The organism is Actinoplanes sp. NPDC051537, assembly GCF_055586105.1.
This window is the reverse complement of record NZ_JBVJIU010000001.1, coordinates 767948-824972: the sequence shown is the minus strand read 5'-3', so window position 1 is coordinate 824972 and position 57025 is coordinate 767948. Positions and strand designations below refer to the sequence as shown.

General features: G+C 73.0%; 49 protein-coding genes (1 of these 49 only partly in view). 20 read left to right on the top strand and 29 right to left on the bottom strand.

The window, feature by feature from the left end; translation table 11 throughout:
* Window positions 1-184, bottom strand: partial view of a response regulator gene (locus ACZ6TB_RS03920; RefSeq protein ID WP_465550300.1) — the 5' portion only. 419 nt of this gene lie to the left of the window's left edge; 184 of the gene's 603 nt are visible here — the first part of the coding sequence; the start codon lies at window positions 182-184; its stop codon lies off the left edge, out of view.
* A 4-nt stretch (window positions 185-188) separates the two neighbouring features.
* Entirely contained in the window at window positions 189-1343 is a 1155-nt protein-coding gene (locus ACZ6TB_RS03915) for a GAF domain-containing sensor histidine kinase (RefSeq protein WP_465550255.1), read from the bottom strand.
* A 99-nt stretch (window positions 1344-1442) separates the two neighbouring features.
* Between ACZ6TB_RS03915 and ACZ6TB_RS03910 the strand changes: the two genes are divergently transcribed.
* The gene (locus ACZ6TB_RS03910) at window positions 1443-2159 is read left to right on the top strand and encodes an SDR family NAD(P)-dependent oxidoreductase (protein ID WP_465550253.1); all 717 of its coding nucleotides are present in this window, start codon (window positions 1443-1445) and stop codon (window positions 2157-2159) included.
* On the top strand, window positions 2156-3193 hold the full coding sequence (locus tag ACZ6TB_RS03905; protein WP_465550251.1) for an S-adenosylmethionine:tRNA ribosyltransferase-isomerase: 1038 nt from the start codon (window positions 2156-2158) through the stop codon (window positions 3191-3193). The genes ACZ6TB_RS03910 and ACZ6TB_RS03905 overlap by 4 nt, the downstream gene beginning before the upstream one ends.
* Window positions 3194-3238: 45 nt before the next feature.
* Here ACZ6TB_RS03905 and ACZ6TB_RS03900 read toward each other — a convergent pair whose 3' ends face one another.
* Window positions 3239-6418, bottom strand: coding sequence for an AfsR/SARP family transcriptional regulator (locus ACZ6TB_RS03900; protein ID WP_465550249.1), 3180 nt, complete (start codon window positions 6416-6418; stop codon window positions 3239-3241).
* A 74-nt stretch (window positions 6419-6492) separates the two neighbouring features.
* On the opposite strand from ACZ6TB_RS03900, the gene ACZ6TB_RS03895 reads away from it, so the two are divergent.
* Window positions 6493-7083: an SGNH/GDSL hydrolase family protein gene (locus ACZ6TB_RS03895; RefSeq protein WP_465550247.1), complete on the top strand. Its 591-nt coding sequence runs from the start codon at window positions 6493-6495 to the stop codon at window positions 7081-7083.
* Here ACZ6TB_RS03895 and ACZ6TB_RS03890 read toward each other — a convergent pair.
* Genes ACZ6TB_RS03890 through ACZ6TB_RS03870 form a run of 5 tightly spaced genes read right to left on the bottom strand, consistent with a single transcriptional unit; the run spans window position 7068 to window position 13658 of the window.
* Window positions 7068-8921, bottom strand: a complete 1854-nt coding sequence (locus ACZ6TB_RS03890; protein ID WP_465550245.1) for a beta-L-arabinofuranosidase domain-containing protein — start codon at window positions 8919-8921, stop codon at window positions 7068-7070. The genes ACZ6TB_RS03895 and ACZ6TB_RS03890 overlap by 16 nt on opposite strands.
* The gene (locus ACZ6TB_RS03885) at window positions 8918-10546 is read right to left on the bottom strand and encodes a hypothetical protein (RefSeq protein ID WP_465550243.1); all 1629 of its coding nucleotides are present in this window, start codon (window positions 10544-10546) and stop codon (window positions 8918-8920) included. Before ACZ6TB_RS03885 ends, ACZ6TB_RS03890 begins: the two co-directional genes overlap by 4 nt.
* Before the next feature lie 11 nt (window positions 10547-10557).
* Window positions 10558-11835, bottom strand: coding sequence for an ABC transporter substrate-binding protein (locus ACZ6TB_RS03880; RefSeq protein WP_465550241.1), 1278 nt, complete (start codon window positions 11833-11835; stop codon window positions 10558-10560).
* 27 nt (window positions 11836-11862) lie between these two features.
* A complete protein-coding gene (locus ACZ6TB_RS03875) occupies window positions 11863-12765 on the bottom strand; it encodes a carbohydrate ABC transporter permease (protein WP_465550239.1) in 903 nt (300 codons plus the stop codon).
* The gene (locus ACZ6TB_RS03870) at window positions 12762-13658 is read right to left on the bottom strand and encodes a carbohydrate ABC transporter permease (RefSeq protein ID WP_465550237.1); all 897 of its coding nucleotides are present in this window, start codon (window positions 13656-13658) and stop codon (window positions 12762-12764) included. The genes ACZ6TB_RS03875 and ACZ6TB_RS03870 overlap by 4 nt, the downstream gene beginning before the upstream one ends.
* A 128-nt stretch (window positions 13659-13786) precedes the next feature.
* Between ACZ6TB_RS03870 and ACZ6TB_RS03865 the strand changes: the two genes are divergently transcribed.
* Window positions 13787-14800, top strand: coding sequence for a LacI family DNA-binding transcriptional regulator (locus ACZ6TB_RS03865; protein WP_465550235.1), 1014 nt, complete (start codon window positions 13787-13789; stop codon window positions 14798-14800).
* A gap of 16 nt (window positions 14801-14816) precedes the next feature.
* Here the strand turns inward: ACZ6TB_RS03865 and ACZ6TB_RS03860 are convergent, their stop codons facing one another.
* The gene (locus ACZ6TB_RS03860) at window positions 14817-17042 is read right to left on the bottom strand and encodes an ATP-binding protein (RefSeq protein WP_465550233.1); all 2226 of its coding nucleotides are present in this window, start codon (window positions 17040-17042) and stop codon (window positions 14817-14819) included.
* 230 nt (window positions 17043-17272) lie between these two features.
* Here ACZ6TB_RS03860 and ACZ6TB_RS03855 point away from each other — a divergent pair, with 230 nt between their 5' ends.
* From ACZ6TB_RS03855 to ACZ6TB_RS03835, 5 genes are all read left to right on the top strand, one after another.
* Window positions 17273-17947 (top strand): GAP family protein, encoded by a 675-nt coding sequence (locus ACZ6TB_RS03855; protein WP_465550231.1) that lies wholly within the window; start codon window positions 17273-17275, stop codon window positions 17945-17947.
* A 49-nt stretch (window positions 17948-17996) separates the two neighbouring features.
* Window positions 17997-19400 carry a GGDEF domain-containing protein gene (locus tag ACZ6TB_RS03850; RefSeq protein WP_465550229.1) on the top strand — a complete coding sequence of 468 codons (1404 nt, stop codon included), beginning with the start codon at window positions 17997-17999 and terminating at the stop codon, window positions 19398-19400.
* A 23-nt stretch (window positions 19401-19423) separates the two neighbouring features.
* The gene (locus ACZ6TB_RS03845; RefSeq protein ID WP_465550227.1) at window positions 19424-20926 is read left to right on the top strand and encodes a M1 family metallopeptidase; all 1503 of its coding nucleotides are present in this window, start codon (window positions 19424-19426) and stop codon (window positions 20924-20926) included.
* 82 nt (window positions 20927-21008) lie between these two features.
* A complete protein-coding gene (locus ACZ6TB_RS03840; RefSeq protein WP_465550225.1) occupies window positions 21009-22925 on the top strand; it encodes a potassium transporter Kup in 1917 nt (638 codons plus the stop codon).
* Entirely contained in the window at window positions 22926-23540 is a 615-nt protein-coding gene (locus tag ACZ6TB_RS03835; protein WP_465550223.1) for a hypothetical protein, read from the top strand.
* A gap of 15 nt (window positions 23541-23555) precedes the next feature.
* Here ACZ6TB_RS03835 and ACZ6TB_RS03830 read toward each other — a convergent pair whose 3' ends face one another.
* From ACZ6TB_RS03830 to ACZ6TB_RS03810, 5 genes are all read right to left on the bottom strand, one after another.
* Complete coding sequence (locus tag ACZ6TB_RS03830; protein ID WP_465550222.1) at window positions 23556-24488, bottom strand: hypothetical protein; 933 nt, start codon at window positions 24486-24488, stop codon at window positions 23556-23558.
* Between the two features lie 69 nt (window positions 24489-24557).
* The gene (locus ACZ6TB_RS03825; RefSeq protein ID WP_465550221.1) at window positions 24558-25583 is read right to left on the bottom strand and encodes a hypothetical protein; all 1026 of its coding nucleotides are present in this window, start codon (window positions 25581-25583) and stop codon (window positions 24558-24560) included.
* Window positions 25580-25909, bottom strand: a complete 330-nt coding sequence (locus tag ACZ6TB_RS03820) for a PadR family transcriptional regulator (RefSeq protein WP_465550218.1) — start codon at window positions 25907-25909, stop codon at window positions 25580-25582. Before ACZ6TB_RS03820 ends, ACZ6TB_RS03825 begins: the two co-directional genes overlap by 4 nt.
* A gap of 74 nt (window positions 25910-25983) precedes the next feature.
* Window positions 25984-28224 (bottom strand): nSTAND3 domain-containing NTPase, encoded by a 2241-nt coding sequence (locus ACZ6TB_RS03815; protein WP_465550216.1) that lies wholly within the window; start codon window positions 28222-28224, stop codon window positions 25984-25986.
* 91 nt (window positions 28225-28315) lie between these two features.
* The gene (locus tag ACZ6TB_RS03810; protein ID WP_465550214.1) at window positions 28316-29236 is read right to left on the bottom strand and encodes a homocysteine S-methyltransferase family protein; all 921 of its coding nucleotides are present in this window, start codon (window positions 29234-29236) and stop codon (window positions 28316-28318) included.
* A 68-nt stretch (window positions 29237-29304) separates the two neighbouring features.
* Here ACZ6TB_RS03810 and ACZ6TB_RS03805 point away from each other — a divergent pair, with 68 nt between their 5' ends.
* The gene (locus tag ACZ6TB_RS03805) at window positions 29305-29916 is read left to right on the top strand and encodes a TetR/AcrR family transcriptional regulator (protein WP_465550213.1); all 612 of its coding nucleotides are present in this window, start codon (window positions 29305-29307) and stop codon (window positions 29914-29916) included.
* 36 nt (window positions 29917-29952) lie between these two features.
* Here the strand turns inward: ACZ6TB_RS03805 and ACZ6TB_RS03800 are convergent, their stop codons facing one another.
* The 3 genes from ACZ6TB_RS03800 to ACZ6TB_RS03790 all read right to left on the bottom strand — a co-directional run bounded on the left by ACZ6TB_RS03800 (window position 29953) and on the right by ACZ6TB_RS03790 (window position 34830).
* On the bottom strand, window positions 29953-33201 hold the full coding sequence (locus ACZ6TB_RS03800) for a S8 family peptidase (protein WP_465550211.1): 3249 nt from the start codon (window positions 33199-33201) through the stop codon (window positions 29953-29955).
* Window positions 33202-33316: 115 nt separating this feature from the next.
* Window positions 33317-33874 (bottom strand): TIGR03086 family metal-binding protein, encoded by a 558-nt coding sequence (locus ACZ6TB_RS03795; protein WP_465550209.1) that lies wholly within the window; start codon window positions 33872-33874, stop codon window positions 33317-33319.
* Window positions 33875-33876: 2 nt separating this feature from the next.
* Window positions 33877-34830: a sigma-70 family RNA polymerase sigma factor gene (locus ACZ6TB_RS03790; protein WP_465550207.1), complete on the bottom strand. Its 954-nt coding sequence runs from the start codon at window positions 34828-34830 to the stop codon at window positions 33877-33879.
* Between the two features lie 139 nt (window positions 34831-34969).
* Here ACZ6TB_RS03790 and ACZ6TB_RS03785 point away from each other — a divergent pair, with 139 nt between their 5' ends.
* Window positions 34970-36364, top strand: coding sequence for an MFS transporter (locus ACZ6TB_RS03785; protein ID WP_465550205.1), 1395 nt, complete (start codon window positions 34970-34972; stop codon window positions 36362-36364).
* Window positions 36365-36582: 218 nt separating this feature from the next.
* Here the strand turns inward: ACZ6TB_RS03785 and ACZ6TB_RS03780 are convergent, their stop codons facing one another.
* Both ACZ6TB_RS03780 and ACZ6TB_RS03775 read right to left on the bottom strand, forming a co-directional pair.
* On the bottom strand, window positions 36583-36876 hold the full coding sequence (locus tag ACZ6TB_RS03780) for a hypothetical protein (protein ID WP_465550203.1): 294 nt from the start codon (window positions 36874-36876) through the stop codon (window positions 36583-36585).
* Window positions 36873-37085: a hypothetical protein gene (locus ACZ6TB_RS03775; RefSeq protein ID WP_465550200.1), complete on the bottom strand. Its 213-nt coding sequence runs from the start codon at window positions 37083-37085 to the stop codon at window positions 36873-36875. Before ACZ6TB_RS03775 ends, ACZ6TB_RS03780 begins: the two co-directional genes overlap by 4 nt.
* Window positions 37086-37330: 245 nt before the next feature.
* Here ACZ6TB_RS03775 and ACZ6TB_RS03770 point away from each other — a divergent pair, with 245 nt between their 5' ends.
* From ACZ6TB_RS03770 to ACZ6TB_RS03755, 4 genes are all read left to right on the top strand, one after another.
* A complete protein-coding gene (locus ACZ6TB_RS03770; protein WP_465550198.1) occupies window positions 37331-37552 on the top strand; it encodes a hypothetical protein in 222 nt (73 codons plus the stop codon).
* A 23-nt stretch (window positions 37553-37575) separates the two neighbouring features.
* Window positions 37576-38424, top strand: coding sequence for a helix-turn-helix domain-containing protein (locus ACZ6TB_RS03765; RefSeq protein WP_465550196.1), 849 nt, complete (start codon window positions 37576-37578; stop codon window positions 38422-38424).
* Between the two features lie 53 nt (window positions 38425-38477).
* Complete coding sequence (locus tag ACZ6TB_RS03760; protein WP_465550194.1) at window positions 38478-39941, top strand: LmeA family phospholipid-binding protein; 1464 nt, start codon at window positions 38478-38480, stop codon at window positions 39939-39941.
* Window positions 39942-40178: 237 nt separating this feature from the next.
* Window positions 40179-40394 carry a hypothetical protein gene (locus ACZ6TB_RS03755; protein ID WP_465550193.1) on the top strand — a complete coding sequence of 72 codons (216 nt, stop codon included), beginning with the start codon at window positions 40179-40181 and terminating at the stop codon, window positions 40392-40394.
* Window positions 40395-40396: 2 nt separating this feature from the next.
* On the opposite strand, the gene ACZ6TB_RS03750 is transcribed toward ACZ6TB_RS03755, so the two are convergent.
* From ACZ6TB_RS03750 to ACZ6TB_RS03740, 3 genes are read right to left on the bottom strand one after another with little or no spacing between them, the layout of a single operon-like run.
* A complete protein-coding gene (locus ACZ6TB_RS03750; protein ID WP_465550191.1) occupies window positions 40397-42472 on the bottom strand; it encodes an iron ABC transporter permease in 2076 nt (691 codons plus the stop codon).
* A 1-nt stretch (window position 42473) separates the two neighbouring features.
* The gene (locus ACZ6TB_RS03745) at window positions 42474-43472 is read right to left on the bottom strand and encodes an ABC transporter substrate-binding protein (RefSeq protein ID WP_465550189.1); all 999 of its coding nucleotides are present in this window, start codon (window positions 43470-43472) and stop codon (window positions 42474-42476) included.
* Window positions 43473-43490: 18 nt separating this feature from the next.
* Window positions 43491-44300 (bottom strand): ABC transporter ATP-binding protein, encoded by an 810-nt coding sequence (locus ACZ6TB_RS03740; RefSeq protein WP_465550187.1) that lies wholly within the window; start codon window positions 44298-44300, stop codon window positions 43491-43493.
* Between the two features lie 148 nt (window positions 44301-44448).
* Between ACZ6TB_RS03740 and ACZ6TB_RS03735 the strand changes: the two genes are divergently transcribed.
* The 3 genes from ACZ6TB_RS03735 to ACZ6TB_RS03725 all read left to right on the top strand — a co-directional run bounded on the left by ACZ6TB_RS03735 (window position 44449) and on the right by ACZ6TB_RS03725 (window position 46773).
* Entirely contained in the window at window positions 44449-45450 is a 1002-nt protein-coding gene (locus ACZ6TB_RS03735; protein ID WP_465550185.1) for an NAD-dependent epimerase/dehydratase family protein, read from the top strand.
* Between the two features lie 163 nt (window positions 45451-45613).
* Complete coding sequence (locus ACZ6TB_RS03730; protein ID WP_465550183.1) at window positions 45614-46237, top strand: TetR/AcrR family transcriptional regulator; 624 nt, start codon at window positions 45614-45616, stop codon at window positions 46235-46237.
* On the top strand, window positions 46234-46773 hold the full coding sequence (locus ACZ6TB_RS03725; RefSeq protein WP_465550182.1) for a GNAT family N-acetyltransferase: 540 nt from the start codon (window positions 46234-46236) through the stop codon (window positions 46771-46773). Before ACZ6TB_RS03730 ends, ACZ6TB_RS03725 begins: the two co-directional genes overlap by 4 nt.
* Here ACZ6TB_RS03725 and ACZ6TB_RS03720 read toward each other — a convergent pair.
* From ACZ6TB_RS03720 to ACZ6TB_RS03710, 3 genes are read right to left on the bottom strand one after another with little or no spacing between them, the layout of a single operon-like run.
* Window positions 46767-51371 carry a tetratricopeptide repeat protein gene (locus ACZ6TB_RS03720; protein WP_465550180.1) on the bottom strand — a complete coding sequence of 1535 codons (4605 nt, stop codon included), beginning with the start codon at window positions 51369-51371 and terminating at the stop codon, window positions 46767-46769. The two genes, ACZ6TB_RS03725 and ACZ6TB_RS03720, sit on opposite strands and share 7 nt — an antisense overlap.
* Complete coding sequence (locus ACZ6TB_RS03715) at window positions 51350-51688, bottom strand: CU044_2847 family protein (protein WP_465550178.1); 339 nt, start codon at window positions 51686-51688, stop codon at window positions 51350-51352. The genes ACZ6TB_RS03720 and ACZ6TB_RS03715 overlap by 22 nt, the downstream gene beginning before the upstream one ends.
* 54 nt (window positions 51689-51742) lie before the next feature.
* Complete coding sequence (locus ACZ6TB_RS03710) at window positions 51743-52747, bottom strand: lysylphosphatidylglycerol synthase transmembrane domain-containing protein (protein WP_465550176.1); 1005 nt, start codon at window positions 52745-52747, stop codon at window positions 51743-51745.
* Window positions 52748-52827: 80 nt separating this feature from the next.
* Here ACZ6TB_RS03710 and ACZ6TB_RS03705 point away from each other — a divergent pair, with 80 nt between their 5' ends.
* Window positions 52828-53775, top strand: a complete 948-nt coding sequence (locus ACZ6TB_RS03705; protein WP_465550174.1) for an NAD(+)/NADH kinase — start codon at window positions 52828-52830, stop codon at window positions 53773-53775.
* Between the two features lie 136 nt (window positions 53776-53911).
* On the top strand, window positions 53912-54397 hold the full coding sequence (locus ACZ6TB_RS03700) for a universal stress protein (RefSeq protein ID WP_465550172.1): 486 nt from the start codon (window positions 53912-53914) through the stop codon (window positions 54395-54397).
* A gap of 40 nt (window positions 54398-54437) precedes the next feature.
* Here the strand turns inward: ACZ6TB_RS03700 and ACZ6TB_RS03695 are convergent, their stop codons facing one another.
* From ACZ6TB_RS03695 to ACZ6TB_RS03680, 4 genes are all read right to left on the bottom strand, one after another.
* The gene (locus ACZ6TB_RS03695; protein ID WP_465550170.1) at window positions 54438-55010 is read right to left on the bottom strand and encodes a TetR/AcrR family transcriptional regulator; all 573 of its coding nucleotides are present in this window, start codon (window positions 55008-55010) and stop codon (window positions 54438-54440) included.
* Window positions 55007-55681: a DsbA family oxidoreductase gene (locus ACZ6TB_RS03690; protein ID WP_465550168.1), complete on the bottom strand. Its 675-nt coding sequence runs from the start codon at window positions 55679-55681 to the stop codon at window positions 55007-55009. Before ACZ6TB_RS03690 ends, ACZ6TB_RS03695 begins: the two co-directional genes overlap by 4 nt.
* A gap of 2 nt (window positions 55682-55683) precedes the next feature.
* Window positions 55684-56784: a CaiB/BaiF CoA transferase family protein gene (locus ACZ6TB_RS03685; RefSeq protein WP_465550166.1), complete on the bottom strand. Its 1101-nt coding sequence runs from the start codon at window positions 56782-56784 to the stop codon at window positions 55684-55686.
* Window positions 56777-57025: hypothetical protein (locus ACZ6TB_RS03680; RefSeq protein WP_465550165.1), on the bottom strand; the 249-nt coding region annotated here is incomplete at its 5' end. The genes ACZ6TB_RS03680 and ACZ6TB_RS03685, both read right to left, overlap by 8 nt.

Sequence of the window (57025 nt, the reverse complement as noted above, 5' to 3'; positions counted from 1 at the left end):
CGTCCATCCCCGGCAGCAGCATGTCGAGCAGCACGACGTCGGGCTCGGTCTCGGCGATCAGATCGAGCGCGGCCGGCCCGTCGGCGGCCTCCCCGGCGACCTCCAGCCCGTCCGCCAGCTCGAGAAAGGTGCGCAGCCCTCGCCGTACGGCCGGATGGTCATCGACGATCAGCACCCGCGTCATCTGTTCAGGCGGGCTCACCGGGCACCTCCAATCGCACCACCGTGCCGGCGCCCGGGGTCGACCGCACCGTCGCGGCGCCCTTGATCGAGTGGGCCCTCTCCCGCAGCGAGCGCAGGCCCAGGCTCCGGCCCGCGCGCACCACCGCACCCACGTCGAACCCGGCGCCGTCGTCGATCACCTCGAGCACCGCCCCGGCGTCGCCCTGCCGGGACAGGCTCACCTCGATCGTCGCGGCCTTCGCATGCCGGACCGCGTTGTGCAACGCCTCCTGCGCCACCCGCAGCACCACCGTCTGCTGGGCCACGGGCAACGACGGTGGATCGTGCTCGCGATAGCTCACCCGGGGACCGCCGGCTCCGCCGTACGCCCGGTCGAGAATTTGCACTTGTTTTCGCAGCACCGAAGGCAGGCCGTCCTCCGCGAGCCGGGCCGGCCGCAGCTCCAGCACCGCCGCGTGCAGCTCCTCGGCCGCCTCCCGGGCCAGCGTCGCCACCTCGGCCATCTGGTCGCGCGCCGCCGCCGGATCGCGGTCGATCAGCAGACCGGCCGCCTGCGCCGTCAGCCGCAGCCCGAACAACCGCTGCGCCACCGCGTCGTGCAGGTCGTGCGCGATGCGGGCCCGCTCCTCGGCGATGGTGAGCTCGCGGTTGCGCGCGTAGAGCCGGGCGTGGGTCAGCGCGATCGCGGCGTGCGCGGCCAGCACGCCGACCAGCTCCTCGTCGGACTCGGTGAAACCGCCCGTCTTGTTGGCCAGATAGAGAGCGCCGAGGATCTCGTCGCCGCTGACGACCGGCACGCCCAGGAACGCCTCGAGCACCGGATGGGCGGCCGGCCACCAGGCGAACCGCGGATCGGCCCGGATGTCGGGCAGCCGCTGGGCGTGCGGCTCGTGCAACATGACGGCGAGGAACCCGTGCTGCCGGGGCAGTGGGCCGATCGCCGCGCGCACCTCGTCGCTGACACCGGACACCACGAACTCGGCGAACGAGCCATCATCGTCGGGCACGCCGAGCGCCGCGTACTCCGCGCCGGCGAGCTCGCGGGTGGTGTCGACTATCGTCTGCAGCACCTCGGGCACCGTGAGCTGGTCGCTGACCGCGAGAACAGCCGCGGACAGGCGACGTGCGGTGCGGAGCTCGTCGCGGCCCGGGGTCGTCATCGGCCCACCATAGAGCGGCCGGGCCGGGCTGACATCAGACCACGGTCTTAAGACCACGGTCCGATGCGCAACGGGTACGCGGCGCGGCAGAGTCGTGGCATGACAACGCCGAAGCAGCAGGTAGCAGTGATCACCGGTGCCTCTCGTGGCCTGGGTCTGGCCCTCGCCGAGGGGCTCGCCCGCGACGGGTGGCAGCTCGTGGTGAACGCGCGCACCGGCCCCGATCTGGAAGCCGCCGCCGAGCATCTGAGACGCCTGACCACGGTGACGGCCATCGCCGGCGACGTGGTCGACGACGATCATCGGTTCGAGCTCGCGGCCGCCGCCGATCGGCTGGGCGGCGCCGACCTGCTGGTCAACAACGCGTCCACGCTCGGTGGCAGCCCGCCGCCGGCGCTGGCATCCTTCCCGCTGCCGGCGCTGCTCGACACGTTCGAGGTCAACGTGCTGGCGCCGATCGCGCTCACCCAGCTGCTCCTGCCGCAGTTGCGCCGGTCGGGGTCGGGCGCGGTGCTGAACGTGAGCTCGGACGCGGCCGTCGAGGCGTACGCGGGATGGGGTGGTTATGGGGCCGCGAAGGCCGCGCTCGACCATGCGAGCCGGGTGCTCGCCCTCGAGGAGACCGGCCTGCGCGTGTGGGCGGTGGATCCCGGTGACCTGCGGACCCGGTTGCAACAGGAGGCGTTTCCGGGCGAGGACATCTCCGACCGGCCGCTGCCCGAGACCGTCGTGCCGCACCTGCTGGGGCTGCTGCGGGACCGTCCACCGTCGGGCCGCTACGTCGCGTCCGCCCTGGTTCCGGTGGGGGCGCGATGACGGCGACCCTCGACTTCCACCTTCCCGACGAGCTCGCGGCGAAAGAGCCGGTAGAGGCACACGGTCAAAAGCGTGATGACGTACGTCTATTGCTGAGCCGTGGCTCGACGGTGACCCACCATCGGTTCCGCGAGCTGCCCCGCCTGCTCGACGCCGGCGACCTCGTCGTGGTGAACAACTCGGCCACGATGCCGGCCGCCCTCGACGCCCGTCTCGACGACGGGACGCCGCTGGTCGTGCACGTCTCGACCGAGCGCTCCGACGGCACGTGGCTGGTCGAGCCGCGGCGGCCGGTCGCGGGCACCACCGCGCCGTTCCCGCCCGCCGGCGACGGCCCGGCGCGGGCCGGTCTGCGTCTGCACATCGACGGGGGTGCGCTGACGCTGCTGAGCCCGTACACGGCGCGGCTGTGGTCGGCGCGGGCCGACGTGCCCGGCCCGATGACCGCCTATTTGGCCGGGCACGGGCGGCCGATCCGATATTCGTACACCGATCGCGACTGGCCGCTGGAGACGTATCAGAACGCCTACGCCACCGAGCCGGGCAGCGCCGAGATGCCGAGCGCGGGTCGTCCGCTGACCGGCCGGGTGCTGGCCGAGCTGGCCGGGCGAGGCATTCTGGTCGCGCCGATCACGCTGCACACAGGGGTGGCCTCGGCCGAGGTGGACGAGCCGCCGTACCCGGAGTGGTTCGCCGTGCCGGAGACGACCGCGCGCCTGATCGGGTCGGTGCGCGCGGCCGGCGGGCGGGTCGTCGCGGTCGGCACCACGGTGGTGCGGGCGCTCGAGTCCGCGGTGGACCTGGCCGGGCGGGTGCGGGCGGCGAGCGGCTGGACCGACCTGGTGATCGGCCCGGAGCGCCGCGTCCGCGCCGTCGACGGGCTGCTGACCGGCCTGCACGAGCCGCGGGCCTCGCACCTGCGGATGCTCTCGGCGATCGCCGGCGAGGAGGCGCTGCGGGCGGCCTACGACGAGGCGTTGAGGGGGCGATATCTGTGGCACGAGTTCGGGGATGTGCACCTGCTCCTGCCATGACCGGCCGTGGCCTCGGTCAAGCCTGGCCGGAAGGGGCGCCCTCGGTTAGGCCCGGCTAGGAAGGGCGGCCAGGTCGGCCGCGACCTCGATCGCCTCGAAGGCGTCGATGCGCCGGAGGATCTCGAGGGCGGTGCGCAGCTGGGCGGCGGCCTCACGGGGGTGTCCGCTCGCGGCGAAGCAGGCGCCGAAGCCGGCCAGGGCGAGGCCCCGGTCGAACGGGCTGGGCACCCGGGCGGCCAGCGCCAGGGCCTCGCGGTGGTCGGCCATGGCCCGGTCGAGGTCGCCGCGGAGGCGGTGGAGGGCGCCGAGCTCGTTGAGGGCCCAGGCCTCGCCGCTTCGGTTGTGGATCTCGCGGTTGAGCAGGAGGGACTCGTTCAGGGCGGTTGCGGCGGCGGGCAGGTCACCGGTTCGGCGCAGGGCCGAGCCCAGGTAGAGAAGGGCGGTGGACTGGCCTACGGGATGGTCCAGGCGGCGGTGGCTGTCGAGGGCGGCGCGCAGTGTCCGGACGGCGTCGGGATAGTCGCCGGCGCTTGCGGCGACGCGGCCCAGGTCGTTGCGGGTCAGGGCCTCGCCGAGGCGGGCGTCCAGGCCGCGGTAGCGGGAGAGCGCCTCGGTCAGCAGCGCGCGGGCCTCGGCGAAGTCGCCGGTGCGGCCGTGGGCGATGCCGAGGATGCGCAGGGCGTAGGCCTCGCCGGGGCGGTCGCCGAGCGTGCGGTAGCGGGCTAGCGCCTCCCGGAGCACGTCCTGGGCGCCGTGGAAGTCGGAGGTCATGCCCCGGGCCACGCCCAGCTCGACCAGGGCGCCGGCCTCGCCGGGGCCGTCGCCCAGGGTTCGGTAGATGCCGGCCGCGCGGGCCAGCAACGGCATCGCGTCGGTGTAGCCGGCCGCGCGGGAGAGCGCCTTCGCCAGCGCGGTGAGGGCGTTGGCCTCGCCGAGCGGGCTGCCGTGCGTGCGGTAGGCGGCGAGCGCCTCGCGGGCGTCGCGGGCCGCGCCGGAGTAGTCGCCGGTGAGCCGGCGCATGGTGGCCAGGTCGACGAGGGCGTTCGGGCGGTCGATGCCGGCCGCGAGCTCGGCGGCGGTGTGGTGGCGGGTGAGGGCCTCGTTCCAGGGGCCGTCGCGGCGCAGGAGCTCGGCGAGGCCGGCGGTGAGGGCGACGACGCGGTCCGGGTCGCGCGGCTCCTCCGGTGACGCCGCGGAATCGCTCGCGGTGGAGAGGCAGGCGAGGAGGTTGCTTCGCTCGGCGCGCAGCCAGGCCAGGGCCTCGGGCGGGCCGGCCGCGAAGGGAGGAGGCGGCGACGGCGCGGCGGCATCGGGGGAAGCGGGGAGCGGGAGCGTCGCGGTGCCCGCCGGAGAAGGAGAAGCCGCAGGGCGGCGGTGGCGGGCGATGGCGGCGTTCGCGGCGGTGGCGTGGGCTGCGTAGAAGTCCAGCAGGCGGATCCGGGCCGCCGGGTCGGGAGTGGCCAGGGACCGGGCGTAGCTGCGGATCAGGTCGTGCATGGTGTAGCGGCGCCGGGCGATCTCGATCAGGAGGCTGTCGGAGTGCAGGGCGTCGAGGGCGGCCACCGCGACGGGGACGGGGATGCCGGCCAGGGCGGCCGTCGCCGACGGTTCCAGCTCGGTGCCGGGGTGCTGGGCCAGCAGGCGGAAGAAGCTCTGGTGGGCGGCGGGCAGGTGGCGGTAGGAGAGGTCGAACGCGGCGGCGATGCTGGTCTGTTCGGCGGTGGCGGCGAGGAGGCGCTCCCGGGTTTCGCGCAGGAGGTCGGCGATGGTCCAGCCGGGGTGGCGATGCAGCAGGCGGGCGAGGAGGGCGACGGCCAGCGGGAGGTGACCGCAGGCCGCGACCAGGCCGGTCGGGTCGCCGGCCCCGGCGGGAGCCAGGCGGCGGAACATCTCGCCCGCGTCGTCGGTGGGGAGGACGTCCAGCGAGAGCGGCAGGGCGCCGGACGGGAGGTCGCCCAGGAAGCGGCGGCTGGTGATCAGCGTCAGGCCACCCTCGGCGGCCGGCAGCAACGGGATCACCTGCGAGCTGGCGGCGGCGTTGTCCAGGACCGTGAGGGTGCGGCGGCCGGACTGGCGCGACCGCCACAGGGCGGAGCGGGCCTCCACACCGGACGGCAGGCGGCGCGGGTCGAGGCCGTCGGCGGCGAGCAGCGTGGCCAGGACGTCGGCAGGGTCGGCCGGCGGGCGGCCGGTGGTGTGGCCGTGCAGGTTGACGAAGAACTGGCCATCGGGAAGGGCCGCGCGCAGGCGGTGGGCCACGTGCACGACGAGGGCCGTCTTGCCGACGCCGGGCATGCCCGACACGGAGAGGACACCAGGCACGCCCGACACGGGGAGGACACCGGGCACGCCTGACCCGGGGAGGACACCGGGCACGCCCGACACGGGGAGGACGCCGGGCATGCCCGGCACGGGGAGGACGCCAGGCTCGACCGCGACGGAGAGGACGCCGGGCACGCCCGCGAAGGAAAGGAGGCGGGCGATCTCCGCGCGCCGGCCGGTGAACGTGCTGGTGTCGGCCGGCAGTGAGCTCGGCGCGGCGGGGCGCAGCAGGGCGCGGTGCAGGGTCTGCAGCTCGGGGCCGGGCTCGGTGCCCAGCTCGCGCGCGAGGTGGCGGCGTACGGCGGCCCAGCGGTCCAGGGCCTCGGCGGTCCGGCCGGCCCGGTGCAGCGCCGCGATGTAGGCCGCGGCCAGCGGCTCGGCCAACGGGTGCTCGTCCAGCAACGGGCGCAGGCGGTCGATCACCGCCGCGGGCCGGTCGGCGGCTTGGCGGGCCGCCCACGCCACCGTCACGTCGAGGCGGCGCTGCTCGAGACGGTCGCGGGTGCGGGACACCCACTCGCCGGCGAGGTCGGCCAGGGCCGGGCCCGGCGGCCAGAGCGCGAGCGCCGCGTCCAGGTCACCGGCGGCGACCAGGTGCTCGAAGTGGTGCAGGTCGACGCGGAGCGGGTCGAGGTCGAGGGCGTAGCCGCCGGAGCGGCGGGTCAGGGTGGCGGCCGAGTCGAGGGCGCGGCGCAGGCGGGCCACATAGCTGTAGACGACACCGCGGGCATCCCGTGGCGGGGACTCGGCCCACACCCGGTCGATCAGCGTGTCGAGCGGCACCGGGCGGCCGGCCTCGACCGCGAGGACGGCCAGGACCGTACGCTGCCGCGCCGGCCCCAGCCGCACGTCGGTTCCGTCGACGCGCAGCTCCATCGGCCCCAGCAACCGCAAGCGGACCACGCATCGCACTCTACGAGCCGTCGGAAAAGCGAGCCGTCAGAAATCTTCAAGACCGGCCGCCTACGGTCGCCGGCATGACAAATGACCAGGCAATACGCCGCATCGCGGTGCTGGGGGACAGCATCGCCGTCCATCGGGGCGACGAGGTCGACGGCTATCCGACAGAGATCTGGGCCGAGCAGCTCGCGGGCACGCTCGCCCCGGACGAATACCTCAACCTCGGCGTCTCGGGGGCACGCGCCGCGGAGATCCGGGCCGGCCAGCTCGAGCCGGCGCTGGCGTTCCGCCCGGATCTGGCGATCGTCGCGGCCGGCGCCAACGACGCGGCCCGGCGCGACTTCCGGGCCGACGTCGTGGGCGCGGACCTGGCCGCCATGCTGACGCCGCTGGCGAACGGCGGCGCGATGGTGGTGACCTTCGGGTGCTTCGATCTGAGTGCCACGCTCGGCGCCGAGGCCGCCGGCCGGCTGCGGGCGCTCGGCGATCTCACCGAGCGGCTCACCCGCGAGCTCGGCGGTGTCCACCTCGACTTCTCCGGGCATCCGGCCTCGCGGGAGGGGCTGGTCGGCGCCGACGGCCTGCACATCAACGCGCGGGGACACGCCCTGGTGGCGGCCACCCTGCTCGAAGCCTTGGCAGCAGAGTCCCTTCATTCGGGGCGGTAGTCCTCGGTACCCGGTCCGGGGACGGCGACCGGCATCTCGGAAATGCGAAGGCGGGCGCAGCCGTACGGCAGGAGCCGCACATCGTGCATCGGCAGGTACGCGGTGACCGGGCTGTCCGGCAGCGGCCCGGCCGACGCCCCGTCGAGCCCCCAGCCCGGCAGCGGCGCGCCCTTGGCGTGCACGACGACGGGCGCGCCGGCGGCCGTGAACGGCACCTCGGACACCGGACGGCGCTCGATCCGCCAGCCGTCGACGCCGCCCGGCGCGTCCCGCCACAGCCCGAGGTTCCACCACGCGCGCGGCGTGATCTCCCACTCGGCGAGGCCGGGCGCGCCGGCCACCGGCCGCCAGTTCTCGCCGACCGCCAGGGCCAGCACGAGCGGGCCGAGGCGCACCCCGACCGCGCCCCGGTCGCGGGGAACGATCCGCGGCCGCATCGGCAGCCGCAGCGTGACCTCGTCGCCGGCCCGCCACGTGCGGCGGACCGTCACGTAGCCGTGGTCGTCGGGACCGACGGGGACGGCGTGACCGGCGACGACGAGCTCGGGCGAGTCGCACCACGCCGGGATCCGCAGCAGCAGCGGGAATGAGGAAGGCCCGGCCGCGTCGACGGTGATCCGGACGTCCTCCTCGAACGGGTACTCGGTGCGCACGGAGAGCCGCGCGGACGGGGTCTCGACCGTGCACGGGGCGTAGGCCACGGCGGCCAGACCACCGTCGGCCGTGCCCATCCACAGCGACCGGGCGAGCTTCGGCCAGCCCTGGTGCAGGTTGGCGGTGCAGCAGCCGAAATGCGGTTCGAGCCCGAAAATGTTGGCGTCGTCGCCGCTGAACGTCCACCCGCGCGCCGCCACGCTCACCAGCACCTGGTTGGCCTGCTGGTGGTACTGGTGGGCGAGCATCCGCGGGTCGCAGGCGGCGGCCAGCAGGTTGTACGCCACCTGCTCGAGCAGGTCGCCATAGCGGCCGTCGGCGAAGATGCGGGCGGTCTGCTCGAGGCTGAACATGAGCTCGACGACCTGGCAGGTCTCGACGCCGTGGTGCGGGTCGCGGCCGGCCAGCCACTCGTCGCCGGAGAAGACGCCGTGCACCAGGCCGTGCTTGTCGTCGAGGGCGCCGAGCATCGCCGCCAGGCGGTCCCGGTGTCGATCGGAGCCGTTCACCGCGTACGCGATCGCCTCCGTCTTCAATCCCATCGCGACGTTGACGCCGTGGGTGAGGTGGTCGAAGACGGCGGCCGGCTCGCCGGTCAGCTCGCCGGTGAGGAACGCGTGCCAGTCGGCGGTCTGGTCGAGCAGCAGCCGGGCGAGGGCGAGCAGGTCGTCGTCGCCGGTGCGCTCGTGCAGCCAGAGCACCGGCAGCACGTTGTCGGCGCCGCGGACCCGGCCCCAGTCCCGCAGCGGGCGCCCGGGCAGATGCGCACGCTGGTAGGCGAAGTAGCGCTCGAGGAACGGCGGAACGCGCGGGTCGCCGGTCGCGTCGGCGTGCTGGACGAGCACCTTGAGGGCGACCATCCGCGGCCACCAGTCGTCGTTGCCGGGCGGACCGAACCAGCCGTCCGGCCGCTGGCTGCCGAGCACCGCCTCGACCCACTTGCGGGCCTTGGCCTCCAGCGCCGGATCGCCGAGCAGATAGGCCAGCGGCAGCAGGCCGTCGAGGTAGTAGGGCCCGCGTTCCCAGTCCTCGCCGTCGCCGCCGAGCCAGGCGCTGTCCGGTCCGACGTCGGGCCAGATCTCGTCGAGCCGGCCGGTCAGCCCGGCGGCCTGGAGTCGAAGCTGGTCGAGCAGCCAGCCGGCGGGCCGCACGGCCCCCAACGGCAACTCGGTGAACCCGCTCACCGCGACCGTCCTTCCAGGAACTTCCCGGCGTAGTCCCGCGCGTCCTGCAGGATCAGCGCGACGCGGTCGGGGGCGGCGTCGAGCGTGTCGTCGACGACGGTGAGCGTGGGCAGGACGCCCTCGCGGACCGGCAGCCGCCAGTGCGCGTTGTACCCGGCCTCGTGGCAGCCGGTCGAGCCGTGCGCCGGGTCGCCGAGGCAGACGTGGCCGAAGGACCGGTTGCCGGCCGTGAACAGCGCCGGGTCGGGCCGGTCGTGGAAGGTCGGCACGGTGTCCCGGTGGCCGGTCTGCACCAGCGGGATGATGCCGCCGAGCGCGTCGAACCACGCCTCCCCGGCGATCGCCAGCTCCGGCGCGCCGGCCCGGATCTCCTCGACCAGCAGCCGCAGGCCCTCGGTGGTGCTGCCGCGCGGGTCGTTGCCGTACATGGCGGAGATGTCGAGGAAGGCGGCGTCGAACCCGTACTCGTGGTGCAGCGCGACGATCTGCCCGGCCAGGTGCCGCCGCCAGGGCGCGAAGGCCGGGTTGATCAGGGCGCCCCAGCCGTGGTCGAAGTGCCGGGACGCGTCCCAGTCGACCGATCCGGCCGCCGCGTGCCCGCTCGCCGCCAGCAGTTGCCCCGGCGCCGCCCAGGCCTCGAAGCCGGGCAGGTCGCGCGAGGCCACGTTGGCCCCGAACATCGGCATCACCCGGGCGCCGAGCTCGTGCGTGCCCTCGATCAGCCGCCGGAAGCCGGCCTCGCCGCCCAGCCGCTCGTCCGCACCGTACCGGCCGTACCAGCGGTAATAGCGGCCCTCCCAGCCCGGCAGGTAGGCGAGGACGTGCTCGGGGTCGATCTGCTCGGCCAGCCGGCGCAGCGTGCCGAGCATGCCGTCGTAGTCGAGGAAGACGCGGCCGGTGAAGTGCATGCCGTTCAACGAGACGACCAGGGCGGTGCGCCGCAGCCAGCCGGGCACGTCCGGCCGGTCGTTCCAATCCGGGAGGTCGTACGCCGCCCGGATGTGCGCGGTGTGCGCTGCCTGCACGGCGGCCAGGTCGCCGGCCCGGCGCAGTTCCCAGGCGGGCACGGCGAGGGTGGTGCCGGGGCGGGCCGCGTCGGCGTCGAGGATCAGCTCGAGGTCGCAGACGGCCGGGTCGGCGAAGTGCGGCACGATCGCGAACCGCTTGGCCCGCACCTCGCGGTCCTCGCTGCGCGCCACCGTGACCGTGCCGTCCGGCCGGCGCAGGCCGAGCAGCGGCGTCGCCAGGTCGAACCAGCCGTTCGGGTAGCCGACGACCCGGCCGGCGGCGGGCACCGGCAGGTCGTCCTCGCGCAGGCCGGTGACGTCGCCGGTGGGCTGGTCGTGCAGGACGACGGCGACGCAGCGGATGCTGTCGGCGTGCGACACGTCGGCCTCGACCCGGACGGTCTCGCCGTCGTCGGTGATGCGCAGGGTGGCCCGGCCGGGCGAGCGCTGCTGGCCGCCGGCCCAGGAGAGCAGGTCGCAGGTGACGGTCGTGCCGTCGCGGACGACCGCCTCGCCGGCGAGCCCGTAGACGTTCTCGGCGGTGTGTATCCGTACGCTGATCGGCCCGGCCGAGGTCACGAAGCGCGGATGGTCCCACCGGAAGCTCAGATCTTGCATCGTGTTTCCCTTCAGGAGGCGAGACGGCTGTCGAAGCCGTCCTCGCCCTTGCCGATCGCCTGCTGCGGGTTGCCGGCGAACACCCAGTCCCGGATGACCTGGAGGTAGGGGCCGGTCGGGTCGATGAACAGCGAGTTGTACTTGGCGGTGACCGGCACCTTGGCCTGGGCGATCAGCTTGTTGGCGGCGAGCAGCCGGGGCTCGGCCTGGGTGTACGTGTTGTCGGCCGTGTCGGAGCGGACGGTGAGCTGGCCGGTCTTGGCGACGACGGTCTTCTGCACCTCGTCGCTCATGCTCCAGGCGATGAAGTCCCACGCGGTCTTCGCGTTCTTGGCGCCCTTCGAGACGCCGATGACGTCGCCGCCGAGGAACGCCGAGGTGCCCGCGGTGCCCGGGATCGGCGTGACGCCGAAGTCGAGCCCCTTCTGTGCCTTGTAGACACTGACCGCGAAGCTGCCGAGCGCGACCATGCCGATCTTGCCGGACTGGAACCCGGTCAGCCAGGTCGCGCCGTTGTCGTCCTTGGCGGCCGGCGGCATCAGCTTCTCGTCCCACATGGTCTTGTGCGCGTTCAGCGCGGCCGCCACGGCCGGGTCGCTCAGGGTGGCCTTCGTCCCGTCGGCGTTCATGATGTCGCCGCCGCTGGCCCAGATGTAGGGCAACAGGGTGTACGCATTGCAGCCCGCGCAGTTGCCGGCGAAGTAGAAGCCGTACTTCCCGCCCCCGAGCGCCGTGATCTTGCGGGCGTCGGCGACGACCTCGTCGAGGGTCGCGGGCGGCGTCGCCGGGTCGAGGCCGGCCTCGGTGAACAGCTTCTTGTTGTAGTAGAGCATCGAGACGTCGAGCTGGTGCGGCAGCGCGTAGATCTTGCCGTCGACGGTGCTGACCTGGACGCCGGCCGGGGCCAGGGCGTCCTTGTAGGGCAGCGCGTCCACCTCGGCGGTGATGTCGGTCAGCAGGTGCTGGCCGGTCAGCGCCTTCACGTTGGCGATGTCGACGGCGGCCAGGTCGGGGGCGTCGCCGCTGCGGACGGCCTGGACGTACTTCTGCACGTACTGCGCGTCGGGCACGGTCAGCATCGTGATCTTGCGGTCGGGGTGCTCCTGGTTCCAGGCCGCGACCAGCGCCTTGTCCAGGGGCTCGTCGGCGGCCCGCACCCAGAGGGTGGCCGGGCCCGAGCCGGTCAGCCCGGCCGGGGCCGCCGCATCGGTCGAATCGGTGTTGCCGCAGGCCGCGAGGCCCACGGTGAGCAGGGCGGCCAGCGATATCCGGGCAGCAAGGGACGACATGACTACTCCTTTGTTGTGGGGGGTGCCTCAGCCTTTGACCGCGCCGCCGGTCAGCCCGGCGACGTAGTAGCGCTGGAGGATCAGGAAGATGACGACGCAGGGCACGGCGCCGACCACCGCGCCGGTCTCCAGGACGCCCCAGTTGAGGGTTCCGCCGGCGCCGCTCTGCAGGTTCGCCAGCATGACCGGCAGCGTGTACTTCTCCTGGCGGGTGGTGAAGATCAGGGCGGCCAGGAACTCGTTCCACGCGGTGAAGAAGGCGTAGAGCGCGACGGTGGCGGCGCCGGGGGTCACCATCGGCAGCAGCACCCGGCGCAGGGCGGTCAGCGCCGAGGCGCCGTCGACGATGGCGGCCTCCTCGACCGCCGCGGGGATCGAGGTGAACGCGGCCCGCATCGTGAAGATGCCGAACGGCAGGGCGAACACCGAGTACAGCAGGACCAGCCCGACCAGCGAGTTGGTGAGGCGCAGCGAGTCGAGGATGAGATACAGCGAGGGCACGATCGACTGGAACGGGATCATCATGGTGGACAGCACGACCAGGAACAGGACGCCCTTGCCCGGGAACCGGAAACGGGCGAAGCCATAGCCGGCGAGCACCGACAGGGCCGTGGCGAAGACGACCGTCCCGGCCGTGACCAGGGCGCTGTTGGCGACGTTGGTCCACAGCCCGGCGTCCAGCAGGCGGCGGTAGTTCTCCAGGCTGAACGACCGGGGCAGCAGGGTCGGCGGCGACTGGGCGAACTCGGCGCCGGTCTTGAACGACGAGAGCAGCAGCCAGCCGAGCGGCGCCACGAACAGCAGCGCCAGCAGGCCGCAGACGGTGTAGAACGCGGTGGCGGGCAACCATGCCGGTCGCCGGGACCGGCGCCGGGCCGGCGCCGCGGCGGTCGCGGCGGGCGCGGTGTGACGGGCCTGGAGCAGGCTCACGAGTCCTCCCGGGTGCGCAGGACGAGCAGCTGAACCGCCGTCAGGATGAGCAGGATGACCATCAGGGCGATCGACAGGGCCGCGGAGTAGCCGAGGTTGAAGTCGATGAAGCCGGCCCGGTAGATCAGGTAGACGACCGGGATCGTGCTGTTGTCCGGGCCGCCCTGGGTGAGGATGAAGAACTGGTCGAAGGCCAGGTAGCTGCCGATCACGGTGAGCACCAGCACCAGGCCGATCGTCGGGCGCAGCAGCGGCAGGGTGATCGAGAACATCGTGCGGAACCGCTTGGCCCCGTCGACCTGGGCCGCCTCGTAGTAGTCCGCGGAGATCGCCTGCATGCCCGACATCAGCAGCAGCATGGTCAGCCCGACCGTCTTCCAGACCACCAGCACGACGACCACGGCCAGCGCCGACGAGAAGTGGCTGAACACCGAGACGCTGCCGCTCGCCAGCCCGGTCCGGCGCAGCAGATCGGGGACCACCCCGATCCGGTCGTCGAGCAGCCACAGCGTCAGATAGCTCGCGGTGGCGAAGCCGATCACCACCGGCATCACGAACGCCGTGCGGAACAGGCCCACGCCGCGCCGCCGGTGGCGCACCGCCGAGGCCAGGGCGAAGCCGGCCACGAACAGCGCCGCCGTGACGATCACCGTGTAGAGCGTGGTGAACAGCAGGCTGTCGCGGAAGCCGGTGTCGTGGATCAGCCGGTCGTAGTTCGCCAGCCCGATGAACCGGCGTTCGCCGAGCAGCGACCAGTCGTAGAACGACATCAGCCCGGTCACGATCACCGGGGCGATGAACAGGCCGATCACGAGCAGCACCGCCGGCGCCACGAAGAGCAGGCCCAGACGCTGCCGCCGGGCCTGGGGCCCGGCCCTCCTCGCGCTTCGCACCTTCGTCTCCATCCGTTACGTAATCGATTTCGTTGCGGCGCACGTTACAGGTTCGAGTCCGGCCCGTGTCAAGGGTTTCTGCTAGTGTCGGTCGCGCCGGAGGTCTACGTAACCGATTAGGGAGATCAGTGGTCGCACGGGTGACGATGCGGGACGTGGCGAAGGCGGCCGAGGTGTCGACGGCCACCGTCTCCAAGGTGCTCAACGACCGGCCCGACGTCGGCCCCGAGGCCCGCAAGCGGGTGCTCGAGACCATCGCCCGGCTCGGCTACCGGCCCAACGCGGTCGCACGCGGGCTGCGGTCCCGGCACACCGACACGATCGCCATCCTCACCGACGACCTCGAGGGCATCTTCACCAACGCGCTCATGCGTGGCGTCGAGGACGCGGCCTCGGCGTACGACGTCTCGGTCCTGCTCGCCAACAGCTACGGCGACCCCGAGCGCGAGCGCAAGCACCTGCGCCGGCTGCTGGACCGGCAGGTCGACGGCTTGATCATCATGTCCGGCAACCGGGTGCGCAGCCGCCCCGGCCCGGCTCTGCCGCTGCCCGGCACGCCGTACGTCTTCCTCTACGAGTACGGCGCCTCGGAGCCGGTGCCGAGCGTCCTGCCCGACGACCGCGGCGGCGCCGCGCTGGCGGTGAGCCACCTCCTCGCGATCGGCCGGCGGCGGATCGCGTTCCTCAACGGCCCGTCCTCGTGGGACGCGACCGCCGACCGCCTGGCCGGCGTGACGGCCACGCTGGAGGCGGCCGGCCGGGCTCTCGATCCCACGCTGATCCGGCACGCTTCGTCGTGGTCCCCCGAGGACGGCTACACGCTGGCCGCCGACCTGATGAGCGTCGCCGAGCCTCCCGACGCGATCTTCTGCGCGAGCGACGACCTGGCCACCGGCGCCCTCGCCGCGCTGCACGAGGCCGGCCACGCCGTCCCCGCCGACGTGGCCGTGGTCGGCTTCGACGACCGCTCCCTCGCCGTCCACCAGCGACCGCCGCTGACCACCGTGGCGCTCCCGCTGCTCGAGATGGGCCGCGCCGCCGGCGGGCTGCTGCTCGAGGCCATCAACGGCGCCCCGCAGCGGCACACCCTGATCCGCATCCCGTGCGAGCTGAAGATCCGCGCGTCGACTCAGCCGGCCTGAGACGCCGCCGGTCGGCTCAGCCGGCTTGGGGTCGCGGCACCCGGGCGCCCAGCTTGGCCTCGACCTCGTCCGCGTCGGGATGGTCGATCTCGGTCAGGATGTCCAGGGACTGGCGCCACCCGTCGCGGGCCTGGCGCACCCGGCCCCGGGCGTGGTCGGCGTCGCCGAGGTGGTTGAGGACGATGGCCTCGTACTGGCGGTCGCGCTCGGCCCGGAACGCGGCCAGCGACCGCCCGTAGCAGTCGGCGGCCTCGTCGAAGCGGCCCAGGTGGAAGCAGGCCATGCCGACGCTGTCCCAGGAGTGCCCGGCGCCCATCCGGTTGCCGGCTGCCTCGTGCACCGCCACCGCCCGCCGGCAGTGCTCGAGCGCCCGCTCGTAGTCGCCCATCGTCAGGTAGCACCAGCCGAGGTTGTTGGTGGCCCGCGCCTCGCCGACCGGGTCGTCGTCCTGGCGGTAGAGCTCCGTGGCGGTGTTGGCCGAGGCGATCGCGCCCGCGTAGTCGGACCGCCGCCGGGCCACGATGCCCAGGTTGAGGTGCACCTTCGCCATGCCCTGCCGGTCGCCCAGCCGCTCGTACAGGGCCAGCGACAGGGTCAGGTGCTCGCGGGCGTTGTCGAGGTCGCCGAGGTCGATGTAGGCGTACCCCACGTTGTAATGGCTGATCGCCTGGAACAGCGGGTCTCCGGCCCGGGCCGCGGCCGCCACCGCCCGCATCTGCCAACCTATCCAGTTCCGCTTGTCCCAGCGCCGCTCGTGATAGGTCAGCACCGCCCACGCCAGCCACCACACGTACGTGTCCAGCCCCGACTCCTCGGCCAGGTCGCACGCCGCTCGCAACGTCTGCTGCTCGCCGCCGAACCACGCCATCGCCGCGGCCCGGTCGGCCGGCGACTCCAGGGTCACCCCCTCCGCGTACTTCACCGGGGTGTCGAAGCCGCGGTCGGGATTGAGCAGTCGATCCGCCCGCAGCGCCGTGTGCAGGTAGTAGTCGAGCACCCGGGTGGTCGCCGCGAGATCCGGCCCGGCGGCCAGGTCACGGGCGTACTCGCGGAGCAGGTCGTGGCAGCCGAAACGGCCCGGCAGCGGCTCGGACAGCAGGTTCGCGGCGCCGAGCTCGGCCAGCAGCGGCCGGGTCGACGCCGGCGGCAGTCCGGCCAGGCTGGCCAGCGCCCCGGCCCCGGCGACCGGGCTCGGATGCAGGCCGAGCAGCCGGAACAGCCGCGCCGCGGCCGGGCTGAGCTTGCGGTACGACCAGGAGAACACCGCCCGCACGTCGGTCGCCGGGTCGGTGCCGGTCAGCACGTCGAGCCGGGTCTCGCGCAGCTCGGCCGCGATCGCGTGCAGCGGGAACCCGGGATGCGCCGCGGCCCGGGCGGCGACGATGGCCAGCGCCAGCGGCAGCCGGGCGCAGGCCCGGACGATCTCGTCGACCGCCCGCGGCTCGGCCCGCACCCGGTCGGCGCCGATCCGCCGGGCCAGCAGCGACCGGGCGCCCTCGCCGGTGAGCACGTCGAGCAGCAGCAGCTGGGCGCCGTCGGCCACGGCCAGGCCGGCGAGCCGGTCGCGGCTGGTCACCACCACCACGCAGCCGGGCACGCCGGGCAGCAGCGGCCGCACCTGCTCGGCGTCGCCGGCGTTGTCGAGCACGATCAGCATGCGGCGGCCGGCCAGCGCGCTGCGGTAGAGCGCCGCCCGCGCCTCGAGGCCGGCCGGGATCCGCTGCGGCGGCACGCCGAGCCCGTCGAGGAAGCCGCGCAGCGCGTCGTGGGGGGACAGCGGCGGCCCGCTCGGCCCGAATCCGCGCAGGTTCACGTAGAGCTGCCCGTCGGGGAACCGGTCGCGCACCCGGTGCGCCCAGTGCACGGCCAGCGCCGTCTTGCCGACCCCGGCCGTGCCCGAGACCGCCGAGATGATCACGCCGCGGCCGGCGGCGCCGGCGGCCAGCGCGTCGAGCCGGGCCAGCTCCCGGTCGCGGCCGGTGAACCCGGCCGGGTCGAGCGGCAGCTGCGCCGGCGGGATGTCGTCGCCGGGCCCGCTCCCGGCGCCGAGGAACTCCTCCCGCGAGTCGCCGGACAGGGCGAACGCGTCGGCCAGCACCCGCAGCGTGAACATCCGGGGCGCGGCCACCCGGCCCGCCTCCCACTTGCCGATGCTGCGCACGCTCACGCCCGCCCGCTCGGCCAGCTCCTCCTGGGTGAGGCCGAGGCGGCGGCGGTGGGCACGGACCAGTTCGCCGAACACGTAACGATGGTGGCAAATGCGCGCACGCCGCGATAGCAAGGGTCCGACATCAAAGTGCCGATGAAGTTCCGGTTCATGTCCTGGTTTGTGACGGCACAAAACGGCATCGTTGACGTACGCCGGGAGCGGTGCCGCGCTGAACCAGAGGGGGAGACTCAGCGGGGGACCGCTGCCGGGGATCACCCGGCCCGGAGGATGTCGCGGCCCGGCACGGCCGCGACAGTCGTTCCATGGGCGAAGCAATCGGGCAGAGCCTGCCCACCGCGGTCGGCGTGGCACTCAGCCCGATCCCGATCATCGCGGTGATCCTCATGCTGACCACCGCCCGGGCCCGCGCCAACGGCCCGGCGTTCGTGCTGGGCTGGCTGGTCGGCCTGGCCGCGGTCGGCACGATCGTGCTGCTGCTCGCCGGCCCGTCCGAGAGCGGCGCCGCGACCGAGCCGGCGGCCTGGGTGGGCGGGATCGAGCTGGTGCTGGGCCTGCTGTTGCTGCTGATCGCGGTGCGGCAGTTCCGCGGCCGGCCCCGGAACGGCGCCGAGGCCACGATGCCGCGATGGACGAACGCGATCGACCAGTTCACCGCGGTCAAGTCGGCGGGGCTGGCCGTGGTGCTGTCGGCGGCGAACCCCAAGAACCTGCTGCTCGCGGTGGCCGGGGCGACGGCCATCGCGCAGACCGGCATCCCGGCGGGGGAGCAGATCATCGCGTACGCCCTCTTCGCCGTGATCGGATCGCTCGGCGTCGCCCTTCCGGTCGTTCTCTACCTGGTGATGGGCAAGCGCTCGCAGGCGATGCTGGGCCGGCTCAAGGACTGGATGAGCGCCCACAGCAACGTGATCATGAGCGTGCTGTGCCTGGTCATCGGGGCCAAGCTGGTCGGCGACGCGATCGGGACGCTGTGGTGACCGGCCGGTAACCGCTCAGGCGCGTGACCCCGCGGCCGATCTGCGGGGCGTGTGGAAGGCTGTCGCCGCGGTGCTGCTCCTGGGCGGAGCCGTGATCACCGCGTGCACCCCGGACTCGGTCCTGGGCCAGGCCGCCTATCTCACGTGCTTCGCCGGCATCACGGTCGCGGCCTGGGTGGCCGCGCTGCGCTCGCCGGCCGGCCGCCGCGGGCCCTGGGTCCTGATCGCCTCGGCGGTCACCTCGTGGCTCGGCGGGGACGTCACCTGGGGCGTGCTCCAGCTGACCGGCGCCGAGACCGAGGTCGGCCTGCAGGACGCGTTCTGGCTGGCCGGCTACCCGCTGCTGGGCGGCGCGATGCTGTCGATCGTGCGGCGCCGCGGCTCCGGCCGGGGACGCGCCGCGCTGCAGGACGGGCTCGCCCTGACCACTGCCGCCGCGGTCGCGGCGTGGCAGTTCTTCATCGCGCCGGGCCTGGAGGACGGCGGCGGCACGCTCGCCGTCGTGGTCGGCGCGCTCTACCCGATCGGCGACCTGGTCCTGTTCGCCGGCGTGCTCTACCTGGTCCTCGCGCCCGGCCGCACCGGGCGCCCCGGCGGCCTGCTGATCGCCGGCACCGCGCTGATGCTGCTGCTCGACACCGGCATCACGCTGGTCACCGCGGACTGGCCGGCCGGCGCCGTCGACCGGCTCAACGGCGCGCTGCTGCTGGCCAACGGCCTGGTCGTGGCGCCGCTGCTGGTGCGCGACCGGGACCGGCTGCTGATGCCGGTGCGGGCCGAGGTGGCCACCCTGCACCCGGCCCGGCTGATCTTCCTGGGCCTGGCCATGCTGACCGCCCCGATCCTGGCCGACACCCGCGGCGCGCTGCCGGCGGGGGAGCGGTTCCTGCTGCTGACCGCCACCGTGGTCACCGTCGGGCTGTGCCTGGCCCGCTTCACCGGTGCCGTCCGCGAGCAGGCCCGCGCCCAGCAGGGCCTGATCCACGCGGCCGGGCACGACAGCCTGACCGGGCTCGCCAACCGGCGGGCGCTGCGCGAGCGGCTCGGCCGCGACTTCGACGACCTGACCCTGCTCTACCTCGACCTCGACGGGTTCAAGGCGATCAACGACGAGCACGGCCACGCGGCCGGCGACGCCGTCCTGGTCGAGGTGGCCCGGCGCATCCGAGGCCAGGTGCGGGCCGAGGACCTGTGCGCCCGGCTCGGCGGCGACGAGTTCGCGGTCCTGTGCCCCGGGCCGGGCGCCGGGGCGTTCGAGCTCGCCGACCGGCTCGAGCGGGCGGTCAGCGAGCCGATCCTGGCCGGCGGCGTCGTGGTCCGGGTCGGCGTCAGTGTCGGGCTCGCCGACACGAACGGGTGTGCCGATCAGGACGACCTGTTGTCCCGAGCGGACCACGCCATGTTCACGATCAAACGAGCCAGGAGAGCCGAAAAGGCGTACTTAAGCTCGTAGATCTCTTGTTACGCTCGGCGACCATGAGCACATACACGGGTAACACTTCGTCCCGCCTGGTGGCCGCCGGATCGGCCGCGCTGCTCGGGCTGACGGGTGCCGTGGTGATCGGGAGCGGCACCGCCGCCGCGTCCGGCCACCACCCCACCCCGGGCGCCGCCGGCCTGGGAGACCGGCTGTATCCGCTGCTCGGCAACGGGGGATACGACGTCCAGAACTACGACATGCACCTCACCTATCCGAAGAAGGACCCGGCTCAGCAGGTCCGCGGCGACGTCACCATCACCGCGGTCGCCACGCAGGCCCTGTCCCGCTTCGACCTCGATTTCGGCGGCGACAGCGTCGGCGGCGTCGCGGTCGACGGGCGCCGCGCGTCCTTCAGCCGCTCGGGCGACGAGCTGGTGATCACGCCGCGGCACGCGATCGGCAAGCGGCACCGCTTCACGGTCACGGTGTCGTTCGCCGCGACCCCGATCTCCCCGAACGCGAGCTCGCCGGCCGGCTTCGTGAAGACGCCGGACGGCACGGTGCTGGCCGGGCAGCCGGACCAGTCGCACAACCTGTTCCCGAGCAACGACCACCCGCGGGACAAGGCCACCTACACGATCACGCTGACCGTGCCCTCGGGCTGGTCGGGCACCGCCAACGGCCGGTTGATCAAGACCAGGACTCGCGGCGGGTACGTCTCCTCGACGTACCGGGAAAGCAGCCCGATGGCCAGCGAGCTGGTCCAGGTCGTGGCGGGCGACTTCATCACGTACGTGCGGAAGCCCGTCAATGGCATCCCGATCCGTGACGTGGTCCCGCGCCGTCTCGCCGACAAGCTGCTGCCGGTGGCCGCGGACGAGCGCAAGGAGATGTCCTGGCTCGAGGGCAAGGTCGGGCGCTACCCGTTCGAGAACTACGGCTCGCTCGTGATCGACGGCGACCTGGGCTTCGCGCTGGAGACCCAGACGCTCTCGCTCTACGACAGCGGCACCTTCGGCCTGCCGTCGGTGATCATCAACCCGATCATGGCGCACGAGCTGTCCCACCAGTGGTTCGGTGACAGCGTGGCGCCGTGGGAGTGGAGTGACGTCTGGCAGAACGAGGGGCACGCGACCTGGTACGAGGTGCTCTACGCGTACGAGACGGGCACGCTCCAGCAGTACTCGAACGTCGCGACGCTGGACGCCTACTACAAGCGGGCGTACTCGCGCGGCGACCAGTACCGGGCCCGCTACGGCCCGGTCGGTCACCCGCTGAAGGCCGACACGATCTGGGACGTCTTCAACCCGAACGTGTACGACGGCGGCGCGCTCGTGCTGTTCGCCCTGCGCCAGCAGATCGGCGTGGCGAACTTCGAGCACCTCGAGCGGGCCTGGGTCGCGAAGTACCGCGGCAAGTCGGCCTCGTCGCAGGACTTCATCGACCTGGCGTCGCGGATCTCGCACCAGAACCTGAACTCGTTCATGCACGCCTGGCTCTACGACACCAAGACCCCGCCGATGCCGGGCCACCCGGACTGGACCGTGAACCCGGTCTAGTTTTGGTCCGGCGAGTTCTCCCCTTGTGGCACCCCGGGGGCCGTAGTGTCCCCGGGTGTCACCCATGTGAGGGAGGATCCCGGTGGCGCAGCAACACGGCAGTGCGCGGGACAAGGTGAAGCTCACGCTGATCGTCGGCGCGCTCGGCGTGGTCTTCGGCGACATCGGCACGAGCCCGATCTACACCCTGCAGACGGTCTTCAACCCCGACGACCCGCACCCGGTGCCGGTGAGCACCGAGAACGTCTTCGGCATCTGCTCGCTGGTCTTCTGGTCGGTCATGTTCGTGGTGACGTTCAACTACGTGCTGCTGGCCATGCACGCCGACAACGACGGCGAGGGCGGCGTGATGGCCCTGATCACGCTGCTGCGCCGCTCGGCCGAGGGACGCGGGCGCCGGGTGGCGCTGTTCCTGGCCGCGCTCGGCATCTTCGGCGCCTCGCTGTTCTTCGGCGACAGCATGATCACGCCGGCCATCTCGGTGCTCTCCGCCGTCGAGGGCGTCAAGCTGGTGCGGCCGTCGCTGGCCGAGGCCGTCGTCCCGATCACCGCCGTGATCATCGTGGTCCTCTTCCTGGTGCAGCGGCGCGGCTCGTCGGCGGTCGGCCGCGTCTTCGGCCCGGTCATGATCGCCTGGTTCACGGTCATCGGCGTCCTCGGCGTCACGGGGATCGTCAAGCATCCCGCGATCCTCGAGGCGCTGTCCCCGACGTACGCGGTGGGATTCCTGTTCGGGCATTTCGGCATCGCGTTCTTCGCGCTCGCCGCCGTCGTGCTGTCGGTGACCGGCGCCGAGGCCCTCTACGCCGACATGGGCCATTTCGGGCGCAAGGCGATCTCCCGCGGCTGGCTGTTCCTGGTGCTGCCCGCCCTTGTGCTGAGCTATTTCGGCCAGGGCGCCCTGATCATCTCCGACCACGCGAACATCAGCGGCCCGTTCTTCCTGCTCGCCCCCGAGTGGCTGCGGTTGCCCCTGGTGCTGCTCGCCACCGCCGCCACCGTGATCGCCGCCCAGGCCGTGATCACCGGCGCGTTCTCGGTCACGTCGCAGGCGGCCCAGCTCGGCTACCTGCCGCGGCTGCGGGTCGCGCACACCAGCGAGCACGAGATCGGCCAGATCTACGTGCCGTGGATCAACTGGCTGCTGATGGTGTCGGTGCTGACGCTGGTCTTCGCGTTCCGGAGCTCGGCGGCGCTGGCCTACGCGTACGGCATGACCGTCACCGGCACGATCACCATCACCACCCTGCTGTTCTTCTACATCGCGCGGCAGCGCTGGATGACGTCGCTGTGGCTGCTGATCCCCGGCGCCACCGTGCTGCTCTCGATCGAGCTGCTGTTCGTGGCGGCCAACCTGACCAAGCTGCTGCACGGCGCCTGGCTGCCGCTGCTGATCGCGCTGATCGCGTTCACCGTGATGACCACCTGGCAGAAGGGCCGGTCGATCGTCACCGCCGAGCGCCGCCGCCGCGAGGGCACGCTCAGCGAGTTCATCGACGACCTCACCCGCAACGCGGCGTCGATCGTCCAGGTGCCGGGCACCGCCGTGTTCCTCAACCGCGGCAACCAGACCGCGCCGCTGGCGATGCGGGCCAACGTCGAGCACAACCACGTCCGCCACGACCACGTGCTGATCATCTCGATCGAGACGCTGCCGGTGCCGCGCCTGACCGACGAGGAGCGGATCACGGTCGACGCGCTCGGCTTCGAGGACGACGGCATCTTCTTTGTCAGCGCCCGCTACGGCTACGCCGAGACGCAGGACCTGCGCGCGGCGCTGAACCTGCTCGACCCGGCGACCACCGAGGGCCGGCTCGACCTCGACAACGCCTCCTACTTCCTCTCGAAGATCGAGCTGCGCCGCGGCGCCGAGCCGACGATGGCCGGCTGGCGCAAGCGGCTGTTCATCGCCACGTCCTACATCACCGCCGACGCCGCCGAGCACTTCGGCCTGCCCCGCGAGCGCACGGTCATCATGGGCTCGCACATCGAGGTCTGAGTGCGGCTGGTCTTCGACGGCTCGATCGCCGGCGTCGGCACCCGTTCCGGCGTGCGGCTGGTGGTGGGGGACTGGTCGCGCTCGCCGTTCGGCCCGTTCGCCGACGTGATGGTCGAGTCGCCGTCCGGCCACCGCACGCTGGTCGCGCCGCCGGCGGTGGCCGAGTTCGTGGCCGCCACCTACGGCTTCGACGACGTGCGGATCGCGCCCGTCACCGTCGTCACCTCGTCCGCGGTCGAGGTCACGGCCGGCCCGGTCTCCTTGCGCTTCCGCGTCGGGCGGCGCGGACCGCTCGGGATGCTGCTGCGGGCGGTGCCGGCGCCGCTCGCGCGCCGGCCGGCCTGGTGCGCGCTGATCGACGGGCCGGCCCGGCTGCTGCTGCCGGGCGTGCGCACCCGCGGCAGCGCCGGGAACGGCCGCCGCGAGTGGTACGGCGCCCGGGACCTGCACCCGATCGTGGCGGCGTCGGCGTCGCTGGATGGCCGTGACCTGGGCCCGCTCGCGCCGGTCGACCCGCCGGTCCGGTTCGGCTTCGGCTCGGCACCGCGGCGGCCGGCCCTGGTGCGGGTGACCACCACGGTGTCGCTTCCGACCGGGGTCAGCCGGCGGCGGTGACGCTTCCGGACGCGGTCAGCCGGCCACGGTGACGGTGAACGTGCCGACGTTGGCGCCGTCGGTCTGGCCGGCGGCCGGGCCGCCGTCGAGCCACGTCGTGGTGGTGCCGGTGCCGAGGACGCCGGCCGGGGTGCCGGCCGGGGCGGTCAGCACGAACTCGTACGCCCGCTTCTCGCCCTGCGCCAGCCGGCCACCGGCGACGGCGCAGGTGGCCGCGCTGTCGCCGGGCGCGGTGGGCAGCCGGTCGGTGCCGACGACGCAGGCCTCGGACGGCTCGATGTACGGGTAGTCGAGGCCGGCCGGGACCACGATCGCGGCGGACAGGTAGGCGTGCGCGGCGTCGGTGCGGTTGCGGACGGTCACCGGCACCCGGCCCGCGAACGTGCCGTCCGGCTGCCGGGCGAGGGTGACGTTGCGGGCGGTCACCGTCAGGGCGGCTCGGGTGCTCTGCGCGTACGGCCGCGGGTTGCGCACCGACCCGGCGGTGGACCGGAAGATCGCCGGGAAATCGGCGGTGGACCCCGCGGCCTCGACCAGGCCACGCTCGGGCGCGATCTGCGCGAACGCCCGCGGCTTGGCCGGTGACCGGAACCCGACGGTGATCACGCCGGTCCCGCCGGGCGCGATCTCGCCGTCCGGGGAGCAGATGGTGATGCCGCGGCCGTCCGGCGTGTGGTCGAGCACGCAGCCGGACGCGCCGTCGATCGTGTCGGTGGTCGCCGGCAGCGGCTCGGTGATGGAGACGGCCCCGGAGAACGGCTCGGCCGTGTCGTTGTGGACCGTCACCCGGACGCTGCCGGCGTGGCCGTAGCGCCCGGGCTCGAGAATGAGCGGCTCGGCGGTGACGGTGACGCTGCCGGCGGGCGCGGCCTGGGCGGCGACCGCGCCGGTGACCAGCAGCGAGCTCGCCGCGAGCGCCGTGACGCCCGCGCGCAGGAGGGTACGCATGGTGGGATGCCCCTTTTCATCGATCCCCGTGAGGCCGTGGGATGCACGGCCATCGATTGCCAAGGGACCTTAACAGCCCGGCTCGTCCGCTTCCGGCACGGGCCGCACCCGCCGCCGCGCCGAGCTCAGCCCCCGGCGCACCGGCCCCGCGAGCAGGGGCAGGACCACCGTGCTGACGAGCAGCGCGTACAGGCCGGCCACGCACGCCTCGATCTCGTTGTCGCCGGTGACGCGGTAGGCGAGCGACCAGAACGGGTCGGTGGTGGACAGCCACATGGTGCCGAGCGCGGTGATCGGCGTGGCGAGCACGAGCAGAAGCCAGGCGCGGCGGGTGGCCACGGCGGCGACGATGCCGCCGGCCAGCAGGACCAGGGCGGCGAGATGCAGCACGTACGACGAGGGCAGCCGATAGTCGCAGCAGGCGCCGTAGAAATCCGGGGTCGCATCCCACAGGCTGGCGACGCGGTATTCGCCGGACCCGAGATAGGCCCCGCCGATCGGCGGCTTCACCACGGCTGCCAGGGCGCTGAGCGCCGCGGCCGTGATCGGCGCGAGGCGGGCCGGCCATCCCGCCGCGTTCGGCAGCGGCAGGGCCGTGACGGCCAGGACCAGCAGCGGCAGGGCCATGTAGAGCTTGAGGCTGGGCAGATCGGTGAGCCGCGTGCCGGCCGCGGCGACCGCCAGCACCAGCGAGACCGCCGCCGCCGTCCGGGCCAGGCGGCCGGGCCGGACGGCCACGAGCACGGCGGTGACCAGCCAGCCCGCATAGGCGCCGGCGTAGGCCGTGGCCACCGGGCCGCCGTGGTCCGGGTGCAGCTCGAACACCGTCAGGTAGTAGACGCTCAGCGCGGCCAGGGCGCTCAGCGACCAGACCGCCGCGGCCGGCAACGCGTCGGCGGCGCCGGCCAGTCCCGCCGAGCGCAGCCGCTCCCGCATCCCGCCGGCGATCAGGTCGGCGGCGTCGGCCGCGCGCGGTCGCCGCCGGTCGCCGGCCAGCTCCAGATAGGTGTCGACGATCTCCCGCCCGCGTTCCCGCCGATAGCCGCGCGGGTAGGCGAACAGCAGCCGCCGGTAGGCCGTTTCCAGGCGGCTCATGCCCACGCCTCCCGCCGCTTGAGCCGGGCGGTGGCCGCCTCGACGTGCCGGCGCATCCGCTCGGTCTCGGCCACCAGGGCCGACTCGCCCTCGGGCGTCAGCTTGTAGTACCGGCGCAGCCGGCCGTCGACGACCTCTTCGCGGTCGCGCTCGACCAGCCGGTCGTCGCTGAGCCGATCGAGAGCGCCGTAAAGGGTGCCCGGCCGCAGCGCCACCCGCCCGTCGGAGAGCCGATCGACCTCGGCGATGAGGCCATACCCATGGCGCGGCCCGTCGGCGAGCGCGGTAAGAATCAGGAACGTCGGTTCCCGGAGTGGATCAGGCATGGCGGTGAATATATCGGACGCGAAGATATCTTCATAGCCATGCCATCGGGCCGGCCGCGGGTGGTCGTCCTCGCTCAGGCCGCCTTGCCGAGAGATGCGAGCGACGCGAACATCGCCCGGAGATACTGCTCGTCGGAAATCTGGGTGTCGGATGCGACCTCGAGCGCGGCGACGTCGCGGGTCTCGATGTCCTCGGCCGCCTCTCGCACCATCGCCCGGAGCTGCGCGAGGTCCTCGGCGAGGTACTCCTCGTCGAAGCACTCGAGATAGTCCAGCACCTCCATCGCCGTGGAGTAGTCCTCGCGGGGTAGTTCGTCGAGCTCGACCCACGTCGCGAGCTGGTCGGCGGCGCTGTCGAAGATGTCCTGGGTGACCTGTATCCGGATCGACTCCGGAACGGCGCCGAGCCCGTAGAGGACGCCTTCGATGTCGCGGCCCCGCTCCCAGTTGAGTGTCTCGTCCGCTATCGCCTCGATGAACTTCGCCTGCACGGGCCCTCTCAGCCGCGCCAGTGCCCCCGCCCGGTACCGCGCCAGATCGCCGAGCAGCCGGTCCGTCCAGCCGGGAAGCCGGACCAACTGGCGCGGGTCGGCCAGGAGGTCCTCGACCAGCTCGGCGGCCACACCCGCGACGCGTTCGGACCGGATACCCCGGGCGAACTCGGCCATGACGGCCGCCCGGCACACGACGGCCCACTCCCCGTCGAAGACCGGCAACCGCGTGGCGACGTCGGCGATCTGCGGCTCCAGGGTGCGCAGACACTCGTCGAGCTTCTTGCCGGCCCGCAGCCAGAACTGCCCGATCTGCTCGACCGACTCCGCCGCGGCGATGATGCGGCTCGTGATCTCCGGTCGTTCCGCGAGGTAGTCGCTCATGAAGTCACGGACCGACGGGTTGTGGTAGTCGACGTATACCGTCTCGTCCTCGCGTCGTTCGATGCGCAGCATCGTGCCGTCGAGCGTCCGCAACGTCTGGCGGAGCGACTTCTTCGCCTCGACCGGGGAGACCCCGCGGTATCGCTCGACCGCCCGTTCGAGCTGCCCCATCGGCACGGAGGGTTTGAGCGAGAACAGGATCTCCAGCACTTCGACGTCGGCCTGGTCGAGTTGATGGAGGACGATGTGCTCCCAGATCGACGACGGGTCGTCGAGGTTCGCGACGAGCCGTTCGACGGTGGCGGCGGCCGACTCATCCGGTGCCGGGACTCGGAGGCTGAGACTGACCAGCCGCGGGCTGAAGTTCGGATGATCGATGATCCGTTCGTAGACCACCGGGTCACCGAACGCCTGCTTCGTCCGGGCCGGCAGCGCCGAGGCCATCACGTGGTTGTAGAGGATCTGCCCTCGTGCGCGCCGCGTGTAGTCGGCGAGGTCGATAACGCACGTCATCGGGTCGAAGTTGCGGCGTGCGAGTCGTTCGTAACTCTGCTTGGCCTGGGCCAGGATGTATTCGCGAGTCGTCAGCACGAAGCGCTTGTTACCGGCCTTGTTGACGCGGTCGAGGAACGACAACAACCGGCCGTCCTCGTTCTTGTTGAGTTTGTCGCGAAATGCGGTCTGCCCGAGGAAATCGTCGTAGTAGAAGAACTGCGGACGGGTGTCGTCCCAGACCTTGTACGCCTCGTTGACGTCCTCGGTGATCTCCACCAGGTCGTAGCCCTCACGGACGTACCAGGCCGCCAGCACCTGCGCCAGGGTGGTTTTCCCGATGCCGGGAATGCCGGCGACGATGCACACGTGCAACGCCTCGAGCAGGCGTTGCGCTCGGTGCAGGCTCTCGTTCGGCGCATAGATGCGGGTCGTCTCGTTCAGGTCGTTCAGCAGCGCCGAGCTTCGCACCATCGTGTCCCGGGTCAGGAGCTCGGTGAGCACGTTCGTGCTGCTCAGCCAGAGCCGGAAGTGCCGCCGGACCAGTGCGGGACGGGATCGCAGCTCGCTCTCGATCTCGTGCAGACCCAGGATCTGGCCGGGGTCCTTCGCGAACGGGTGAAGGATCCGGGCCAGCTTGTCCTTCTGCAGCTTCGACAGCTCGGCCGAGGTGAGCAACATGTACCGAACGGGGTCGATCTTCTTGACCTTGGGTAGTTCGAGCTGTTCCATGTGCCGTATCAGCAGGGGGCCGGAGTTGCGCTGCCAATGCTTGCATTGCACCACCAGTTCGGTGGTCTTTCCCGTGCCCGGGTATCGAAGGTCGACCCCTTCGTCGCGGCCTCGCGAAAAGATCTCCAACCGGAGTCCGAGCATCTCCTGCAGGAGGTCCTTGCCGATCAGCTCGAACTCGAAATCGGTGAGGCGGTGCAGATCGAAGGAGTCCAACTGGTCACCTCTGACATCGCGACTCACCCGGGATCGGTGAGCTTTCCGTGCACTATGGCGGCGCCGGATCGCGACCGGGTAACGACTCCGTTCAGTTGTCCGCGGAATGGACGGTCACGCCCCACATGGCGGCCACGTGGCGGGCGTCCGTCCCGCAGCAGCCGCCGATCAGGGCCAGCGCCGGCAGCAGCGGCCTCAGCTCGTCCTGGGCGCGGGCCAGCGCCACCGGGTCGCCCTCGTCCAGCTCGGTCGCCGCGTCCAGTTCCTCGTGACTCAGCTCCGACGAGTTCGCTCGCATGCCGACGATGCGGGACCGCCAGTCGCCGTCGGGGGCCAGGGCGGGGGCGACGTGCCGGGGGTGCGCGCAGTTGACCATGAAGTAGTCGGGGGCGGCGAGAGCGTCGACCTCGGTGATCGCGTCGGCCAGGGTCGTGCCGGAGGGCAGGGTCCCGTCCTGCTCGACGGTGAACGACACGGCCACCGGCAGTCCGGCCGAGCGCGCCGCGCGGACGATGCCGACGGCCTCGCCGACGCCGGTCATGGTCAGGGCCGAGACCAGGTCGGCCCCGGCGGCGGCGAACGCCGAGATCTGCGGCGCGTGGTAGGCGGCCGCGTCGTCGGGGTCGGCGTAGGCGGCCACATATCCGTCGCCGCGCGGGCCGACGCAACCGCTCACCAGCAGCGTGTCCAGGCCGGAACGGTCGCGCAGGCCGGACAGCAACTCGACCGACAGGCGGTTGAGACGGGCCAGCTCCGACTCCGAGTAGCCGAGCCGCGCACCCCAGTCGGGGGAGCAGCGCCACGTCGGTGTCTCCAGCTGCAGGGCGGCGCCGGCGCGGCGGGCGATCGACACGTACGCCGCGTAGTAGCGCAGCAGCAGCGAAGGCGCGGACGTCAGCAGCGGGAACGCCGCGAAGTCGGGCAGGTCGACGTCGTAGTGGTAGATCAGGTCGGTCTCGAGGCCGCCGTCCGTGACGACGGGGCGGCCGGCCAGCTGCGGTAGGTCCGTCATGACCACTGTTCTAACAGACTGAATAGTCTGGTTCAACAGCAGACCAGTTGGTCTGGTACAAAGGACCCATGCCCCGAAACGGTCAGGCCACCCGCGACCGGCTCCTGCAGACCGCCGAGCGGCTGATGACCGAGCGGGGTTACAGCGCGACCTCCGTCGATCAGGTGATCGCCGAGGCGAGCAGCTCGAAGGGCGCCTTCTTCCACCACTTCCGCTCCAAGACGGACCTCGCCGCGCAGGTGGTCGCGCGCTACGCGGCGGCCGATCTGGCACATCTCGACGCGGGCCTGGCCGCCACCGCGCACATCGCCGATCCGGCCGCGCGGGTGATCGCGTTCCTGCGCCACTACGAGGACGGTGCCGACGCGCTGATGGCCGAGCAGTCCGGCTGCCTCTACGCGACCGTGCTGGCCGAGCGCGAGCTGACCGGGCCGGAGATCAACGAGCAGGTCGCGGCGGCGGCGCGGGCGTGGCGGGAGGCGCTGACCGACCTGTTCCGGACGGCGATGCCGGACGCCCCGGTCGATCTCGGCGCACTGGCCGACCACCTCTACACCACGTTCGAGGGCGGCTTCATCCTCTGCCGCACCACCGGCGACCCGTCGGCGATGCGCGCCCAGCTGCGGATCTACCGCCAGTTGGTGGAAGCCCTGCTCAACGAGGAACGGGCGGCCGCGTGAAGCGACCGCCCGCCCATCAACCATCAAAATCAGAAATCAGCGCACCGCGTACGCCCGGATGATCGTCTCGGTCACCGCGTTGCCGTGGGTGTCGGTCGACGCCACGCGCAGCGAGGCGAAAGCGGCCGAGCGCGGGTGGTCGACGATCGCGACGCGGTGGTCGCCGGAGCCGCGCACGCCGGCCTTCTTCCAGGTCTTCCCGTCGTCGTAGGAGACCTGGACGGACAGCGACCGCACCGGGCCCGCCGCCGAGCCGGGCTGCCGCTCGACCGTCAGCGGGATCTCGAAGCGGCAACCGCGTGCCGCCGCGCCGGCGCGGGGACTGAACCGGACCGTGGAGACCGGCAGCCGCTGGAAGTTCTCGCCGTCGACGTGCCCGGACCGGAACGTCCACGTGCCGCTCACCGAGGTGGACAGCGTGTGCGGCGCGCCCCGGGTCGAGGCGGCCTCGAGCCGGTACGACGCCTTGCCCGCGGGCACGTCGTAGTCGGTGCCCTCGCCGACCTTCGTCCCGTTGCGGTAGAGCACCAGCGAGTCGGTGTCGACGCTCGAGCTGCCGGGGTGGCCGGCGCCGTCGCCGAACATCGGCACCACCGCGATGATGTGGTCGGCCGTCCGGGTCACCCAGAGCGCCTCGTACGGCGGCTGGGTCACGTTCGGTCCGAAGACCGCCGAGTTCCACTGCTGCGGATAGACGTGACCGGGCTTGTACGCGACCCGGCCGCTGGTCTGCTCGCTGAGCCATTCCGGGAAGTCGTCGCCGACCGCCGGCAGTTGCTGCATGAAGTCGCCGGACCAGGGCGCGTCCGTGTTGACGTACTCCGTGCGGTGGAACGGCAGCGAGAACGGCACGAAGGTCGTCCAGCCGCCGCTGTTCTCGGTGTACTGCGCCATGTTGCCCTTGGCGCCCTCGGCCCCGGTCGCCTCGGCGGCGAACGACGTCCTGAGCGTGGCGAGGTCGTGCAGGCGCGGCGCCTTCGTCAGCCCGGCGAAGTTCCGGCCGGGGCTGAAGTAGGCGAGGTCGGTCGTCCACGGGCTGTTCCGGAACATCCCGTCGGCGCCGGGGTCGGCGAACGAGCCGTTGACGCTGCCGAGGAAGAACGGCCGCGACACCTCGTTGATCCGGCCGGTGTAGAGCTCGTCGAACGTCAGGCCGAGCAGGCTCACCGACATCCCGATGTTCTCGAGCGTCCAGTCGGAGTTGACGGCGGCGAGCAGGGTGCCCGCGTCCTTCTGGGGCGCTTTCACCCGTACGGGCAACGCCTTCGTTCCGTCGATCTTCAGGGTCATCGTGTGGTCGACCGTGACCTCGGGCGCGACGAGCTGGCCGGTGGCCTCCTCGCCCTGGTGGACCCAGGCGAACACGCCGTAGCGGCCCTTGGGCACGCGGAACTTCTCGACCGGGTTGGCGGAGAAGCCGTCGAGCTCGAGGTACTGGTCGAGGTTGACCAGCGCGACGAAGTGGTCGGTGCTGGGCGTCCCGTCGAGGCCGGTGATCGGCACGGTGACGTCGTAGCTCTCCACCTCGCGGTCGACGCCGAGCGGGGTCTCCACCCGTACGCCGCCGGCCGCCGTCGCCGTGAGGTAGCCGCCCAGCGGCCCGTCGGTCAGGGTCGCGTCGCGGGTGTCGGCGGTGACCGTGGTCGCGGCCGTCCCGCCGGCCGGCACGGTCAGCGTCGTGGCGGCCACCGTGAACGGCTTGCCCGGCGCGGCCAGCGACAGCGTGACCGCCGCCGAGCCCGAGTTCCGGTAGGTGACCGTCCGGGTGACCGGCTGGTCGTCGCCGTGCGGCCACTGCTGGAGGCCGAAGCTCAGGCTGCCCTCGTCGGCGGTGACCGTCTGGGTGATCTCCCGGGCCACGTCGACCCGGCCGGCGCCCTGGTCGAACGCGTTGACGCCGGCGGTCGGCTTGGCCGAGCCCATCAGCGTGTTCTTGCGCAGCTTCGACGACCAGCCCGGGTGCTCCTGGACGAGGATCGCGGCCGAGCCGGACACGTGCGGGGTGGCCATCGACGTGCCGGACAGCGACACGTAGCCGTCGACCGGGGCCGGGTCGCCGATGAAGCCGTTCTTCGCCTTGGCCGCCACGATGTCGACGCCGGGCGCGGTGATGTCGGGCTTGAGGCCGTGGTCCTCGGCGCGGGGTCCGCGGCTGGAGAAGTCGGCCAGCTGGTCGTCGCGGTCGACGGCGCCGACCGAGAGCGCGGCGTCGGCGGTGGACGGCGAGCCGACCGAGCCGGCCGAGCCGTCGTTGCCGGCGGCGATCACGAACAGCGTGTCGTACCGGGCGGTGAGATCGTTGACCGCCTGCTCGAGCGGGTCGATCTCGGGGGTGTCCGGCCCGCCGATGCTGATGCTGACGACCTTCACCTGCGGCGCGGCCCAGGCCATGCCGGCCAGGATCGCCGAGTCGTCGCAGAACTCGGTCTCGCAGACCTTGCCGATCAGCAGCTTGGCGCCGGGCGCGACGCCCTTGTAGCGGCCGCCGGACGCGGCGCCGGAGCCGGCGATGATCGAGGCGACGTGCGTGCCGTGCCCGACCTCGTCGTCGACCGTCGCCGTGGTGGTGAAGTTCGCGGTTCCCACGATCTTGCCCGCGAAGTCCGGGTGGGTCTGGTCGATGCCGGTGTCGAGGATGCCGACGGTGACGCCGGTGCCGTCGTAGCCGGCCGCCCATGCGGTGGGCGCGCCGATCTGCGGCACGCTGTGGTCGAGCGTGACCTTGCGCTTGCCGTCGAGCCACACCCGCTGGATGCCGGGGGCGAGCGAGCGCGCGGCGGCGGAGCCGGCGGTCAGCGAGGCCCAGAGCGACCGGGTCTCGGCGACATTCGCGTGTACGGCCATGGTGCCGACGGCCGGGATGTCGCGGGTGACCTGCGCACCGCCGCCGGTGAGCGCGCTGCGTGCGCCGGCCGCGGCGTTCTTCGGGTACGAGACGAGCAGCTTGAGGTCGCCCGTGGTGTTCAGCAGGCTGACGTCGAACAGGCGCTTGTCGAGGCGGCCGGCCCGCAGCAGGGCCAGCGCGTCGGACGGGATGACGTAGCGGTGCCCGCTCGTGGTCTGGGTCATGAAGCGGATCTTCGAGCGGCCCGGTCCGGGCTGGACGGACGCGCCGCGGCCGTGCGTGGTGACCCGGTCGCCGGTGATCAGCGTGACCGTGCTCGCGGTGGTGCTCGTGCCGGCCTTGGTGCTGGTGGTGGACGGCGCGGCGGCGGCCGGTGCCTGCAGGGCCGCGACGACCAGGGCCGCGGTGAGTAATACGGCCGGCAGTCTTCGTCTACGCATCAGGTGCCTCCCCGTGCCGGGACGGTCCCGGCTCCGGATAGACACTGGCAAATGCGCGCGGCGCCGTGTGCCCCGCGATCGACGTTTGCCGAAATTCGCGAACTTCACGCTCCGCTTACGGCGCACGCCCTAGGAAGCTCAGCAACTGGTCGGCCGGCGACCCGCCGGGCGGCGTCGCCAGCGGGCGGTCGAACCGGCCCGGCCGATCGCCCGGCCGCACCAGCACCACGGCCAGATCGAGGAGCTCGTCGGCCAGCTCGGCCGGGATCGGGCGCGGGTCGCCGCAGGCCCGGGCCACGTCCCAGCCGTGCACGGCCACCTCGATGGCACCCGCCCCGGCGACCAGCGGCGCACTCAGAAGCGCTTCTTCCACCCGTACGGCCGCAGCGCCGCAGGCATTCGCCCAGGCGCCCACCAAGCGTGCCGCGCGTTCCCTTGCCGTGACGACCACCTCGCCCGCGTCCGGCAGCGGCGTCAGCGACACCCGCCCCGACGCCGCCTCCTCGAGCGCGGCCATCGAGTCGATCAGGTGCTCGAGCAGTTCGTGCAGATCCCACGCCGCGCACGGGGTGGGACGGGACAGCAGCGCCGGGGTCACCAGGGAGATGCTGCCGAGGCAGTACGCGACCGCCCGTTCCAGCACGGCCACCCCGGCCCGCAGCGCAGTGTCCATCGTCAGACCGGAATCGATTCGGGCAGCCCGAACGTGGCGAACAGGCGCAGGTCGAAGAAGCTCGACACGTGGCTGACGCCGTGCGGGGTGAGGGTGAGCACGGGCAGGTTGAACGGGCGGTAGGTGTCGCCGTCGCGCATGTAGAGGCCGAACGCGTACTGGCCGTTCGCCCGGGTCGGCACCAGCTTCATGTCGCCGGGTCCTTGCGCCGGGCAGCGCGTGTCGATCAGCCGGGCGATCGTCTCCGGGCCCTCGTACCAGCCGGCGAACGGCGGCATCTCCCAGGTGGCGTCCTTGGTGAAGATGTCGACCAGCGCCGGGATGTCCTTGGCCTCGAACGCGGCCACGAACCGGTCCAGCAGCTCGCGCTGCTCGGTCTCGGTCGGCACGGCCACCTCGTCGGCCGTCACCGTGGCCTGGGCGAGCTGGGCGCGGGCCCGCTGCAGGGCGCTGTTCACCGAGGCGACGGTCATGTCGAGCATCTCGCCGACCTCGGCCGCCGGCCACTGCAGCACGTCGCGCAGGATCAGCACGGCCCGCTGCCGGGGCGGCAGGTACTGCATGGCCGCGACCACCGCGAGCCGGATGCTCTCCCGCTGGGTGACGACGCCGGCCGGGTCGAGCATCGCGTCCGGCACCGGCTCGAGCCAGGGCACCTCTTTCTGCTCGAGCAGCGCGTCGGACGGGTCGGAGCTGGGCGCGCCGAGGCCGATCGGCAGCGGGCGGCGGCCGCGCGACTCGAGCGCGTTCAGGCAGGCGTTGGTCGCGATCCGGTGCAGCCAGGTGCGCATCGACGAGCGGCCCTCGAACCGGTCGTAAGAGCGCCACGCCCGCACGTACGTCTCCTGCACGAGATCCTCGGCGTCGTAGACCGAGCCGAGCATGCGGTAGCAGTGCGCCAGCAGCTCCCGCCGGAAGGGGTCCGCCTGCTGAACGAAATCCGTGTCGGTGTCCACTCTTCGCGCCTCCCTCAGAAGTACCGACCGCTCTCCGCGCCCGGACTCATCGCTGTTTCCCCGATTAATTTCGCCGGCTGCCCCGGTCTGTCCTGGCGATCGTAGTTACCCGCATTTTTCTGCTGGAGAGGCCGGGACCGTGCGCTTCGCTTCGTCTGCCGACACAGACCGCCGCTGGATCGCCCTGCTGGTGCTGTGCGCCGGCATGCTGATGATCATCTTGGACGTCACCATCGTGAACGTCGCGCTGCCCGCCATCCAGGCCGAGCTCGGCTTCAGCCGGTCCGGGCTGGCGTGGGTGATCAACGCGTACCTGATCCCGTTCGGCAGCCTGCTGCTGCTCGCCGGCCGCCTCGGCGACCTGTTCTCCCGCCGCGGCGTCTTCGTCGCCGGCCTGGTCGTCTTCACGCTGGCGTCGGCCCTGTGCGGCCTGGCGACCAGTCAGGAGGTGCTGATCGCGGCCCGCTTCCTGCAGGGCGTGGGCGGCGCCGCCACCAGCGCCGTCATCCTCGGCATGATCGTCACGATGTTCCCCGCGCCCGCCGAGCAGGCCCGGGCCATCGGTGTCTACAGCTTCGTGGCGTCGGCCGGGGGAGCGGTCGGCCTGCTGCTGGGCGGCGTGCTGACCTCGGCCGTGAACTGGCACTGGATCTTCTTCGTGAACGTCCCGGTGGGCGCCCTCACGGTGGTCGCGGCCCGGCGTCTGATCCCGCTCGACCACGGCCGGGGCCGTGGCGCCGACGTGCCCGGCGCCCTGCTGATCACCGCGTCGCTGATGGTGGCGGTCTACGCCGTCGTCTCCGGATCTTCCTATAAACTCGCCCTGGGGGCGCTCGCCACACTTCTCCTGGGAGCCTTCGTCGTGCGCGAGGCCACCGCGGCAACCCCGCTCGTGCCGCTGCGCATCTTCCGCTCCCGCACCCTGACATGTGCCAACCTGGCCCAGCTGACCAGCGCGGCGGGCATGTTCGGCATGTTCTTCGTGGGCGTCCTCTACTGCCAGCACGTGCTCGGCTACGGCGCCTTGCGCATCGGCCTGGCCTTCCTGCCGGTGACGGTCGTGATGGGCGGCCTGTCACTGCGCTACACCGAAAAGCTGATTTCCCGGTACGGCGCCCGCCGCCTCGTGATCACCGGGCTCGCGTTGGTGGCCTTGGGGCTGGCGTACTTCGCCCGCGTCCCCGCCGACGGCTCGTATGTCGTCGACGTGCTGCCCGCCATGCTGCTGCTGGGTTTCGGGGGCGGGCTCGCCTTCCCGGCGCTGGCCGCGCTGGCCATGTCGGACGCCACGCCGGAGGACGCGGGGTTGGCCTCGGGCGTCTTCAGCACCACGGCCGAGGTGGGCTCGGCGCTGGGGCTGGCGGTGCTGGCCACGTTGTCGGCGTCGAGTTTCCGCACCTCGTTCGTGGCGGCGACGGTGATGGTCGTGGTGGCCCTGGTCATTGCCGCGGGGTTTCTCCGGTCGCGTCCCGCGGCGTCCGCCGACGCCGACGCCGGCGGTGCCCTCGAGCCGGCCACGGCCGGCGCCCGTTAGCCCGCCGCCGGGCCGTCCGCCCTGCGGCGCGCCGGGCCGTCCGCCCTGCGGCGCGCCGGGCCGTCCGCCCTGCGGCGCGCCGGGCCGTCCGCCCTGCGGCGCGCCGGGCCGTCCGCCCGGCGGCGCGCCGCCGGGCCGGCCGTTGATAGCCACCGCCGGGCCTCGGCCTGCGAATGCCGTGGCCGCTCCGGCGAGCGGACGCCGCCGCCCGCCCGCCGCTACCGCATGCCGCCGCCGGTCCGGGACCTCTCGCCCTGCCGGCGACGCCCGCGCCGGTCGGCGTGCGCGACCACTTGCCGGCGGCGAGCCGCCACCGCAACGCGCAGCGCCGCCCACAGGCGCAGTCGCCGAGAGCTGTCCGCGGCGGCGAGCAGCTCGGCCAGGCCGCGACGCTCCTCCGGCGGCACGCACACCAGCACGATGATCAGCGGCAGCACCGCCACCACGATCTCGACCGCGATGAACAGCAGCACGACGGCGATCGCCGCCACCACGAGCACCGAATCGATCATGACGGGCCTCCACTCAGGAACGCCATGAGCACCAGCGCGAGGGCCAGCGCGATCGCGAGCACGGTCGCGGCCGCGGCGGCGACCGCGTGGAGGAGGGGCCCGAGCGGGGCCAGCGCCCGCTTCGCGTAGCGCAGCGCGACCACCAGAAGGATCATCGCCGCGACGAGATAGACCTCGGGATGGATGTCGGACAGAACCGGAATTCCCATGATTACCGCCATTCCACGGGGACGCCTGATTGCACTGTCCGTGATCGACATTGCAGAGCGCCATGCAACGTTCACCAGGTGTGAATAGATCTCGCGTCAATACTGGTTCTGCCATATGGCAAAGTGCTACAGTTCGCCTTGACTGGTTGCGGGTAGCCCTTGTTCAGGTGGCCCTATTGCATGATTGTCAAATGTTATTCGCGGTTCGGTGAATATTCCCAAGGCTTCTGACATCATGGCTATTCGTGACCAATGATCAAATTGCGGCCGCGCCGCTGCGTCTTGAGCTCGTCGCGTCGGAGTGTGCCAGCAACACATGTCCGGCCGTCTTCCGCAGCGATCGCGGGACGGTGGTCGTTCAGGGCTATCCCGTCTCGGCCGAGCGTGCCGGTGTCGATGTCCCCGAGGGCGAGTTCCTGGTGGAGATCCCCGCGCACATCCTGACCGAGGCGGCCCGCGCGATCTGAATCGCGATCTGAATGGAGAACCCGTGAATGCCCCTGACGGTGCCGCGGAGTCGATCGGGTCGGAGATCCGTCGCCTGCGCACTGCTCGGGGGCTGACCGGCAAGGAGGTCGCCCGGCGAAGCGGCCTCAGTCAATCGAAGGTGTCCCGCCTCGAGACGGGTGTCGGCTCGGCATCGCCGGGCGATGTGGCGAAGGTGGCCCGGGCCCTCGGCCTGGAGAGCGAGGCGGAGCGTGCGCTGATCGATCTGGCGACGCGCGAGCGCATACCCATCGAGCCGTGGCAGGATGGCCGGCCCGGCTACGAGTTCCGGCAGCTGGAAACCGAGCAGCTTGAGCTGGGCGCTACCGACTTCAAGGTCTTCCAGCCCAACTTCGTGATCGGGCTCTTGCAGACGGGCGGCTACGCTGAAGCGATTCTTTCCGCACTTCTGCGGGTGAGTGGTGCGCCCGGCCCGGTGTACGGCGCGGTGTCGGCGCGGGTTCACCGCCAGACCGTCCTGTCGGATCGCGGCAAGCAGTTCGACTTCGTGATGCATGAGGCGGCCCTGAGCAACAGGCTCTGCCCGCCGGAGGAGATGCCGGCGCAGATCCGGCGAATTCGCGATGTGGCCGCACTACCGAACGTCACGGTGAGTTTCATCCCGGCCGAGGTGCGGTGGCGGGTTCCACCGGTGCACGGTTTTTCGATACTCGACGACCGGAACCTTTTCGTCGATCTCTACTTCACCGGGCTGAGCAAGCACGACCAGTCCGACGCCGATCTCTACGGCCGGGTCTTCGCCACCATGAAAGAGCAGGCCGACCCCGAGATCAAGCCCATCCTCGACCGATATGCGAAGCAGTACGCCCGGGAGCTCGCCGACGGCGTCTGAGCTGTTCATGGTCAAGATGAACCCCCGGTGGTTACCCGCTCGTAAACCTGGGCATGACCGCGCTGCTATCTGAGGTTCATCGGCCGGCGCACAGTGTGCGTGGGCGGCGCAAGAAGTGGCTGGCCGTGGGGGCCACCGGCATCACGCTTCTGGTCGCCGTGGGGATGCTGGCTCTCGCCGTACCCCTGCCGGGCCTTGAAGGCTTTCTCGGTGACCGGGTCGTGGCGCGCGTCAGTGACCAGGTCGCCTGCCCGGGAACCCTGCCCGCGCCGCCCGAGGTCGTCGTCGGTGGGGACGGGCCGCTGTTGCCGCAGGCGCTGCGCGGGAAGCTGGAGCAGCTGCGGGTCAAGGTGCCCGACGCGACGCTCAGCGGGGTGCCGCACGCCGCGTTCGCCGCCACCATGAAGGACGTCACGCAGCCGGGGAAGGGCAGCACGCACGTCGGCAGCATGGACGCGGAGATCACCGTGGCATTCAAGAACCTCCCGGCGCACGGGCAGGCGACCATGCCGACCTTCCACCGCGCGCCCGACGGTGGGCTCACGGTCGACGTGGTGGTGCCGCCCGAGGCGGCCGCGAACGTCCGGGCCAAGCTCTACCTGCGGATGAGCGTGCAGGGCGAGACGGTCCGGTCGGTGCCGCAGCGGCTCGAGCTCTTCGGCCGGACGGTGCCGGCCGCGCAGGTGAGCGATCTGACCGGGGGCGTACGCACGGAGAAGCTCCCGCATCTGCCCGACGGCGTGGTCTACAAGTCGATCACGCCGCGCGCGGACGGCCTGCACGTCGCCCTCGGCGGGATCTCGACGACGGCGCTGTCGACGTTGCCGGCGTCGGTGGGCGGGCGCGACGTCACCTACACGGCCGCGGAGGGGCTGCTCGGCATCAACACGACGGCGATCGGGGTGCCGCTGACGATCCGGACCGCGCCGGTGCTGGCGGGGACGACGCTCACGCTGACGCCTCGCAAGGTCCACATCCTCGGCGCCGATCACGATCCGGACGACGCGATCGCCAAGCTGGTCCTTTCCCAGACCGATCAAAGTTCCCTCACCCGTACGCTGCCCGCGCTGCCCGATGGCGTGACCTATCGCGCGGTCTCGGTCGACCCGGGCGGCATCCGCCTGACCATCGAGGGCGTCACCGTGAAGCCGTTCTCGGCGCTGTCCCAGCCGCCCGGCGACCATCCGACGACGTTCGGGGCCGCGGACGGGCTGCTGACCGCGACGCAGAAGGGCGGCTCGGGCGACGCCACCCCGATCACCCTCTACGGGCGGCCGGTCATCCACGGCGCCACGTTGGACATCGCGCCGCAGCAGATCCAGATGTTCGGCATCCGCTTCCCGGCCGCGAAGGTGCTGGCCGAGGTGACGGCGCAGCAGACCACGTTCCCGCTGCAGAAGCTGCCGGCCGGCCTCGCGTACCAGAAGGTCGAGGTCCTGCCGACCGGCCTGCGCATCCGTCTGTCGGGCAAGGACGTCACCCTGGCCCGCGGAAGCCTCACCGGCGGGTCCTGCTGACGGGGTCTTCCGGTGTGGCCGACAAAAAGGTTAAAATGCGCATCACCCCCCGGCTCATCGGGCTCCCGGGCCGACAACGGTCGCCCCTGCTTTCGGATCCCAGCCGGCGTGCTGTGCATATAGATGGCGTTACCTATCTGAGTTCCTCGCGTGTCGGTGCCGGATCTCAGCTTCCGCCGTTCCGGTGGCCGAGCTGAGCCGTGCGCGCCTCTCGGCCGGCGTCGAGAGGAGCCCGCCATGGAGCCTGCGTTCTGGCTGGCGGTGAGCGCGTCGGTGGTCGGCGCCATCGGCACCGGCTTCAAGGTCTGGCGGGAGAAGATCCGGGCCCGCAGCCGCCGCGAGAACCTGCACGAGGCGCTGCGCAGGACGAGGCCGGCCGACCGGGCCCGGATCATCGAGGCGCTGGCGAAGTATGAGCGCCAGCCCCCGGACGCCAACGGGCTGCGGAAGTGACCTCAGGCGCCGCGGCCGCGCCAGAGCAGCCAGACGAAGTAGGGGGCTCCGATCATCGCCGTCACCAGGCCGGCGGCCAGCTGGGTCGGGGCCAGCACCGTGCGGCCCACGGTGTCGGCGACGCTGACCAGCACCGCGCCCAGGGCCACCGCGACCGGAATCGCGACCGCGTGCCGGGCGCCGACCAGGGCCCGGGCCGCGTGCGGGGCGACCAGGCCGACGAAGGCGAGGGCGCCCACCGCGCAGGCGGCGGCCGCGGTCAGGACCGCCGCCAGGGCCAGGAACGCCAGGCGGGCGCGACCCACGGGCACGCCGAGGACGCGCGGGACGTCCTCGTCCAGGGAGATCAGGTCGAGGGTCCGGGTGGCGGCCAGGGTCAGGGGCAGGGCGACGAGCAGGACCAGGGCCACCGGGATCACCTGGCCGATCGTGCGGCCGTACGTGGAGCCGGCCAGCCAGGTCAGGGCGGCGCCCGTGTTCCAGGGGGAGACCACGACCACGATCAGGGTGGTCAGCGCCGAGGCGGCCGCGCTCACGCCGACGCCGACCAGCACGATCCTGTCCGACGCCGGGCCGCGGCCCGCGGCCAGCCGATAGACCAGGGCGAACGTGGCGAGGGCGGCGGCCGTCGCGGCCGCCATCGTGGGCCAGACGCTCAGGCCGGGCAGGAGCAGGGCGACCACGACCGCGCCCACGCCGGCGCCGGGGGTCACGCCGAGCAGCCCGGGCTCGGCCAGCGGGTTGCGGCAGACGGCCTGGACGATCGCGCCGCCCAGGGCCAGGGCGGCGCCGCCGAGCAGGGCGGCCAGGACGCGGGGCCAGCGCTGGCCGAGGACGAAGCCGACGTTGCGCCCGGCCCGGCCCTGCCACCAGTTCGCGACGTCGCCGAGCAGCACCAGGCGGTCGCCGAACAGCAGCGCGGCGACGAACGCGGCGACCAGGGCCACGGCCAGCACGACGGCGACGGTGGCGATCCAGCCGCGGGAGCGGACCGAGCCGTGCGCGCCGCGGGCGGGAGCGGCGGCCGGACCGCCGTCGCGCAGGCCGCGGGCCAGCCAGACCAGCACCGTGGCGCCGGCCAGTGAGGTGACGACGCCGGTCGGGACCGAGATGGCGACGTCGGCCGGGAGCACGACGCGCATCAGCACGTCGGCGCCGACCACGACGATGGCGCCGGCCAGCCCGGCGAACGGGAGCAGGAGCAGGTGGGCGCCGAGGCCGGGGACGCGGCGGGCGATCAGGCGGGCGATGACCGGCGCGCACAGGCCGACGAAGCCGATCGGGCCGGCGACGGTGACGGCGGTGGCGGCCAGCAGGACGGCCACCGCGACGGCGAGGACGCGGGTACGCCGGACGTCGACGCCGAGCACGCGGGCCGGGTCGTCGCCCAGCGCCAGCACGTCGAGGCGGTGGGCGAGCAGCATCACGAGCAGGACGCCGGCCGCGACCAGGGGAGCGGCCATCGTGACCTGATGGCCACCGGACTGGACGGTGGTGCCGCTGCCCCACGCGTACAGGCCGATGGTGTTCTGCGAGAAGAGCATCAGCAGCACGATGGTGAGCGAGTTGAGGGCGAGCGCGACCGCCGAGCCGGCCAGGATGAGCCGGGTCGGACCGGCCGCGCCGCCGCGGGCCACCAGCAGCACCAGCCCGGCGGCGAGCAGGCCGCCGGCGAACGCGGTCAGGCCGTTGAGGAAGAACGGCAGCGAGACGCCGAACGCCGCTACCGCCACCACGGCGACGTAGGCGCCGGCGTTGACGGCCAGGGTGTCGGGGGAGGCCAGCGAGTTGCGGGCGACCGACTGGAGCACGCCCCCGGCGATGCCGACCGCGATGCCGACGAGCAGGGCGGCGGCGAGCCGGGGGAGGCGGCTCGCCATCAGCACGGCCATCGCCTGGGCCCGGTCGCCGCCGGCATCGGCCCAGGGGAGCAGGGCGTCCAGGCGCGCGGTGCCCTGCGTGAGGTGCACCGCGGCCAGGACGACGAGCAGCACGATCGCGCCCGCGAAGACCGCCACGGTCCGGTACGACCGGCGGGTCGCCGGCGGCGCGATCGGCGCCGCCTCCAGAAGTGCCACCTCAGGCGGAGAGGGCGGAGACGAGGGCGTCGATGTAGGCGTTCGCCGAGGCGGGACCGCCGAACATCCAGATGCCGTCCGGGATGCGCTCGACCTTCTGCCCGGTGACGAACGGCAGCTGCTTCCAGACCGCGTTGTTCTTCAGCGAGTCGGTGAAGTCGCCGCCGTCGCTCTTGTTGGCCACGTAGACGAAGGTGCTCTGCGCGTTGGTGATCTTCGTGAGGCCCTCGACGTCGGACTGGGCGAGCCCGTAGTCCTTGTCGCCGCCGCTCGTCCACTGGTTCTGCAGGCCGAGCGACCCGGCGATCGCGCCGAAGAATGAGCCCGGCGTGTAGAAGCGCAGCGAGACCGTGCCCGAGTCGACCCAGCCGTCGGCCATGGTGAACGGCGCGCCGCTCTTGCCCGCCTTGGCCAGCGCGTCCTTGCCGGCGGCGACCTTGGCGTCGAAACCGGCCAGCAGCTCGGCGCCCTTCGCGTCGGTGCCGGTGGCCTTGGCCAGCGTCGTCACCGTCCGGCGCATGTAGCCGATCGGGTCCGTCCCGTCCGAGCCGCGCAGGGTCAGCACCGGCACCTTGGCCGCGAGCTGCTTGATCACGGTCGCCTGGAGGTCGGTGGTGGTGACGACCAGGTCCGGGTCGAGCGCGACGATCGCGTCGAGGCTGGGCTCGCCGCGCTGGCCGACGTCGGGGGTGGCGGCGTCGATCGGGGCGCTGGTGTCCCAGACGTTGTAGCCCTTGACGTCGGCCTGGCCGGCCGGCTTCACGCCCAGCGCCACCAGGTTCTCGGTGAGGCCCCATTCGAGCGAGACCACGTTGCGGGCCGGTGCGTCGAGGTGGACCGTGCCGCGCTCGTCGGTGAGGTCGACCGGGCCGGTCGGCGCCGGCGAGGGGGGCGCGGCGGCGGCCGGGTCGGCCGCGTCCTCGGTGGTGCCGCAGGCCGTGACCAGCAGCGCGGTGAGCGCGGCCGCCGAGGTGGCGAACGCGCGACGGGTGAGAGCCATGTCGGGGGAGACCTTTCGTTATCGCAGTGCGGGGCGGGCGTGGTGCCGGCCGAGTGGCCGGGTGCGGACGTGGCCGTCGTCGTCGACCGCGACGTCGATGCGCAGGCCGTAGACGGAGGTGAGCAGGTCGGCGGTGAGCACCTCGGCCGGTCGCCCGGTTGCCCGGACCACGCCCTGGTGCAGCAGCACGAGCTCGTCGGCGACCGCGGCGGCCTGGTCGAGGTCGTGCAGCACGACGCCGACGGCGACGCCGTGCTCGTCGGCGAGATCGCGCACGATGTCCAGCGTCTCGATCTGATAGCGCAGGTCGAGGAAGGTGGTGGGCTCGTCGAGCAGCACCACCCCGGTGTCCTGGGCGAGGCAGGTGGCGAGCCAGACCCGCTGGAGCTCGCCGCCGGACAGCTCGTCGACGGCCCGGTCGGCCATCCCGTCCATGCCGGTCAGCCGCATCGCGCGATCGACGACGGCCGGTCCGTCCGGGTCTCCGGCGCCGAAGCGGGAGCGGTACGGGTGCCGGCCGTACGCGACGACGTCCCGCACCCGCACCCCGCCCGGCGTCGGCCGCGACTGGGTGAGCAGGGTGACCCGCCGGGCGAAGTCCCGGGGCCGCAACGCGAGCGCGTCGTCGCCGTCGAGCATGACCGTGCCGCCCCGCGGCGCGTGCAGCCGGGCGAGCGAGCGCAGCAGCGTCGACTTGCCCGAGCCGTTGGGCCCGATCAGCGCCACGACGCGGCCGGCGCGCAGCTCGATGCCGGCGCCGTGCACGACGGTGCGGCCGTCGTAGGCGAGCGTCAGATCGGCGCCGGTGAGCGTCGCCTCCGTTTTCATGAGGTGAGGCTAACCTAACCGCCCGGCCGAGGGTACGGGGGTCTCGCCCGGTGAACCGCGTCACCGTTCACAGGCGGAGGCGGCATCTCCGCTTACTGCTACGCTGAACGAAACGGAGAGGACGTCTCCGCATGATCGGGAGGGCGACATGGGCGAGAAGGTGCTGGTCACGGGCGGATCCGGGTTCATCGCGGGCTGGGTGATCGCCGAGCTGCTGGAGCGCGGCTTCGAGGTGTGCACGACGGTCCGCGGCAAGCCGGTCCCGATCCCGGGGGTCGCCTCGGTGCGGGCGGACCTGACCGCCGACGAGGGCTGGGACGAGGCGGTGGCCGGGATGGACTACGTCCTGCACGTGGCGTCGCCGCTGGGGGACGAGAAGACCCGGGACCCGGAGGCGCTGATCGTCCCGGCCCGCGACGGCACGCTGCGGGTGCTGCGCGCGGCCACCCGGGCGGGCGTCAAGCGGGTGGTCCTGACCTCGGCCGCCAACGCGGCGAGCCCCTCCTCCTACCGGGAGGACGGCGTGACCGACGAGACGCTGTGGACCGATCCCGGCGATCCGGCGCTGATTCCGTACCGGCGCTCGAAGACCGTCGCGGAGAGGGCGGCGTGGGATTTCATGGCCGCCTACGACGGGCCGACGACGCTGACCACGGTGCTGCCCGGCGCCGTCCTCGGCCCGATCCGGTCGAGCGCCAACCTCGGCTCGGTGCGGATCGTCCAGCGCCTGCTCACCGGCGCGATGCCGGGCACGCCGCGGATCGGCCTCGAGATCGTCGACGTGCGTGACCTCGCCGACCTGCACCTGCGGGCCATGCTCGCGCCCGGGGCGGCCGGCGAGCGTTTCCTCGGCACCGGCGAGTTCACCTGGATGCGCGAGATGGCCCGCGACCTGCGCGCGGGGCTGGGCGATGCGGGGCTGGGCGACTCGGCGCGCAAGGTGCCCACGCGGCAGCTTCCCGATTTTGCCGTACGCGTCGCCGCGCGCTTCGACCCGTCGCTGCGCGCGATCACGGTGTCCCTCGGCCGCCGCAACCGGCACAGCACGGCCAAGGCCCGGCGAATCCTCGGCTGGCAGCCCCGCCCGGCCGCGGCGGCCGTGGTCGACTGCGCCCGCAGCCTGATCGAGCACGGCCTGGTCCCGGCGTGACCGCCGCGCGGCCACGTGGCCGCGCCGGCCGCGCGACCGCGCCGGGAGATCGGCGTGACCGCCGCGCGAGGCCGCGCGACCGCGCCGGGAGATCGGCGTGACCGCCGCGCGAGGCCGCGCGACCCGGCCGGAAGATCGGCGTGACGGATACGATGTCCGGACCATGACCGTCCGCCGCGACTCGGCCCGCAACCGGGCCCGCCTGATCGAGGCCGCCCGCGAGGTGTTCGCCGAGCGGGGGTTCGAAGCCACCCTCGACGACATCGCCCGGCACGCCGGGCTCGGCACCGGCACGGCCTACCGCCACTTCCCGAACAAGCAGGCCCTCGCCGCCGAGGTGCTGGCCGGGGCGACCGAGCAGATCGCCACCGACGCGCGGGAGTCGCTGGCCATCGCCGACCCGTGGCTCGCGCTGGTCACGTTCTTCGAGCGCACCGCCGAGCGGCAGGCCCGCGACCGGGGACTCTACGAGGCGCTGACCGGCCGCGGCGACGACGGGACGCAGGCGCGCATCTGGCCCGGCATCGTCACGACGGTCACCGAGCTGTTCGAGCGGGCGCGACGGGCCGGGGCGGTGCGGGCCGACGCCGCGCCGCAGGACATCGCGGCGATCTTCGCGTTTCTCGGGCCGGCCTTCGCGATGAGCCGCGAGGTCGCGCCCGACCTGTGGCGGCGCTACCTCGCCCTGATGCTGGACGGCCTGCGCGCGACCGACCGGCCCGCGCTCCCGGCGCCACCGCCGCCGGTCGATGCCCTGTCCACGATCATGAGAGCGGGAAAGCGTTGATCTCGCACGTCGACACCACGAAATCGCAGGATCGGCCGTACGTCGAGCAGGTCACCGATCTGGTCAACCGGGTCTATGCGGCGGCCGAGGAGGGGCTGTGGGCGGGGGAGACCGACCGGGTGAGCGCCGCCGACATCGCCGGCTACATCGCGGCCGGCGAGCTGGTCGAGGCCCGCGAGGGGGACGACCTGGTCGGCGTGGCCCGGATCCAGCGCCTGGCCACGGGCGAGGGCGAGCTGGGCATGCTGGTGGCGGACCCCGGGCGGCGCGGCAGCGGCATCGGGCGCGGGCTCATCGCGTACGGGGAGACGTGGGCAATTGATCTTGGTTTGAAGACCATGCAGGTCGAGCTGCTCGTGCCGCGGGACTGGACGCACCCGGTGAAGAAGTTCCTCTACGACTGGTACACCCGGCTCGGCTATCGCGTCGTGCGGCAGGGTGACTTCGCCGAGGACTATCCGGCGCTGGTGCCGCGGCTGGCGACGCCGTGCGACTTCCTCATCTTCCACAAGCCGCTGGCCGCGCCCGCCTACTGAGCCTTCAGCTCGGCGAGCAGGGCGTTCGCGTCCCCGGCCACCTCCGCGTCCTCGCTGTCGGCCGCCTCCATGAGCAGCTTGCGGCTCTCCGCGCGGTGGCCGCGCCGCAGCAGCAACTCTCCTTCGAGGAGGAAGAGCCAGTCGCGGTAGTCGTCGTCCCGCTCGGCCAGCAGCGGCCGCAGCACCTCCTCGGCCTCGTCCAGCCGGCCGTCGCGCAACAACGAGGCGCCGAGGCCGAGCGTGGCGGCCGAGGCGACGTCGGCATCGGCCGACCCGGTCAGGGCGCGCAGGGCGGGGATCGCCCGGCCGAAATGCTTCTCCCGCAGGTCGAGGTACGCGAGGGAGAGTCGCGCGGGCTCGTGGTACGCGGTCAGCGGACCGTCGGCGGCGCGCGCGAAGCAGGCCCGGGCCCGGTCCGGCTCGCCCCGGTCGGCGTGCAGCTGGCCGGCCCGGTACGCCGCCTCCTGCACGTGCCCGCAGACCGGCTCGGCCGCCATGTCGTCGTAGACCTTCAACGTCCCGGCCGGATCGTCCGGCCGCAGCAGCTCGGCCAGCCGCAGGGCGCTGGTGTGCGCGACCGGGTGCACCGGGTGCGAGGCGAGCACGCGCAGGCGGCGCACGGCCTCGGCGGTGTCCCCGCGCTTCTCGTGGAGGATCGCGAGGTTGAACTCGCCGAGCCCCCGCGTCTCGTCGGTCGCCGGCAGCGCCAGCAGCCGGTCGATGGCGGCCCCGGCCTCGTCGTAGTCGCCGTCGTCGAGGGCGAACGCCCCGCGGGTCAGCTCGATCTCGGGGAGCACCTCGCCGGTGGTGTCCGCCTTCTCGGCCCGGCGCAGCGCCGTCCGCGCGTCCTCGTCGCGGCCCTCCTGCCGCAGGAGGTCGGTCAGCAGGATCCAGGCGTCCGCCACCGGCCGCCCGGCGCCCTTGTCGATCGTGATGTGCAGCAGCCGTTTCCCCTCGGCGATGTCGCCGTCCCGCAGCACCCGGCGGGCGAGCCAGAGCGCGTCGACCGACGCGTGGGCGGGATCGCCGGACGCGACCGCGCGTCGCAGCGCGTCGAGGAGCAGCTCGGTGTCGCCGGTCGTCTCGGCCAGCCGGGCGAGAGCGTCCCCGGCCCGCCCGGCGAGACCGGCGTCGTGCGCGGCCTCCGCCGCCGTCAGCGCGTCGGCCAGCCGCAGCGTCGCCCGGTTGAGCTTCCCCTCGTCGCGCAGCAGGCAGCCGAGCTGATAGGCGAGGTGGCCGCCCTCCTCCAGATCGGGCAGCGCGGCGGTCAGCAGGTCGATCGCCTCCCGCCGGCGGCCCTGCCCGGCGAGGGCGATGGCCGCCTTCTGCGCGGCGTTCCCCGAACCGGGGTTGAACCGCACCTGCACCGCCGCCCGCCACTGATCGATCGCCTCCGGCTGGTTGCCCTCCTCGTCGGCGAGGTCGCCGAGCACGACGTGCGCGGCCGCGACGCTGTGCGTGTGCCCGGTCGGCAGCACCCGCCGGAGGGCCGCGGCGGCCGCCGCCTTATCCGTCCCGAGCAGCGCCATGCCGGTGAGCTGGTTGGCGTGGGCACACAGAAACGGGTCCTCGTCGGCCAGCAGCGGGCGGAAGAGCTCGACGGCGGTCGCGTGGTCGTCGTCGAAGTACGCCTCCTTCGCCAGCCTCTCCAGCGCGTAGCGGGCCGCGGAATCGGGTTGGGCGGCGGCCGCCCGATACGCCTCGAGCCCGGCCGGCCGGTCGCCGGCCGCGATGAGGGCCTTGCCGAGCTGCGTGCCGGCGCGCGCCGCGATCGAGGCCGACGGGCCGGCCGCGAGCGGCCGCAGCAGCGCGACGGCGGAGTCGGTCAGACCCTGCTGGGCGTAGAGCGTGGCCAGCCGCAGCGTCTCCTCGTCGGGCGAGCCGGCCTCGGCGTGCACGTCGCGGAGGAACTCGGAGAGCCGGCGCGCCTCGGCGGGCCGGTCGAGATCGGTGAGCACCTCGGCCAGGACGACGACGATGTCGGCGCCGAGCAGCCGCAGGTCGCCGCGCTCGCAGGCGAGGGCGTGGGTGAGCGCCGCCGCCCGGTCGCCGCTGTTCATGTGGGCGAGGACCAGGCCGGCCCGGGCCTTCAGCGCGGTCTCCGGCACCTCCGCCTGCGCGGCCCGCTCGAACAGGGGAATCTGCTCGGCCGGGTCGGAGAGCAGCCAGGCCAGGCTCATTCTCGCGTGGTCGACCCCCGGGCCGTCGCCGAGCGCGATCACCGTCCGGTACACCGCGGCCGGGTCGCCGGCCAGGGACGTCCCGAAGCCGTACCCCACCTCGGCGAAGGTCACCGGATCGTCCGGAGGGGACGCGGACAGCCGGGCGAAGATCTCCTCGGCCTGCTCCCGGTCCCCGGCGTCCAGTGCCGAGACCATGGCGAGCAGCCACCCGCCGCCCTCCGAGACGAGCGCGTACTCGCGCCCCGCGGCGAGCGCCTGCTCGTGCTCGCGGCGCCGGTTGCGGAGCTTCCAGAGCGCGAGCCAGCCACCCGAGGCGCCGCCCGGCCGCGAGCAGGCGTGCTCGTACAGGCGCGCGGCGTCGTCGTCGTTGCCGAGCTCCTCGTGCAGGTTGCCCGCCTTGATCAGCGCCTGGTCGACGGTGTGGGAATGCCCCGACCCGATCGCGGCGGCGTAGTCGTCGAGGGCGCCGGCGGTGTCGCCGAGCCGGTGGCGGCACTCGGCCCGGAACACCAGGGCGTGCGCCCGGAAGCTGTCGTCGTCGTGCTCGATCGCGGCCGTCAGCGGCTCCAGCGCCTCCTCGATGCGACCGAGCCGCAGCAGCTCCTCGCCGAGGAAGGACGCCGCGGCCGCCGCGGCGCGAGGGACGGCGCTCTGCCGGGTCCGCGCCGCGGCGATCATGATCCCGGGCCGGTCCTTGCGCTGCACGGCCTCGATCAGGATGCGGAAGCACTCGGCGTCGTCCGCGCGGTCGACGGCCACGCGCCAGGCGGCCGGGTCGACCGGCCGGGCCGCGCGCTCGCCCTGCCCGTCGGCCACGGCGACGAGGTAGTCTAGCGGCCGGCACGCCTCGGCGCCGGTCGGGCCGGCGACCTCGACCAGCGAGACGTGCGAGCCGATCGTGTCCGCGATCCAGGCGACGGCCTCGTCGAGCGTGGTGAGGACGGCATGCGGGAACCGGCGTTCGAGATGGACCGCGCACGCCAGGGCCAGCTCGGCGACGGTCGACGGCCGTTCCCGGCCGGTCCGGGCCAGGTCGATCGCGGCCCAGGTCAGCGCCCAGCCGAGCGGGTTCTCCGCGCCGTCGAGCTTGCGCAGCAGCTCGGGCCCGGCGATCAGCCGCTCGCCGATGCCGACGCCGCCGGCGAAGTCCTCCTCCGGGTACGCGAGGGCGGCGGCCACGTGCTCGCCCTCGCTCAGCGTCATCGGCAGCTGGAGGACCCGGGCGCCGGCCCAGCCCTCGATGCGCCGCCAGTCGGTCGCGGCCGTCTCGCCGGCCTCGAACAGCCGGCGGTACGGGCCGTCCCGGATCGTGGCGACGACCCGCCAGGGCGGGGTGCGGCCGGCCAGCTCGCGCAGCATGTCGAGGTCGAGCCCGCCACCGGCGCCGAGGAACCGTTCGAGGTCGTCGAGCCAGACCACGGCCGGCTCGCCGGTCAGCCCGGCCTCGTCCCGCAGCAGCAGCGGCTCGACGGCGTCGCGGTCGCGCGGCTCGAGCAGCGTGGCGTCGCCGCACACGGCCCGGACCGCCTCCCACGCCGTGCGGGTCTTGCCGGCCTTCGACGGGCCCGCGACGACGGTCAGGGTGTGGGTGGCGACGGCTTCGCGCAGCCGGTCGTCGAGGTCGCGGGGGACATAGGGACCGTGCCGGTACGCGTTGGGCGTCACCCCGGCCGCGCCGGCGTCGACCTGCCGGGCCGCGGGGAGCCCGCCGCCACGCTCGGTGTGCCGGGCCAGGCCGCGCAGCGGATGCGGGTCGAGGGCGGCGGGCGGGCGCGCGGCGTCGGTGAGGGCGGCCATCACCTCGACCGGGAGCATCGCGCCGCAGGGCCGGCTGGCGCTGCGCAGATCCTCGGCGACGACGATGCCGATGACCGACTCGGTCGACGTGTCCCAGACCGGGGATCCGCTGTAGCCGCGGGTGATCCGGGCGCCGTCCGCGGTCTGCCCGTCGAGCTGGACCCACTGGCCGCGCGGCCCGAAGCTGCCGACCACGGTGCCGACGGCGTTCTGCCCGTACTCCTTGTAGCCGGCCGGGAAGCCGAGCACCCGGAAGGGCACCGACGGCCGCGCGCCCCACGCCCGCAGCGGCGCGTCGTCCAGGGCGGCGGGCAGATCGTCCAGGGCTTCGAGCACGGCCAGGTCGTCGGCGCCGTCCGCCGCCGTGGGGAACCAGCCGTCGGCCCGCACCCGGGCGGTGAACCGCGACCCGCGGGCGTGCCAGGGCACGAGCGTGAGCGGGCCGGTGGGCGCGGCCGTGGGCACGCCGTCCAGCCCCAGCGCGGCGGCGACGACGTGCGCGCAGGTCAGCAGCCGGCGGCCGGCCCCGGTGGCGACGGCGAACGCACAGCCGACCGGCACGTCGCCGGCGAGAACGAGGGCGACGCAGCGCGCGGTCAGGCCGGGTTTGAGGTCCACTTCAGCGTCACCTTGATCTGCGCCTCCGCGCTCGCCGAGGTGAACACGAGCCCGGCCTTGCCGGAGAGCTTCAGGCCGAACTCGAAGTCGACCGCGTCCGGGGCGAGGTCGCGAAGCTTTTCCATGAAGACCCGGGCGGTGGGCACGACCACCTTGTCGAGCGCCTCCCGGACGCTGTCGGGCGCGTCGGCGAGCACCTTCACCGGGTCGGCGACGCGGCCGAACGGGTCGTCACTCTCCCACGACTCGTCGTCGGTCTCGGCCAGCAGCGCGGGGCCGCCGGGCTCGAGGGGAACCGCGATCAGAACCTTCGCCATCACCCATGGATATCGGGTCGGTGCGGGGATGGACAGATCGTTGTCGGCGATCGGTCAGCCGAGCGCCTCGACGACGCCGGCGCGCTGCTTGCGCGGGCCGGCCGGCGCGCGCATGCCGAGCCAGGAGAGCCAGCCCAGGGCCACGATGAAGCCGAAGCTGATCACCCGGTAGAGGACGACGGCGGCGACCGCGGCCGAGGCGCCGACGCCGCCGGCGATGAGGCCGAGGATCAGGGCACTGTCGATGATGCCGAGGCCGCCCGGGACGATCGTGATGGTGCCGGCCGCCATCGCGGCGCAGAAGGCGAGCAGCACCACGGTCAGCGCGGCCGGCCGCTCGCCGACCGCGCGGAAGCACAGCCACAGGCAGAGCGCGTCGAGCGTCCAGTTGAGCAGGGCCAGCGCCGCGGCGGCGACCGCGTGGCCGGGGCTCAGCCGGGCCGCGCGCAGCTGGGCGAGGAACCCCTGGATGCGGGCCTGGCCGTCGGTCTCGGGGCGGCGGCGGAGGCGGTTGGCCACGGCCAGCGTGGTGGCGAAGATCGAGGGGTGGCGCGACACGTGGCGTACGGCGAGAACCAGCGCGACCGCACCGCCCAGCAGCCACGCCAGGTGTTGCCACTGCGCCGCGCCGCCGGCCGCGACCGCGCTGCCCAGGGTCAGCGCCGCGAGCGCGCAGGCCGAGAGGATGCCGCTGAGCGCGATGGCCCACGACGCGATCGCCGGGGTCGCCCCGAACCGCCGCATCTGCTGGTAGTTGAAGCGGGTCGAGAAGGCGGGACCGCCGGGGAGCGTGGCGCTCAGCGAGTGCGCGGCGTAGGCCAGCTTGAGGTGCTCGACGAGCGGGGCGCGCACGCCGGCCGACCGCAGCAGGTGGCTCTGCATCCGGGCGTACGCGTTCATCGCGCCCAGCTCGACACCGAGCGCCAGCAGGAGCCACCCGGGGTGCGGCGTGCGCAGCTGGTGCAGCGCGCCGGTCAGCGACGGCCAGCCGAGCACGAGTTCGACCGCGAGCAGGACCACGACGGCCCCGATCGCCACGCCGCGCAGTCGAAGTCTCACCCCTCCAGCGTCGGCTAAACTTTCCCCAAGGGCAAGATTTCTCGATGAGAATGCCATCACAGCTTCGCTAGGGTGAGGTCGTGAAGGCGATCGGGCTCGTCCTGCATCCGACCAAGCCGGTGGACCGGTCCGTGGAAGCGGTCGTGGCCTTCGCGGGGGCGAAACGCGTGCTGGTGCGCGAGGCCGACCGGGGGCGCGTCCCGGCCGCGGTCGAGGTCGTCCCCGAGGAGCGGTTCGTCGCCGAGGTGGACGCGATCATCGCGCTCGGCGGCGACGGCACGATGCTCGGCGCCATGCGGCTGATGGTCGACCGGCCGATGCCGGTGCTCGGCGTCAACCACGGCAACCTGGGCTTCCTCGTCGAGGTGACCCCGGCAGCGCTGCCGCGGGCGCTGGAGCGGGTGGCGGCCGGCGACTTCACGGTCGAGCACCACAGCTGCCTCGAGGTCGGCGCGCTGAAGATTCCGTACGGATTCAACGACGTCGTTCTCGGCCGTCCCGGCCGCACCGGCGCCGTGTCCGTCGACCTGATCGTCAACGACCTGCGCTACGGCTACTACCGCGGCGACGCCGTGATCGTCTCGACGCCGACCGGGTCCACCGCCTACAACTACGCGGCCGGCGGCCCGATCCTCTCCCCGTCCTCGCAGGCCGTCGTCGTCACGCCGGTCGCGCCGATGTCCGGCATCGGCCGCCCGGTGGTGCTCGGCGCCGGCGACCGGATCGCCCTCGACGTGGCCGACGACGGCACGCCGGTTGTTGTCGACGTGGACGGCATCCCGGCCGGCGAGCTCGGCCACGGCGAGCGGCTGACCCTGGCCATGCGCCCGGAGGCAGCCCAGGTGGTGCGGCTCTCGGCCGGCGACCACGCCAGCCGCAGCCGCATCAAGCTGAGCCTGCTCGACCTCCCGGTGCGCCGCGACCAGCTGCTCGAACTGATCCCGCCGGAGCTGCGCCGCAACGCCGAGGCCGTGGCCCGCGCCGAGGCCGCGGCCCTCGCCGACACCCCGGCCCGCGCCGAGGGCTGAGCCGGCGCCGCCGCGACCTCGGCGCCGGGTCCTCCGGCGCACCCCTCGTGCGTTGTCCGCCTGATGCGAATCGGCCCCGGAGACCGGCGTCTCCGGGGCCTTCGTAATACAGTGGACACGTCAAGCAGGAGACGATATGACCGACGACGACCTTGAGCAGTTGCGGCTTCCCGGCGTGCCCGACCGGGGCGCCGACGGGCCCGGCACGATCCTCGTGGGCGTCGACGGGTCCCCGACCTCGCTGCACGCCGCCGCCTACGCCGCCGGCCTCGCCCGCCGGCAGCATTCCCGGCTCGTCGCCGTCTACGTGCGCACCGCCGCCAGCTTCGTGCTGCCGGTGGCCGACGCCGGGGCCGCCGTGACCAGCGTCAACGAGGCGCAGGACGAGGTCGAGCGCGAGCTGCGGACGGCCATCGAGCAGCGCGTGGCCCCGCTCGAGGTGGACGTGCGGCTGGTCGTGCGCACCGGCGACCCGTACGCGGAGTTGCTCGAGGTCGCCCGCCAGATGCACGCCGACGCGGTGATCGTCGGCCGCTCCACCAAGATCTTGCATCGGATCGCCGGGTCGCTCGCCACCAAGCTGGTGCGCTGCGGCCGATGGCCGGTCACCGTGGTGCCCTGACCTTCCGCGGCCGCTCACCGTGGCCGCTCACCGTGGCCGCTCACCGTGGCGGCGTGACCTCCGGGCGCAGGCCGCGCAGCGCGAAGCCGAGCCGCCGGTCGTAGTCCTCCCGTGACTGATGCGAGCAGGCCCGCACGATCGTCCCGCGCTCCAGGATCAGGTGGGTCAGGTCCTCCGGCGTGAGATCGGCCCGCACCACCCCGGCCTCCTGGGCGTCGCGCAACAACCGGCGGGCGAAGTCGCACGCGTGGTCGCACAGCACGCTCAGCGGCTCGGAGTCGGGCAGCGCCCGCATCAGCATGTCGTTGGCGGCCGGCTCGTCGTACTGCAGCAGCCAGATCCGCCGCAGGTAACCGTCGAAGCGGGCCAGCGGCCCGTCGAGGCGATCGACCTCGTCGATGATGGTGCGGATCCGCTCGGCCACCAGCTCGTCGACGACCGCGTCGATCAGGCCCCGCCGGCCGCCGAACCGGTGGTAGATCGTGCCCTTGCTGACCCCGGCGGCCCGGGCCACCTCGTCCATCGGGGTGGTCAGGCCGCCGGTGCGGAAGACGTCGAGGGCGGCCCGGCGGATGCCCTCGACGTTGCGCCGCGCGTCGGCTCGCAGGGTCATGCCGGCTGCGTCGCCCGGTCCTGCCAGGTCACGTCCAGCGCCTTGCGGAACAGCTTGACCGGCTGCGCGCCGGAGACCGCGCGCTTGTTGTCGAAGACGAAGAACGGCACCCCGCTGATGCCCAGCTCGCGCGCCTGCGCCAGGTCGGCGCGGACGTCATCCTCGTACGCCCCGGTGGCCAGCGCCTCGGTCGCCTCGTCGCGGTCGAGGCCGAGCTCGGCGGCCAGGCCGGCGAGCACCGCGTGGTCGGCGAGGTCGAGGCCGTCGGTGAACTCGGCCCGGAACAGCCGCTCGACCACAGCGGTCTCGCGCCCGTGCGCCTTGGCCAGGTGGATCAGGCGGTGCGCGTCGAGCGTGTTGATCATCTGGGCCGACGCGAACCGGTAGTCGAGACCGGCCTCGGCGCCCCGGGCGGCCAGCTGCGCGTGCGAGGCCGCGATCTGGTCCTTGGGCATGCCGTACTGCTTGGCCAGGTAGTCGTCGGCGAGGACGGCCTCGCCGGCCGGGAAGCCCGGGTTGAGCTGGAAGCTGTGGTAGCGGACCTCGACCGCCGAGCGGTGCGGGAACTGCGCGACGGCCTCGGCGAGGATGGCGTGGCCGAGATAGCAGAACGGGCAGACGACGTCACTCCAGACGTCGACCGCGATCGGCTCGGCGTTACTTGACTCCATGGTCAAGAACGTACAACGGCCGGAGGCACCTCGACCACGCCGGCCTCGATCAGGGCGTCGATCTCCGCGTCGGCCAGGCCCAGCACCCGCGCGAGCACGTCCCGGGAATGCTCGCCCGGCAGCGGGGCCGGACCGAGCGCGGGGTCCGGGACGTTCGCGAACACGGCCGGCGCGTTCTCGGCCGGCATCGGCTCGGCGATCCGCGGATGGCGCATGGTGCGGAGGAAACCGCGGTGCGTCAGGTGCGGGTCGTCGAGCAGCTCGGGCACCCGTTGCATCATCGCGGCGGGCACGCCGGCCTCCTGCAACTCGGCCATGGCGCGGCGCGGCGAGCGCGCCGACGTCCACGCGGCGATCAGCGCGGCAGCCTTCTCGCGGTCTTCAAGACCGGTTTCCAGTACGGCCGAAAGCCGCCGCCAATCCTCCTGGTCACGCGGGTCGACCACGCACCACTCGTCGTCACCGGCGCACGGGTAGATGCCGCCGGTGCTGGTCCGCTCGGTCGCCAACTGGCTCAGGATCACCTCGGCCTGGGCCACGCTCACCGTGCCGCCGAGCCCGGTGCGCCGCCGCGCGACGAGCTTGGCCAGGATCGCGACCGCCTCGACCCGGGCCGCGACGTGATCGGGATAGATCGTCGACGCGTCGCTGAACCCGTCCTCGTCGTCCGGGTACCGCCACGACCCGCTGAGCCCCGCCGAGGCGCGCACGAGGGGCCCGTACCCCAGCCGCTTGCTCCACGGCCCGCTCGCCCCGAACGCGCTCGATTCACCGACGACGATCCCCGGATTGATCGCGGAGAGTTCCGCATAGCCGAGCCCGAGCGACTCCATCGTGCCCGGCTTGAAGTTCGACACCACGACATCGGCCTTCGCCACCAGCTTCTTGAAGACCGCGATCCCTTCCGGCGTACGGATATCGAGGCCGAGCCCGAGCTTGTTGCGGTGCCCGTAGGCGAACGACGGACTGATCGCCGACCCATCGAACGTCTGCCGGCTGCCGTCCGGGAACGCCTTGTTCTCCACCTTGATGACTTCGGCCCCCATGTCCGCGAAGAGCCGCCCGAGCTCCGCCCCGACGACGATGACCCCGAGATCAAGCACGCGTATCCCCTCGAGCGGCCGCTTGGCCCCCGCGTCCGCGCCACGCTTTGCCCCTGCGCCCACCGTTGCCCCAGCCCCAGCCCCAGCCCCAGCCCCAGCCCCAGCCCCAGCCCCAGCCCCAGCCCCAGCCCCAGCCCCAGCCCCAGCCCCAGCCCCAGCCCCAGCCCCAGCCCCAGCCCCAGCCCCAGCCCCAGCCCCAGCCCCAGCCCCAGCCCCAGCCCCAGCCCCAGCCCCAGCCCCT

Excerpts from the sequence above, each read along its gene's own strand:
- ACZ6TB_RS03915 (WP_465550255.1), bottom strand. The coding sequence starts at position 1,343 with ATGACGACCCCGGGCCGCGACGAGCTCCGCACCGCACGTCGCCTGTCC.
- ACZ6TB_RS03910 (WP_465550253.1), top strand. The coding sequence starts at position 1,443 with ATGACAACGCCGAAGCAGCAGGTAGCAGTGATCACCGGTGCCTCTCGT.
- ACZ6TB_RS03905 (WP_465550251.1), top strand. The coding sequence starts at position 2,156 with ATGACGGCGACCCTCGACTTCCACCTTCCCGACGAGCTCGCGGCGAAA.
- ACZ6TB_RS03895 (WP_465550247.1), top strand. The coding sequence starts at position 6,493 with ATGACAAATGACCAGGCAATACGCCGCATCGCGGTGCTGGGGGACAGC.
- ACZ6TB_RS03885 (WP_465550243.1), bottom strand. The coding sequence starts at position 10,546 with ATGCAAGATCTGAGCTTCCGGTGGGACCATCCGCGCTTCGTGACCTCG.
- ACZ6TB_RS03880 (WP_465550241.1), bottom strand. The coding sequence starts at position 11,835 with ATGTCGTCCCTTGCTGCCCGGATATCGCTGGCCGCCCTGCTCACCGTG.
- ACZ6TB_RS03855 (WP_465550231.1), top strand. The coding sequence starts at position 17,273 with ATGGGCGAAGCAATCGGGCAGAGCCTGCCCACCGCGGTCGGCGTGGCA.
- ACZ6TB_RS03845 (WP_465550227.1), top strand. The coding sequence starts at position 19,424 with ATGAGCACATACACGGGTAACACTTCGTCCCGCCTGGTGGCCGCCGGA.
- ACZ6TB_RS03830 (WP_465550222.1), bottom strand. The coding sequence starts at position 24,488 with ATGCGTACCCTCCTGCGCGCGGGCGTCACGGCGCTCGCGGCGAGCTCG.
- ACZ6TB_RS03825 (WP_465550221.1), bottom strand. The coding sequence starts at position 25,583 with ATGAGCCGCCTGGAAACGGCCTACCGGCGGCTGCTGTTCGCCTACCCG.
- ACZ6TB_RS03820 (WP_465550218.1), bottom strand. The coding sequence starts at position 25,909 with ATGCCTGATCCACTCCGGGAACCGACGTTCCTGATTCTTACCGCGCTC.
- ACZ6TB_RS03810 (WP_465550214.1), bottom strand. The coding sequence starts at position 29,236 with ATGACGGACCTACCGCAGCTGGCCGGCCGCCCCGTCGTCACGGACGGC.
- ACZ6TB_RS03805 (WP_465550213.1), top strand. The coding sequence starts at position 29,305 with ATGCCCCGAAACGGTCAGGCCACCCGCGACCGGCTCCTGCAGACCGCC.
- ACZ6TB_RS03800 (WP_465550211.1), bottom strand. The coding sequence starts at position 33,201 with ATGCGTAGACGAAGACTGCCGGCCGTATTACTCACCGCGGCCCTGGTC.
- ACZ6TB_RS03795 (WP_465550209.1), bottom strand. The coding sequence starts at position 33,874 with ATGGACACTGCGCTGCGGGCCGGGGTGGCCGTGCTGGAACGGGCGGTC.
- ACZ6TB_RS03780 (WP_465550203.1), bottom strand. The coding sequence starts at position 36,876 with ATGATCGATTCGGTGCTCGTGGTGGCGGCGATCGCCGTCGTGCTGCTG.
- ACZ6TB_RS03775 (WP_465550200.1), bottom strand. The coding sequence starts at position 37,085 with ATGGGAATTCCGGTTCTGTCCGACATCCATCCCGAGGTCTATCTCGTC.
- ACZ6TB_RS03760 (WP_465550194.1), top strand. The coding sequence starts at position 38,478 with ATGACCGCGCTGCTATCTGAGGTTCATCGGCCGGCGCACAGTGTGCGT.
- ACZ6TB_RS03755 (WP_465550193.1), top strand. The coding sequence starts at position 40,179 with ATGGAGCCTGCGTTCTGGCTGGCGGTGAGCGCGTCGGTGGTCGGCGCC.
- ACZ6TB_RS03745 (WP_465550189.1), bottom strand. The coding sequence starts at position 43,472 with ATGGCTCTCACCCGTCGCGCGTTCGCCACCTCGGCGGCCGCGCTCACC.
- ACZ6TB_RS03740 (WP_465550187.1), bottom strand. The coding sequence starts at position 44,300 with ATGAAAACGGAGGCGACGCTCACCGGCGCCGATCTGACGCTCGCCTAC.
- ACZ6TB_RS03735 (WP_465550185.1), top strand. The coding sequence starts at position 44,449 with ATGGGCGAGAAGGTGCTGGTCACGGGCGGATCCGGGTTCATCGCGGGC.
- ACZ6TB_RS03730 (WP_465550183.1), top strand. The coding sequence starts at position 45,614 with ATGACCGTCCGCCGCGACTCGGCCCGCAACCGGGCCCGCCTGATCGAG.
- ACZ6TB_RS03715 (WP_465550178.1), bottom strand. The coding sequence starts at position 51,688 with ATGGCGAAGGTTCTGATCGCGGTTCCCCTCGAGCCCGGCGGCCCCGCG.
- ACZ6TB_RS03700 (WP_465550172.1), top strand. The coding sequence starts at position 53,912 with ATGACCGACGACGACCTTGAGCAGTTGCGGCTTCCCGGCGTGCCCGAC.
- ACZ6TB_RS03695 (WP_465550170.1), bottom strand. The coding sequence starts at position 55,010 with ATGACCCTGCGAGCCGACGCGCGGCGCAACGTCGAGGGCATCCGCCGG.
- ACZ6TB_RS03690 (WP_465550168.1), bottom strand. The coding sequence starts at position 55,681 with ATGGAGTCAAGTAACGCCGAGCCGATCGCGGTCGACGTCTGGAGTGAC.